The 47,756-nt window shown below is 32.4% G+C and carries 43 protein-coding genes and 2 pseudogenes; 31 read left to right on the forward strand and 14 right to left on the reverse strand.

All coding sequences use genetic code 11. From position 1 onward, the window contains the following. Positions 1-349 precede the first annotated feature (349 nt). From IAI56_RS16230 to IAI56_RS06195, 9 genes and pseudogenes are all read left to right on the forward strand, one after another. The gene (locus tag IAI56_RS16230; RefSeq protein ID WP_317192455.1) at positions 350-1,060 is read left to right on the forward strand and encodes a glycoside hydrolase family 16 protein; all 711 of its coding nucleotides are present in this window, start codon (positions 350-352) and stop codon (positions 1,058-1,060) included. Positions 1,061-1,163: 103 nt separating this feature from the next. Continuing rightward, positions 1,164-2,207: a glycoside hydrolase family 30 protein gene (locus tag IAI56_RS06165; RefSeq protein WP_239106974.1), complete on the forward strand. Its 1,044-nt coding sequence runs from the start codon at positions 1,164-1,166 to the stop codon at positions 2,205-2,207. Positions 2,208-2,239: 32 nt separating this feature from the next. Then, complete coding sequence (locus IAI56_RS16235) at positions 2,240-2,608, forward strand: glycoside hydrolase family 30 beta sandwich domain-containing protein (RefSeq protein ID WP_239106975.1); 369 nt, start codon at positions 2,240-2,242, stop codon at positions 2,606-2,608. A gap of 13 nt (positions 2,609-2,621) precedes the next feature. Continuing rightward, entirely contained in the window at positions 2,622-4,079 is a 1,458-nt protein-coding gene (locus IAI56_RS06170) for a glycoside hydrolase family 30 protein (protein ID WP_187657048.1), read from the forward strand. A 48-nt stretch (positions 4,080-4,127) separates the two neighbouring features. Next, entirely contained in the window at positions 4,128-5,876 is a 1,749-nt protein-coding gene (locus IAI56_RS06175) for a cellulase family glycosylhydrolase (RefSeq protein WP_187657049.1), read from the forward strand. 15 nt (positions 5,877-5,891) lie between these two features. Next, positions 5,892-8,117 (forward strand): annotated as a pseudogene (bglX, locus tag IAI56_RS06180) (beta-glucosidase BglX). An 18-nt stretch (positions 8,118-8,135) separates the two neighbouring features. Then, on the forward strand, positions 8,136-8,897 hold the full coding sequence (locus IAI56_RS06185; protein ID WP_187657050.1) for a glycoside hydrolase family 16 protein: 762 nt from the start codon (positions 8,136-8,138) through the stop codon (positions 8,895-8,897). 160 nt (positions 8,898-9,057) lie between these two features. Beyond that, positions 9,058-9,645, forward strand: coding sequence for an RNA polymerase sigma factor (locus tag IAI56_RS06190; protein WP_187657051.1), 588 nt, complete (start codon positions 9,058-9,060; stop codon positions 9,643-9,645). A 47-nt stretch (positions 9,646-9,692) separates the two neighbouring features. Then, complete coding sequence (locus IAI56_RS06195) at positions 9,693-9,836, forward strand: hypothetical protein (RefSeq protein ID WP_187657052.1); 144 nt, start codon at positions 9,693-9,695, stop codon at positions 9,834-9,836. Positions 9,837-9,853: 17 nt separating this feature from the next. Here the strand turns inward: IAI56_RS06195 and IAI56_RS06200 are convergent, their stop codons facing one another. After that, a complete protein-coding gene (locus IAI56_RS06200; protein WP_187657053.1) occupies positions 9,854-10,513 on the reverse strand; it encodes an endonuclease III domain-containing protein in 660 nt (219 codons plus the stop codon). 68 nt (positions 10,514-10,581) lie between these two features. Here IAI56_RS06200 and bcp point away from each other — a divergent pair, with 68 nt between their 5' ends. Beyond that, positions 10,582-11,034 carry a thioredoxin-dependent thiol peroxidase gene (gene bcp, locus IAI56_RS06205; RefSeq protein WP_187657054.1) on the forward strand — a complete coding sequence of 151 codons (453 nt, stop codon included), beginning with the start codon at positions 10,582-10,584 and terminating at the stop codon, positions 11,032-11,034. A 252-nt stretch (positions 11,035-11,286) separates the two neighbouring features. On the opposite strand, the gene IAI56_RS06210 is transcribed toward bcp, so the two are convergent. Further along, complete coding sequence (locus tag IAI56_RS06210; RefSeq protein ID WP_187657055.1) at positions 11,287-12,978, reverse strand: APC family permease; 1,692 nt, start codon at positions 12,976-12,978, stop codon at positions 11,287-11,289. A gap of 191 nt (positions 12,979-13,169) precedes the next feature. On the opposite strand from IAI56_RS06210, the gene katG reads away from it, so the two are divergent. From katG to IAI56_RS06230, 4 genes are all read left to right on the forward strand, one after another. Continuing rightward, positions 13,170-15,356: a catalase/peroxidase HPI gene (gene katG / locus IAI56_RS06215; protein ID WP_187657056.1), complete on the forward strand. Its 2,187-nt coding sequence runs from the start codon at positions 13,170-13,172 to the stop codon at positions 15,354-15,356. Positions 15,357-15,703: 347 nt separating this feature from the next. Next, positions 15,704-16,339 carry a peroxiredoxin gene (locus IAI56_RS06220; protein WP_187657057.1) on the forward strand — a complete coding sequence of 212 codons (636 nt, stop codon included), beginning with the start codon at positions 15,704-15,706 and terminating at the stop codon, positions 16,337-16,339. A gap of 93 nt (positions 16,340-16,432) precedes the next feature. After that, entirely contained in the window at positions 16,433-16,747 is a 315-nt protein-coding gene (locus IAI56_RS06225; RefSeq protein WP_187657058.1) for a thioredoxin family protein, read from the forward strand. A 4-nt stretch (positions 16,748-16,751) separates the two neighbouring features. Continuing rightward, positions 16,752-17,009, forward strand: coding sequence for a DUF6952 family protein (locus tag IAI56_RS06230; RefSeq protein WP_133532905.1), 258 nt, complete (start codon positions 16,752-16,754; stop codon positions 17,007-17,009). 268 nt (positions 17,010-17,277) lie between these two features. On the opposite strand, the gene IAI56_RS06235 is transcribed toward IAI56_RS06230, so the two are convergent. Then, complete coding sequence (locus tag IAI56_RS06235) at positions 17,278-18,171, reverse strand: DUF4349 domain-containing protein (protein WP_187657059.1); 894 nt, start codon at positions 18,169-18,171, stop codon at positions 17,278-17,280. A gap of 201 nt (positions 18,172-18,372) precedes the next feature. On the opposite strand from IAI56_RS06235, the gene IAI56_RS06240 reads away from it, so the two are divergent. The 5 genes from IAI56_RS06240 (at position 18,373) to IAI56_RS06260 (ending at position 25,699) form a co-directional block, all read left to right on the forward strand. Next, on the forward strand, positions 18,373-19,659 hold the full coding sequence (locus IAI56_RS06240; protein WP_187657060.1) for an anthranilate synthase component I family protein: 1,287 nt from the start codon (positions 18,373-18,375) through the stop codon (positions 19,657-19,659). A gap of 76 nt (positions 19,660-19,735) precedes the next feature. Further along, positions 19,736-20,476 (forward strand): hypothetical protein, encoded by a 741-nt coding sequence (locus tag IAI56_RS06245; protein WP_133532908.1) that lies wholly within the window; start codon positions 19,736-19,738, stop codon positions 20,474-20,476. 13 nt (positions 20,477-20,489) lie between these two features. Continuing rightward, positions 20,490-21,824, forward strand: a complete 1,335-nt coding sequence (tilS, locus tag IAI56_RS06250) for a tRNA lysidine(34) synthetase TilS (protein WP_187657061.1) — start codon at positions 20,490-20,492, stop codon at positions 21,822-21,824. Between the two features lie 3 nt (positions 21,825-21,827). After that, the gene (locus IAI56_RS06255; protein ID WP_187657062.1) at positions 21,828-23,816 is read left to right on the forward strand and encodes a protein-disulfide reductase DsbD family protein; all 1,989 of its coding nucleotides are present in this window, start codon (positions 21,828-21,830) and stop codon (positions 23,814-23,816) included. A gap of 113 nt (positions 23,817-23,929) precedes the next feature. After that, on the forward strand, positions 23,930-25,699 hold the full coding sequence (locus IAI56_RS06260) for a carboxypeptidase-like regulatory domain-containing protein (RefSeq protein ID WP_187657063.1): 1,770 nt from the start codon (positions 23,930-23,932) through the stop codon (positions 25,697-25,699). A gap of 62 nt (positions 25,700-25,761) precedes the next feature. Here IAI56_RS06260 and IAI56_RS06265 read toward each other — a convergent pair whose 3' ends face one another. Next, entirely contained in the window at positions 25,762-26,283 is a 522-nt protein-coding gene (locus IAI56_RS06265) for a DUF7935 family protein (protein WP_187657064.1), read from the reverse strand. 105 nt (positions 26,284-26,388) lie between these two features. Between IAI56_RS06265 and IAI56_RS06270 the strand changes: the two genes are divergently transcribed. Then, entirely contained in the window at positions 26,389-28,722 is a 2,334-nt protein-coding gene (locus tag IAI56_RS06270; protein WP_187657083.1) for an ATP-dependent helicase, read from the forward strand. Here IAI56_RS06270 and IAI56_RS06275 read toward each other — a convergent pair whose 3' ends face one another. Beyond that, complete coding sequence (locus IAI56_RS06275) at positions 28,723-29,406, reverse strand: LytR/AlgR family response regulator transcription factor (RefSeq protein WP_187657065.1); 684 nt, start codon at positions 29,404-29,406, stop codon at positions 28,723-28,725. Further along, on the reverse strand, positions 29,403-30,440 hold the full coding sequence (locus tag IAI56_RS06280) for a sensor histidine kinase (RefSeq protein WP_187657066.1): 1,038 nt from the start codon (positions 30,438-30,440) through the stop codon (positions 29,403-29,405). Before IAI56_RS06280 ends, IAI56_RS06275 begins: the two co-directional genes overlap by 4 nt. 151 nt (positions 30,441-30,591) lie before the next feature. Between IAI56_RS06280 and IAI56_RS06285 the strand changes: the two genes are divergently transcribed. Both IAI56_RS06285 and IAI56_RS06290 read left to right on the forward strand, forming a co-directional pair. Next, positions 30,592-31,404, forward strand: a complete 813-nt coding sequence (locus tag IAI56_RS06285; protein ID WP_222940985.1) for a DUF5694 domain-containing protein — start codon at positions 30,592-30,594, stop codon at positions 31,402-31,404. Between the two features lie 59 nt (positions 31,405-31,463). After that, positions 31,464-32,084, forward strand: a complete 621-nt coding sequence (locus IAI56_RS06290; RefSeq protein WP_187657067.1) for an L-threonylcarbamoyladenylate synthase — start codon at positions 31,464-31,466, stop codon at positions 32,082-32,084. Between the two features lie 73 nt (positions 32,085-32,157). Here the strand turns inward: IAI56_RS06290 and IAI56_RS06295 are convergent, their stop codons facing one another. Next, positions 32,158-33,225, reverse strand: coding sequence for a branched-chain amino acid aminotransferase (locus IAI56_RS06295; RefSeq protein WP_187657068.1), 1,068 nt, complete (start codon positions 33,223-33,225; stop codon positions 32,158-32,160). A gap of 229 nt (positions 33,226-33,454) precedes the next feature. On the opposite strand from IAI56_RS06295, the gene IAI56_RS06300 reads away from it, so the two are divergent. From IAI56_RS06300 to IAI56_RS16245, 4 genes are all read left to right on the forward strand, one after another. After that, a complete protein-coding gene (locus tag IAI56_RS06300; protein WP_187657069.1) occupies positions 33,455-33,949 on the forward strand; it encodes a DUF4920 domain-containing protein in 495 nt (164 codons plus the stop codon). A gap of 3 nt (positions 33,950-33,952) precedes the next feature. Then, positions 33,953-34,417, forward strand: coding sequence for a hypothetical protein (locus IAI56_RS06305; RefSeq protein ID WP_187657070.1), 465 nt, complete (start codon positions 33,953-33,955; stop codon positions 34,415-34,417). Positions 34,418-34,419: 2 nt separating this feature from the next. After that, a complete protein-coding gene (gene mnmC2, locus IAI56_RS06310) occupies positions 34,420-35,076 on the forward strand; it encodes a tRNA (5-methylaminomethyl-2-thiouridine)(34)-methyltransferase MnmC2 (protein WP_187657071.1) in 657 nt (218 codons plus the stop codon). Positions 35,077-35,601: 525 nt separating this feature from the next. Then, on the forward strand, positions 35,602-35,796 hold the full coding sequence (locus tag IAI56_RS16245) for a hypothetical protein (protein ID WP_239106977.1): 195 nt from the start codon (positions 35,602-35,604) through the stop codon (positions 35,794-35,796). A gap of 35 nt (positions 35,797-35,831) precedes the next feature. Here the strand turns inward: IAI56_RS16245 and IAI56_RS06315 are convergent, their stop codons facing one another. Then, positions 35,832-36,773: a LysR substrate-binding domain-containing protein gene (locus tag IAI56_RS06315; protein ID WP_187657072.1), complete on the reverse strand. Its 942-nt coding sequence runs from the start codon at positions 36,771-36,773 to the stop codon at positions 35,832-35,834. 115 nt (positions 36,774-36,888) lie between these two features. Between IAI56_RS06315 and IAI56_RS06320 the strand changes: the two genes are divergently transcribed. The 4 genes from IAI56_RS06320 to can all read left to right on the forward strand — a co-directional run bounded on the left by IAI56_RS06320 (position 36,889) and on the right by can (position 40,922). Continuing rightward, a complete protein-coding gene (locus tag IAI56_RS06320; RefSeq protein WP_187657073.1) occupies positions 36,889-37,368 on the forward strand; it encodes a Dps family protein in 480 nt (159 codons plus the stop codon). Positions 37,369-37,775: 407 nt separating this feature from the next. Further along, a complete protein-coding gene (locus tag IAI56_RS06325) occupies positions 37,776-39,557 on the forward strand; it encodes a SulP family inorganic anion transporter (protein WP_239106978.1) in 1,782 nt (593 codons plus the stop codon). Positions 39,558-39,591: 34 nt separating this feature from the next. After that, complete coding sequence (locus IAI56_RS06330) at positions 39,592-40,275, forward strand: carbonic anhydrase family protein (RefSeq protein WP_187657074.1); 684 nt, start codon at positions 39,592-39,594, stop codon at positions 40,273-40,275. Positions 40,276-40,286: 11 nt separating this feature from the next. Next, complete coding sequence (gene can, locus IAI56_RS06335; RefSeq protein WP_187657075.1) at positions 40,287-40,922, forward strand: carbonate dehydratase; 636 nt, start codon at positions 40,287-40,289, stop codon at positions 40,920-40,922. 31 nt (positions 40,923-40,953) lie between these two features. Here the strand turns inward: can and IAI56_RS06340 are convergent, their stop codons facing one another. The 5 genes from IAI56_RS06340 to def all read right to left on the reverse strand — a co-directional run bounded on the left by IAI56_RS06340 (position 40,954) and on the right by def (position 45,768). Next, a complete protein-coding gene (locus IAI56_RS06340; RefSeq protein ID WP_187657076.1) occupies positions 40,954-42,153 on the reverse strand; it encodes an LETM1-related biofilm-associated protein in 1,200 nt (399 codons plus the stop codon). A gap of 78 nt (positions 42,154-42,231) precedes the next feature. Next, positions 42,232-42,795, reverse strand: coding sequence for a YdeI/OmpD-associated family protein (locus IAI56_RS06345; RefSeq protein ID WP_187657077.1), 564 nt, complete (start codon positions 42,793-42,795; stop codon positions 42,232-42,234). Positions 42,796-42,804: 9 nt separating this feature from the next. Then, positions 42,805-43,329: a superoxide dismutase family protein gene (locus tag IAI56_RS06350; RefSeq protein WP_187657078.1), complete on the reverse strand. Its 525-nt coding sequence runs from the start codon at positions 43,327-43,329 to the stop codon at positions 42,805-42,807. Positions 43,330-43,402: 73 nt separating this feature from the next. Beyond that, on the reverse strand, positions 43,403-45,058 hold the full coding sequence (locus tag IAI56_RS06355; protein WP_187657079.1) for an LIC_10190 family membrane protein: 1,656 nt from the start codon (positions 45,056-45,058) through the stop codon (positions 43,403-43,405). Positions 45,059-45,117: 59 nt separating this feature from the next. Continuing rightward, on the reverse strand, positions 45,118-45,768 hold the full coding sequence (def, locus tag IAI56_RS06360) for a peptide deformylase (RefSeq protein WP_187657080.1): 651 nt from the start codon (positions 45,766-45,768) through the stop codon (positions 45,118-45,120). A 161-nt stretch (positions 45,769-45,929) separates the two neighbouring features. On the opposite strand from def, the pseudogene IAI56_RS06365 reads away from it, so the two are divergent. Then, a pseudogene (locus IAI56_RS06365) lies at positions 45,930-46,076 on the forward strand (L-threonylcarbamoyladenylate synthase); the annotation flags it as partial. Positions 46,077-46,729: 653 nt separating this feature from the next. Here IAI56_RS06365 and IAI56_RS06370 read toward each other — a convergent pair. Further along, the gene (locus IAI56_RS06370) at positions 46,730-47,626 is read right to left on the reverse strand and encodes a restriction endonuclease (protein ID WP_187657081.1); all 897 of its coding nucleotides are present in this window, start codon (positions 47,624-47,626) and stop codon (positions 46,730-46,732) included. Between the last annotated feature and the right edge of the window lie 130 nt (positions 47,627-47,756).

Genomic DNA, 47,756 nt, shown 5'->3' on the forward strand with positions numbered 1-47,756 from the left:
ATAATGCACTACGGGTAATATTTTATTTATTTTCATTTCAATACTATTTATCAATTGTAGTGGTGACAGTGATAGTGGCGAAAACCAATCGGATACACCTTCTAATCTAGTTATTAACGCTGATATAGTTGGGACTTCAGTAGCTAATCCAAATGGTGATGGTTCTGGTCTTGTTAATTTTAATGTTACTGCAGATAATGCAACGTCTTACAAGGTTTTAATTGAAGGTCAAACAATAAATTCTACTACCGGAGTTTTTAGTCATACGTTTACCCAATCAGGTACCAATACATATACAATACACGCTTCGGCATACAAAGGAAATAAATTTATATCATCTACAGTAAATATAACAGTTTATGTTGTATCTACAGTAGTCTGGTCTGATGAATTTAATACTAATGGTGCGCCAGATAGTTCTAAATGGAGTTATGAAACTGGTACAGGTAATAATGGATGGGGAAATAACGAATTACAATATTACACTAATCGTCCTGAAAATGTAGTAGTTGATAATGGTGTTTTAAAGATTACCGCCAAAAGGGAGACATATAATGGAAGTGCTTTCACGTCTGCTAGGATTGTTACTAAAGATAGATATTCGGTTAAATATGGTAAAATTGAAATGAGAGCAAAACTTCCAGCTGGTGGTGGAACTTGGCCTGCACTTTGGATGTTAGGTAATAACATTAACTCAGTTGGTTGGCCAGCTTGTGGAGAAATTGACATAATGGAGCATGTTGGAAATGATTTAAATAAAATTCACGGAACGTTACATTATCCTAATCACTCTGGTGGTAATGGTGTTTCGGGTTCTGTAGTTGTTCCTGGAGTTACTACTTCTTTCCATCTTTATTCTATTGAATGGGATGCTTCATTTATAAAGTTTTATGTTGATAATCAATTGTATCATACTTTTAATAATAACAACGAAACACCATTCAACAATCCGTTCTTTTTTATTTTCAACTGTGCAATAGGTGGAAATTTTGGCGGAGCAGTTGACCCAAATTTTACATCAGCTACTCTAGAAGTAGACTATGTGAGAGTTTACAATTAATGTTTGTTTGAGTTTAGGTTACTTAATCCGTTAATAGCTTCTGATGAGTTTTCAGAAGCTAATTAATGGAGATTTTATGGAATTAAGTTAAAAAATAGAATACATGAAAAAATTAAAATATATTAAACTACTAAACCTTTTTTTAGCAATTGGAGTAACAAGTTGTGCCCAATCATCAGGTTCTGATGGAGATGACAATAACCCAACTCCAACTCCAATTACCAATCAAGTTGATTTTTGGAAAACAAAAGGAGATGAAACGGTAAAACTTCAAAAACAAACAAGCATTTTAGCTTTCTCAACAGCTGCAAATACCTTTCCCAATATTGATGTTTCTGAAAGTCAAACTTTTCAATCCGTTGATGGATTTGGTTTTACGTTAACTGGCGGAAGTGTTGAGGTAATCAATCAATTAACGGCTACCAAAAAGCAAGAATTGCTTCAAGAATTATTTGGCAATGGTGAAAACGGAATTTCAATCAATTACCTTCGATTAAGCATTGGGGCATCCGATTTAAGTAGTACTGTTTTTAGTTACAACGATATACCAGCAGGTCAAACTGATGTTAATCTAACAAATTTCAGCCTTGCTGCTGATACAGATTTGATTGATATGTTACAAGAAATTCTGGCTATCAATCCGAATATTAAAATAATGGCAACACCTTGGTCACCACCAGTTTGGATGAAAGATAATGCTAGTTCTGTAGGAGGAAGTTTACTGCCTCAATATTATAGTGCTTATGCTCAGTATTTTGTAAAATATATTCAAGCTATGCAAGCCGAAGGAATTAGAATTGATGCCATAACGCCACAAAATGAACCATTACATCCAGGAAACAATCCTAGTATGTTTATGTCTGCAACTCAACAAGCTGATTTTATCAAAAATAATTTAGGACCAGCTTTTCAATCAGCAGGGATTACAACTAAAATTGTGATTTATGATCACAATTGTGATAATACAACTTATCCAACTTCAATATTATCAGATTCTAATGCAAACACATTTATCGATGGTTCAGCTTTTCATCTTTATGCAGGGGATATTTCTGCTTTGAGTACAGTTCGCAATGCTTTCCCGAATAAAAATGTCTATTTCACTGAACAATACACAGCTTCTACAGGAAGTTTTGGTGGTGATTAAAATGGCATTTAAAAAATGTAATCATTGGTTCAATGCGCAATTGGAGTAAAACAGCATTAGAATGGAATTTAGCAAACAATGGTTCTTTTGGACCACATACCAATGGTGGTTGTACAACTTGTAAAGGTGCAATTACTGTAAACGGAAGTACAAGTTATACTAAAAACGTTGGCTTTTATATTGTTGGTCATGCTTCTAAATTTGTTCAAGCAGGTTCACAAAGAATTGCTTCAACACAAACCGGAAATTTAAATAGCGTTGCTTTTAAAACTCCTGCTGGAAAAAAAGTACTGATTGTAGAAAATGATGGGAACGCTTTTGAAATTTTTAATATAAAATACAACGGTAAATGGGTAATGGTTTCTCTTGATGCTGGAGCTGTTGGAACATTTGTTTGGTAATAAAAAACAGATTATGATAAATAAAATATACTTAGGATTACTTCTATCAACAATATTCGGATTTGCGCAACCAAAAGTTAAGTCTGATAAGAAGATGTTTTCAACAAAAGATAAAACGGTTACAGTCTATACATCAGCAGATAGTTCTGATTTAAAAATGTCAAAAACTGCCGATTTACGATTTACAGAATTAAAGCAACCATTAGAAACACAGTTTTGTCTTTTTGTAAATCCTAATAAACAATTTCAAACTTTTCTTGGTATTGGTGGAGCAATTACCGATGCTAGCGCTGAGGTTTTTGCTAAATTACCAAAACAACAACAACAGCAGTTTTTTGAGGCTTATTTTTCTAAAGATAAAGGAATTGGCTATACATTGTTGAGAACTAACATGAATAGTTGTGACTTTAGTTCTGGTTCTTATACTTATATCAAAGAAGGCGATAAAGACCTAAAAACGTTTGACATTGCACCGGATAGAAAATTCAAACTTCCTTTGATAAAAAGTGCAATGAATTTGATAGGCAATGATGCAACTTTTTACATCAGTCCTTGGTCGCCACCTGCTTTTATGAAAAGCAATAATCACATGCTTAAAGGAGGAAAATTGTTACCAGAATTCTATCAACCTTGGGCAAACTACTACGTTAAATACATTCAAGCGCTAGAAAAAGAGGGAATTCCAGTTTGGGGATTGACTATTCAAAACGAACCAATGGCAACTCAAATTTGGGAGTCATGTATTTACTCAGCCGAAGAAGAAAGAGATTTTCTTAAAAATTATCTTGGACCAACATTAGAAAAAAATGGTTTTTGTAATAAAAAGATAACCGTTTGGGATCATAATAGAGATTTAATGGTTCAACGTGCTAGTACGATTTTGGACGATGCCGAAGCAAAAAAATACGTTTGGGGATTAGGATTTCATTGGTACGAAGATTGGAGTGGAGGCGAACCAATGTTTAATAATGTTGGCTTAGTAAACGAAATGTATCCTGATGTAAATTTAATGTTTACTGAAGGTTGCAACGAAAAATTTGATGCTTTAAAATACCAACTTTGGAAAAATGGCGAACGTTATGCCAAGTCAATGATTAATGATTTCAATAACGGAACAGTTGCCTGGACAGATTGGAATATATTATTGGATCAATTTGGCGGACCAAATCACGTTAAAAACTTCTGTTTTGCTCCAATTCATGGAGATACTTCTACTGGTCAATTAATTTTTACTCCATCATATTATATGATTGGACATTTTTCAAAATTTATTGCTAAAGGTGCAAAAAGAGTAAGTACTTCTCCAAGTAGAAGTACTTTACTTTCAACTTCCTTCTTAAATCCTGATGGAAAAATGGTTACTGTTGTATTTAATCAAAGTAATAAAGAAGTAACCTATAATTTATGTATTGATACTGCTGCAACCGAAGTAAAAATTCCAGCCAAAGGAATGCAAACGTTGATATATTAATTGTCAATTTGAAAACAGTTGAGAACTTTCTTAATCCAAAAATTGAATATGAACACTTTATGTAAAAAATTGTTGTTTTTCAGTTTGTTTCCATCCTTCATCTTTGCGCAAGGGTTTGTTCATCGTGATGGACAAAATATTGTTGATGAAAATGGAAAAAACCTAGTTTTTCGTGGGTTAGGTCTTGGCGGTTGGATGGTTCAAGAAGGTTACATGATTAAAACTGGAGAATTTGCTGGACCACAATTTAAAATTAGAGAAAAAATTGTAGATGTAATTGGCGAAGAAAATACGGTTGAGTTCTATAAAAATTATAAAAATAACGGAATAACAAAAGCCGATATCGATTCGCTTGCGGCATGGGGATTTAATTCGGTTAGATTGCCAATGCATTACAATTTATATACACTTCCAATTGAAAAGGAACCCGTTAAAGGACAAAACACTTGGTTAGATGAAGGTTTCAAAATGACAGATGATTTACTCCAATGGTGTACTGAAAATAAGATATACCTAATTTTAGATTTACATGCAGCTCCTGGCGGACAAGGAAAAGATACCAATATCTCGGATTATGATGAAACCAAACCATCATTGTGGGAAAGCAAAGAAAACCAAGAGAAAATGATTGCTTTTTGGAAAAAAATAGCTGAACGCTACAAAGATAGTCCTTGGATTGGAGCTTATGACATTATTAACGAACCCAATTGGAATTTTTCAGCAACCAATAAAAATGGCTGTGATGAAAAACTAAACTCACCTTTACGCGAGTTACAAGTGAAAGTTACGCAAGCTATTCGCGAAGTAGATAATAATCATTTGATATTTATTGAAGGAAACTGTTGGGGAAATAATTATAATGGAATTTTTCCACTTTGGGATGATAATACTGCTGTGAGTTTTCATAAATATTGGAATTATAATGATGTAGCCAGCATAAACCAGTTCTTGGAATATAGAAAAAAATACAATGTTCCAATTTGGCTTGGTGAAAGTGGCGAAAATTCTAATGCATGGTTTACCGATGCCATCCGATTGATGGAAAATAATAATATTGGTTGGGCATTTTGGCCAATGAAAAAAATCGATAACATTGCTGGAGTTACTTCGGTTATTCAACCAAAAGGTTATGATAAATTATTGCATTATTGGGAAAAAGGAACCAATAAACCTAGTAAAGAAGAAGTCAAAGAAATTTTATTTCAAGTAGCCGAAAATTACAAAATGAGTAGAGTTGAAGTGAAAACAGACGTAATCGATGCTATGTTTAGACAAGTAAACTCTACGGATACTAAACCCTTTAAAAGACATAAACTTCAAGGAAAAGTATTTGCAACAGAGTTTGATTTAGGACAAATAAATCAGGCGTATTTTGATAAAGATGCTTATAATTATTGGGTTTCTTCTAATGAAAGTACACATTGGAATAAAAGCAATAAAATGCGTAACGACGCCGTTGATATTGAAGAATGTAATGATAAAGTAACCAATGGTTATCAAATTTCTTATATTGAAGATGGCGAATGGTTACAATATACCGTGGAACTTGAAAGCGCAAAATCCGTTGAAGTTGAAATTCGATATCTAGCAGGTAAAACAAGTGGTGAAATTTATTTATCGGATGCTGATGGAAATGTAATTTCAAGCTCAGTTATAATTGAAGGAAATGATAAATCTCCAGTTTGGCAAAATGCTTCTTTTGGAAAAGTAAAGCTTAATACAGGACAAAATAAATTAAGAATGCAATTTGTAAAAGGAGGCGATTTTAAAGTTAATTATATCGAATTTAAAAAATAAAAAAGCAAATTTACAATGAAAAAAAGTTTATCTATCGGTTTTTTTATACTGTATTCTTTTGTCTCAGCACAAAATAGTACTATTGATAAAAAAGTAGAAAATCTTCTGAAACAAATGACTTTAGAAGAAAAAATTGGTCAATTAAATCAATATACTGGGGATAATACTTTAACGGGACCATTAACTATTAATCCTAATAAAAAAGAAGAAATAAAACAAGGAAAAATAGGTTCAATGCTAAATATTCTTGGTGCAGAATATACCAGACAATATCAAGAGTTAGCGATGCAATCGCGCTTAAAAATCCCATTACTTTTTGGTCTTGATGTAATTCATGGATACAAAACAACTTTTCCTATTCCTTTGGCAGAAGCTGCCAGTTGGGATTTAGCTGCAATGGAACTTTCAGCTAGAGTTGCAGCACGCGAAGCAGCCGCAAGCGGTATTCATTGGACATTTGCTCCAATGGTAGATGTATCTCGAGATCCAAGATGGGGAAGAGTTATGGAAGGTGCTGGTGAGGATACATTTTTGGGATCAAAAATTGCTTATGCAAGAGTGAAAGGTTTTCAAGGGGATAAGTTAGGTGAATTAAACTCTGTTTTAGCTTGTGCAAAACATTTTGCCGCTTATGGTGCAGCAATTGGAGGAAGAGATTACAATTCAGTTGATATAAGCGAAAGAACCTTGTGGGAAACCTACTTGCCTCCTTTTAAAGCTGCTGTTGATGCAGGAGCAGCGACCTTTATGAATTCTTTCAATGATATTAATGGAGTACCAGCTACTGGCAATAGTCATATTCAACGTGATATATTAAAAGGAAAATGGAATTTTAGCGGTTTCGTTGTTTCAGATTGGGGTTCAATAGGTGAAATGATTGCCCATGGTTATGTTAAAAATGGAAAAGAAGCCGCATATGCTGCTATAATGGCTGGAAGTGATATGGACATGGAAAGTAATGCTTATCGAAATAATCTAAAGCAACTGGTTGAAGAAGGTAAAGTGCCAAACTCAATTTTAGATGATGCAGTGAGAAGAATTCTTAGAAAGAAATTCGAATTAGGACTTTTTGATAATCCATACAGATTTAGCGACTCAAAACGTCAACAAAAAGAATTAAATAATACAGAAAATACTAAAGCCGCAAGAGAAGTAGCAGCAAAAAGTATTGTGTTATTAAAAAATGAAAATAAAGTATTGCCATTATCAAAGGAGACAAAAACAATAGCGTTTATTGGTCCAATGGTGAAATTTAAAAGAGCTAATCATGGTTTTTGGGCTATTGATTTAAAAGATGTTGATTCAACATATATCGTTTCTCAATGGGAAGGAATTCAAAAAAAAGTAAGTAAAAATACTAAACTACTTTACGCTAAAGGTTGTGGAATTAATGATAGCAGTAAAGATGGTTTTAAAGAAGCCATTGATGTTGCTAATCAAGCTGATGTAGTTATTGTAAGTGTAGGAGAAAAGTACGATATGAGTGGTGAAGCAAAAAGTCGAAGCTCTATAACTATTCCTGGTGTTCAAGAGGAATTAATCAAAGAATTACAAAAAACAGGTAAACCAATAGTGATATTAATTAATGCAGGTCGTCCACTTGTTTTCAACTGGACTGCCGATAATATGCCAACTATCGTCTATACTTGGTGGTTAGGTTCTGAGGCAGGAAATGCTATTGCTGATGTTTTATTTGGAGATTACAACCCTTCAGGTAAACTGCCGATGTCTTTCCCAAGAACAGAAGGACAAATTCCTATTTATTATAATCATTATAATACAGGAAGACCAGCTAAAGATGATAACGATAAAACGTATGTTTCATAATATATTGATATACAAAATTCTCCAAAGTTTCCTTTTGGATATGGATTAAGCTATACTTCATTTACTTATACTGATTTAAAGCTTTCAAAAAATAAAATCAACAGAAATGAAGAAATTGCGGTTTCTTTAAAAATTACCAATTCAGGAAAAATGGCAGGTGAAGAAGTGGTTCAGCTTTATTTAAGAGATAGATTTGCTTCCATCGTTCGTCCTGTAAAAGAATTAAAAGGATTTAATAAAATAGCTCTTCAAGCAGGAGAAACAAGGGAAGTTAAGTTCATTATAAATAACGAGACCATTTCGTTTTACAATAATAACATTGAGTTAATATCAGAAGCAGGAGAATTTGATGTAATGGTTGGTTCATCTTCTGAAGACATTAGATTAAATAGTGAGTTTGAATTAGTCGATTAAAGTGTTATTTTACCAAATATGAAAAGAATTTTATTAATATTAATTTTAGTTTCAAATTTTTCATTAGGACAAAAAAATGAAAGGAGATTAGTTTGGGAAGAAAATTTTAATGGAAATGCATTAGATACTTTGTCATGGAATTTTGAACTAGGTAATGGATGTCCTAATGTTTGTGGTTGGGGTAATAACGAAAGACAAATTTATACAAAAGACAATCACGAACTCAAAGATGGTTTTTTAATTATAAACACTAAGAAAGAAGCTAGTAGTTATACATCAACTAGAATAACTACTGCTCAAAAAAAAGAATTTCAATATGGTAGAATAGAAGCAAGAGCAAAAGTTCCAACAGGAAAAGGTATTTGGCCAGCATTTTGGATGCTAGGTTCCAATATAAAAACAGTTGGTTGGCCAAAATGTGGTGAAATTGATATTCTAGAATATGTAGGTAAAGAACCTAGTACTGTTTTTACAACTCTTCATACTGAAGATAGTCATGGTAATTCAGTTAACTCCAGGAAGACAACAATAGTTGGTATAGAAGAAGGATTTCATCTTTATGCTATTGATTGGTCTGAAGAAAAAATTGATTTTTTTGTAGATAACAAACTTGTTTATTCTTTTTATCCAAAAGAAAAGAATGAAAAGACTTGGCCATTCGATCAAAAATTTTTCATTCTACTTAATGTAGCTGTTGGAGGAAATTTTGGTGGTCCAGAGGTTGATGACACGATTTTTCCTCAACAATTTAGTATAGACTACATCAAAGTTTATCAATAAGAATTGTTTTTTTGTAAAAAAACGAAATAAAATTTGTTTTTTAAATTAAAATTATGTTAAATTTGGCTAATTATTAATCGCAAAACTCTATTCGGCCTATTGAATTAAAATTACTTTTTAAATTAAATAAGTTTCTCAACCCTTATTAAAAGGTAATTTTATGGCTAAATCTCAAGTACCAGATTCTGTATTAGTACAAATGTATATCTCCGGAAACGAAGATGCATTAGCTACACTTATTAATAGATATCAATCTAGAATATTCGGTTTTATTTACTCCAAAGTAAATGATAGAGATATTGCTGATGACTATTTTCAGGAAACATTTATTCGAGTAATCAATACGTTAAAATCTAAAAAATATTATGACGAGAAAGGTAAATTTCTTTCTTGGGTATTACGCATTGCCAATAATCTAATCGTTGACGATTTTAGAAAAAACAAAAACATTAAAATGCTTCGCGATACTGAGGAGTTTTCTATTTTTTCTATAATTAAAGATGCTACACCAAGTGTAGAGTCTAATTTAATATCTACTCAAATAGGTTATGATTTACGAAAAATAATTGAAGAACTACCCTTAGATCAACAAGAAGTATTGAAAATGCGTTTTTTCCAAGAAATGACATTTAAGGAAATATCTGAAGCAACCAATGTTAGTATGAATACATCATTGGGTAGAATGCGATATGCTATAAACAACATGAGAAAAATTATTGAAAAAAATCAAATTTATTTGACGGCATAAACAATATTTTAAAAAGTTTTGCGTTATGATATAAACACACAAATTATATGGCAAAACTTTACTCAAAAAAGAAATTAGCTGCAACTAAAATGTTGCCAAAAAAAGAAACAATACAACTTATTTTAAATTACTCTAAGGCATTAAGTGTGGTGAAAATAGGCAATATGAACTTCAAAACTATAGCTAATTAGAATGAACATCCCGATTTCTATCGGGATGTTTTTTCATAATACTCATTCAAAACACTTTTTCTACCAATCGTTTTAGTAATAATATCTTTTTCTAAATCCCAACCGCGAGCCGGCGAATATTCTCTACCATACCAAATGATTTGTAAATGTAAATCATTCCATAATTCCTTCGGGAAAATAGCTTTAGCATCTTTTTCGGTTTGCTGAACATTTTTTCCATCCGATAAATTCCAGCGATACATCAATCGATGAATATGTGTATCAACTGGAAAAGCCGGAACACCAAACGCCTGACTCATCACAACACTTGCCGTTTTATGGCCAACAGCAGGCAAACGTTCCAATGCCTCAAAACTCTGCGGAACTTCACCATTGTGTTCCTCAATCAATAGTTGTGACAAACCATAAATTCCCTTCGATTTCATTGGCGATAAACCACATGGACGGATGATTTCCCTAATTTCTTCCACCGAAAGTTTCACCATATCATACGGATTGTCTGCTTTGGCAAACAATAAAGGTGTAATTTGATTTACTCGAACATCAGTACATTGCGCCGACAACAAAACCGCAATCAGCAAGGTATAAGCATCTTTATGATCAAGCGGTATCGGAATTTCAGGATAGTATTCATTTAACGTATTTATAACAAATGTTGCACGCTCTTTTTTGGTCATTTTTAACTAGATTTGAAATGTAAAATAAGTCAATTTCAAATTCAATTGCAAAAATCAATTTAGATAACATGACAAAATTAAATATAGGAGACCTAGCTCCCAATTTTTCAGGAAAAGACCAAGACGGAAATCTTCACACCTTGGCAGATTATAAAGGAAAAAAACTCGTAGTCTTCTTTTACCCAAAAGCCAATACACCAGGTTGCACAGCCGAAGCCTGTGATTTACGTGATAATTTCGAACGATTTAAAGTTAATAATTATGCTTTGCTTGGCGTTAGTGCTGATAGTTCAAAAGCACAATTAAAATTTAAAGAAAAATACGGATTTCCATTCCCGTTATTAGCCGATGAAGACAAATCAGTAATTGAATCCTTTGGCGTTTGGGGACCAAAAAAATTCATGGGACGAGAATACGACGGCATTCACAGAACCACTTTTATCATCAATGAAAACGGAAGTATTGAAGATATAATTACTGATGTAAAAACGAAAACTCACGCCACACAGATTTTGAAGTAAACTAAAAATATATTTTTTTATACTGAATAAACTATATTTTACTTAGTGTTTAACTAATAATGATTAAGAACAAATTTTTGAAGTAAAACATAAAATTTTAATGCTTGATTTTAAAATATTTTATTTTTTCATTGAATTTTACTGAATAGTTTAAGCAATTTTTCGTCGACTTTCCATCAATTCTACTGTCTACAATTTTATATTTTTATTAGTTCTATTTTAGGTTTAGACAAGATTTAAATACTAATAAAATTAGTTAAGCTTACTATTTTTATATCCATAAATAAAGTAAAAAATCAAACCAATAGTAAGCCAAACGCCAAACCACATCCAGTTGGAAACCGTCATTCCAGTTAACAAATAACAGCATGACACTAGTCCTAATAATGGAATTAACGATAAGTTTTTGGTGAAGGATAACACCATCATCACAGAGATTAAAACTAAAAAGACAACCATTGGTAAATTTTTTGCAATTTTATCACCAGAAAAATCAAACGTTTCTGAGAAAAATCCTGGAAGAAAAGTTACAATAAAAAATATTGAAACTGCTACCAAAGCTGGAAAAACAAACTTCGCATTTACGTATGGTAAATGAAATTTCCCTGCTTCTTTTTCTCTTCTCGGAATTAGTAAAACGCCACCACAAACCAATACAAAAGCAAATAAAGTTCCGATAGATGTAAAATCTAAAACAAATGTTTTGTCAGTAAAAATAATTGGTACACCAACAACTAAACCTGTAACAAGTGTTGAATAAGATGGTGTTTTAAACTTAGCGTGAATTTTTGAAAAACGCTTTGGCATTAAACCATCACGACTCATTGTCATCCAAATACGTGGTTGACCCATTTGAAAAACCAGCATCACACTTGTCATGGCTACAACTGCACAAATTGCTACCAAAAAGTGCATCCAAGGTAAATCGAAATTTTCTTTTTCAAATATAAATGCAAGTGGATCACCAATTCCTTCAAAAGCTTTATAATTCGCCGCTCCAGTTAAAACTAAAGTCAACAAAATATAAACAATGGTACAAATTACTAATGAATAAATCATTCCGCGTGGCAAATCACGTTGCGGATTTTTACTTTCTTCTGCCATAACACTAACGGCATCAAAACCAATGTAAGCAAAGAAAACTCCGCTTACAGCCATCATAACACCACTAAAACCATTAGGCATAAAACTAGGAATTCCTACTGAATTATCTGGTGTCCAGTTTGCAAATAGGTCATTTTTAAAGATTAATATTCCTCCAACTATAATAATTAATCCTACGACAAACATTTTAATCCATACCATTAAATTACTGAAGTTTTTGCTCTCTTTTACACCTCGATAAACCAAATAAGTAATGATTAAATTAATTAACAATGCTGGTAAATCTAGAATTATTTTCAAACCACCAATTTCAGAAGCTGTTGTCCACGCTGTTAATGCTTCGCCTTGCACATTTCCGTGAAATGCTTTGGAAGCTTCCATATAACTAGTTGATAAATAAGCCGGAAAATCAACTCCACATTGTTGTAATAATGAGGTGAAATAATCACTCCAACTATAGGCAACATATATATTTCCTATAGAATATTCCATAATCAACGCCCAACCGATAATCCAAGCAAATAATTCACCAAAACTTGAATAAGCATAAGTATAAGCACTACCAGCAACAGGTATTCTACTAGCAAATTCCGAATAACAAAAAGCGGTAAAAGCACAAGCAATGGCAACAATTATGAACAAAAATACAACACCTGGTCCGCCATTAAAAACAGCACTACCTAAGCTGCTAAAACTTCCTGCACCTAAAATAGCCGCTATTCCGAAAAAAGTTAAGTCTTTAACTGTTAATACTTTATTTAATCCAGAATGTTCGCCATCTCCACCTTGCTGTAAAATTTTAGAAATTGGTTTTTTTCGGAATAAATTAGATATTGACATGACTGTTTATTGTTTTAGTAAAAACAAATATATAATTTTAAATTAATGTTTAAAAATCATTTAAAAATAGTTAAAAACTATTATACAATAAATAACAAATAATAAAAACTGATAATTTAAATGTTTTTAAATATAACTTTGTTAAAATTAATAACACTAGATTTTTATTAAATAACAAACAAATTATACCTATGGAACATTCAAACGACATTAGTAAATGCCCATTTCATCAAAATCAAAAAAGCTTTAATGATGGAGTAAAAAATCAAGATTGGTGGCCAAAAGCACTGAACTTAGATATTTTACACCAACATGACTCAAAAACCAATCCACTTGGAGAAGACTTTGATTATGCTTCAGAATTCAAAGAGTTAGATTTAGAAGCACTAAAAAATGACTTAAAAGCCTTTATGACTGATAGTCAAGATTGGTGGCCAGCTGATTGGGGACATTATGGTGGATTGATGATACGTATGGCTTGGCATGCTGCTGGAACTTATAGAATTGCAGATGGTCGTGGTGGCGCAGGAACTGGAAACCTTCGTTTTGCTCCACTAAATAGCTGGCCTGACAATGGAAACTTAGACAAAGCTAGACGACTTTTATGGCCTATTAAAAAGAAATATGGCAACAAAATTTCGTGGGCAGATTTAATGATTTTAGCTGGGAATATGGCTTATGAGTCTATGGGATTAAAAACTTTTGGATTTGCTGGCGGACGTGAAGATATTTGGCATCCAGAAAAAGATGTTTATTGGGGTGCAGAAAAAGAATGGTTGGCAAAATCTGGAGGTGAAGGAAGTCGTTACTCTGGAGAAAGAAATCTAGAAAATCCTTTGGCAGCAGTAATGATGGGATTAATTTATGTAAATCCAGAAGGTGTTGATGGACAGCCTGATCCTCTAAAAACCGCTCATGATGTTCGAATTACATTTCAAAGAATGGCGATGAATGATGAAGAAACTGTTGCTTTAACTGCAGGTGGACATACCGTTGGGAAAGCACACGGAAATGGAGATGCATCTGTTTTAGGAGTAGAGCCAGAAGCTGGAGCTATTGAAAATCAAGGGTTTGGTTGGTTAAACCCAAAAGGAAATGGAAATGGTGCTGATACGGTAACTAGTGGATTAGAAGGTGCGTGGACAACACATCCAACTCGTTGGGACAATGAATATTTCGATTTGTTATTGAACCATGATTGGGAATTGAAAAAAAGTCCTGCTGGAGCTTGGCAATGGGAACCAATCAACATGAAAGAGGAAGACAAACCTGTCGATGCTCACAATCCATCAATTAGAAAAAATCCGATTATGACCGATGCCGATATGGCTATGAAAATGGATCCAGCTTACAGAGTAATTTCGGAACATTTTCATCAAGACCAAGCCTATTTTTCTGAAGTTTTCGCAAGAGCTTGGTTCAAATTAACACATAGAGATTTAGGTCCGAAAGACAGATATTTAGGTGCTGATGTTCCTGCAGAAGATTTGATTTGGCAAGATCCAGTTCCAAAAGTTGATTACACTTTATCGGAAATGGAAATAGAAGAGTTAAAATCAAAATTATTAAACTGCGGATTAACAAGAGCCGAATTAATCAACACAGCTTGGGATAGCGCAAGAACTTTTAGAGGTTCTGATTTTCGTGGTGGTGCAAACGGTTCTAGAATTCGATTAGAACCTCAAAGAAATTGGGTTGCTAACGAACCGGAAAGATTACATAGAGTTTTGACTAAACTTGCCGAAATCCAAGCAGGTTTGAGTAAAAAAGTGAGTATCGCTGATTTAATTGTTCTTGGTGGAACAGCAGCTATCGAAAAAGCAGCACAAGAAGGTGGATTTAACGTAAAAGTTCCTTTCCATGCAGGAAGAGGTGATGCATCGCAAGAAATGACAGATGTAGAATCGTTTGAAGTATTAGAACCAACAAACGATGCTTTCAGAAATTTCATGAAATCGAAATACGTCGTACAACCTGAAGAATTGATGTTAGACAAAGCACAACTTCTTGGTTTGACTGCTTCAGAAATGACCGTTTTAATTGGAGGAATGCGTGTTCTTGGTACTAATTATGGTGGAACAAAACATGGTGTTTTCACAAATAATGAAGGCGTTTTGAGTAACGATTTCTTTGTGAATTTAACCGATATGAACTACAGTTGGAAACCAGCAGGCGAGAATTTATACAACATAGTTGATAAAAAATCGGGAGCAACCAAATGGACTGCAACAAGAGTAGACCTAGTTTTTGGTTCCAATTCAGTTTTGAGAGCTTACGCCGAAGTCTATGCTCAAGACGATAACAAACAAAAATTCGTGAACGATTTTATCAATGTTTGGTCAAAAGTGATGCATTTAGACCGATTTGATTTAAAATAATTATTCTACCATAAATTATTTTTAAATAAACCATTAAGGTAGTTAAGTAAAATTAAGTTGAAAACGCTTAATGAAACTTAATTCCTTAATGGTTTTTATTTTTGAGTTGCACTAATCAAAAAAACTTTTACTACTTAATTCTCTTTTTTTCTTGATTTTTTATTTACATGAAAAAAATAGCAACTAAAAATTATTAAATCTTCAAAAAAAATCACAATTTTTTGTGAGAAATATTTTGATAATTTTTTTCTATTGTCTTATTGTAAAAATATAATAAAAGTCATGTTTTTATGCATTTATCGGTTGTAATTTTGCACTAGAAATTAATAACAAATAAAATAATAAACATGTCATTAGTAGGTAAAAAATTTCCAAACATTACAGTTGATGCAATCTCTCACATGGGAGATAATTTAAGAATTAATGTGCTTGAAGAAGCTACAAAAAACAATCAAAAAGTACTTTTATTTTGGTATCCAAAAGATTTCACTTTTGTTTGTCCAACTGAATTACATGCTTTTCAAACAGCTTTAACTGATTTCGAAAAAAGAAATACTATCGTTATTGGTGCTTCTTGTGATACAAACGAAGTTCACTTTGCTTGGTTAAATACGCCAAAAAACAACGGTGGAATTGAAGGTGTAACGTATCCACTTTTAGCTGATACTACAAGAAATTTATCAACGGCTTTAGATATTCTTGATGCAGAATGGGTTTACGACGCAGAATTAAATGACGAAATCCTTGAAGGTTCAAATGTAACTTTCAGAGCGACTTATTTAATTGACGAAACGGGTAAAATTTTCCACGAAAGCGTAAACGATATGCCATTAGGAAGAAACGTAAACGAGTATTTAAGATTAATCGATGCTTACACTCACGTTCAAACTAAAGGTGAAGTTTGTCCTGCAAATTGGGAAGAAGGAAAAGAAGCGATGAATGCTGATCGTTTAAGTACAGCAGCATATTTGTCTCAAAACTAATATAATAACAAATTTTAATTTCAATGTCAAAAGTCAATTACAAGTTTTTAAATTGATTTTTGACGTTGAAATTGACATTGAAATTTTAAAACTATGTTAATCGAATTAAACGAAGATACATTACAAGATTTAGTTGCATCAAACAATAAAGTGGTAGTTCAATATTCAGCTTCATGGTGTGGAAACTGCCGAATTATGAAACCTAAATTCAAAAAATTAGCTTCAGAAAATGAAGAAATTACCTTTGTTTTGGTTGATGCAGAAAATGCTCCAGAATCTAGAAAATTAGCGAATGTTTCTAATTTACCAACTTTTGCAACCTTTGTTGGAGGAAAATTATTGAACGAAACTCAAACCAACAAAGCCGAGGTTTTGGCTGAATTGGTAAGTGAAATTTCATCAAATTAAAACTATGAAATTACCCGTAATCAAACATTTGACACAATTTATTGAAGAAAATGACCAAGATTATCTAATCGAAACCATAGAAGTTCTTGAAGCTTTAACCGAAATTCCATCACTAAAAGATGAAGAATTAGATGTAATTGGCGAGTTAATTTCTAATATGTATGGCGCTTTAGAAGTCCACAAAATGACCAAAGAAGGCAAAGACAAAAAAGAAGCACTCAACGATTTTATGAAGCGAGTTCTTGGTTCAATCGATAAATAAAAACAAAATGTCCCGAATTTCCGGGACATTTTATTTAGTTTAAAAATTTAAGTCTTTGAACGAATCGTTTGGGAATATTTAATTTCCATTTTCCTGCTTTCCGTTTCAATCTTTTATAGTTTTGTCACATCGAGCGCAGTCGAGATGCCTTTTTTTAAAACTATAAAAGGATTTTCACTGCAATCAGGGTTAATCAGTTTTCGTATTGAATTTCAGTAAACATTTCCTAACAGGTTTTCAAAATCTGTTAGGTTTAAAAAATCCAAAATTACTTCTTCAAAAACTTTTTATAAACCAAAAACCCAACAATCCCAATCAAAAACACCGACCAAAGCTGAACTACAAAAGCAATAATTCCTTCCAAAATAAACCAACCCGTTTTCAAACTATCCCAAATTTGTAAACCAATATTCGGACGATATTCATTTACACTTTTTTCATTCGCAATAACTTCCTGTTTCGTCGTTTCTCTTTGATATAAATACAAGGTTACAGTGCTAAAATTCACTTGATCTTCCAAACTTAGATTGTTTAAAATCGTAGCATCGCTTTCCGTGGCTTTGTCAAAAGCTTTATCTTCAGCAGAAGTAATATCGTTCAGCTTTTTACCTTTGGTATCAATACCTTTTTCCAATCGTTCTTTACTGTTTTTAATGCGTTTTTGCGCCAGTTTATTCGATAAAAGTTGCAACGAAACATCATCAGCTTTAATCAATCGACTGTCCAAAAAATTAATTTCCTTAACCATCGATTTCAAAACTGTGTCCAATTGCGTATTCGGAACTCGAAACGTAATTGTGTTGTCAACCGTATATTGTATCGTTTCCAAAATACTATCCTGACTAATTTTTGTTTCCGATTTTTGATTGATGTTACTTTTTAAATCGGTAAACGTTACAAATCCACCATGTTTTGCAATACTGTTCTCAATTGCATAAGTCGATTTGGCAACATCTTTTACTTTGAATTTAATATCTGCCGTTCGAACAAATTTTCGATTGGAATTTTTGGGTTCCACAGCAGCATTTGACGAAATTACAGAAGTTGAATCAGCAGATTCCATATTGGCATTTGCTTCATCAGTGGCATAATCAGCTTGTTTACAAGCATAGGCAAATCCAAGTAGGAGTAATGCCAAACCTAATTTTGAAAGGTGTTTCATTTTTGATTTTTTTTAAATTGTTAATAATAGAGAACATTTTCTGAGCTTGGTTTTTATCAATAAGCAAAGTGTAGTTTTCTATCAAAAGCAAAAATGAATTACAGGTTTAACATTAATTTTAACATACTAAAAAGTGTGCCAAACTTAAGAATTGCTTAAAAAAATATTTTTATCGTATTTTTGAACTCAAATCCAATCATCTTGAGAACGCATTTTTCCAAAGAAATCACCAATCCCGAAGCCTTCAAAAACCAGTTACTAACTTGGTCACAACAGTTTAGAGAAGTTGTTTTTTTGGATTCCAACAATTACCATCAAAAATATTCCAGCTATGATTGTGTTCTTGCTGTCGATGCTTTTACGTCTTTGCAGACTGATTTTCATAATGCTTTTGAAGAAATAAAACAGTATCAGCAGCAAACCAAAGATTGGTTGTTCGGCTATTTTTCATACGATTTAAAAAATGATACCGAAAAATTAGCTTCCAATAACTTTGATGGATTGCATTTCCCTGATTTGTTTTTCTTTCAACCTAAAAAACTTTTTTTATTAAAAGGAAATCAACTCGAAGTTCATTATTTATTACTATGTGACGACGAATTTGAATTGGATTTTAAGGAAATTTTAAATAATAAACATCAACCGATAATTGACAACCGACAACCAATAATAAAGCAACGAATTTCCAAAGAAGATTACCTTTCCAAAGTCAATAAAATGTTGGAACACATTCAGCGCGGCGATATTTATGAAGCTAATTTTTGCATGGAGTTTTTTGCCGAAAAGGCAATTATCAATCCGGTAGAAATTTACCAAAAACTGAATGCCATTTCAATACCGCCGTTTGCTACTTTTTTCAAAAACAATAAGCACTATTTGCTCTCTGCTTCGCCAGAACGATATTTGAGAAAAGAAGGAAACAAAGTTATTTCGCAACCCATAAAAGGAACAGCCAAGCGATTTTCGGATGAAGATTTAGACCAAAAATCCAAAACTGATTTAGCCGAAAACCCAAAAGAACGTTCTGAGAATGTTATGATTGTAGATTTAGTCCGCAATGATTTGTCCAAAACGGCTACCAAAGGTTCTGTAGAAGTAGAAGAACTTTGTGGTATTTATTCGTTTGAACAAGTCCATCAAATGATTTCTACGATAACATCAACCGTTGCCGAAAATCGTTCTCCGGTGGAAATTATAAAATCGACTTTCCCAATGGGAAGTATGACTGGCGCGCCAAAAATTTCGGCTATGAACATTATCGAAAATCTCGAGGAAACCAAACGCGGATTGTACAGCGGTGCAGTGGGTTATTTTTCTCCTGAAAATGATTTTGATTTTAACGTAGTTATTCGCAGTATTTTGTATAATGCTGAAAATGAATATTTATCTTTTTCCGTTGGAAGTGCCGTTACATCAAAAGCAATTCCTGAAAAAGAATATGAAGAATGCTTGTTGAAAGCCAAGGCGATGTTTTCCGTTTTACAATAATAAAAGATAGCTTTAAATAGTTTCAAAATAATACTATGAAATTTTTATATTTACATTATTCATAAATTAACAAAAAATGAGAAAATATTCAATCATTTTGCTACTTATCATTTCAAACACCTTATTTTCACAAGATAATCTAGTAAATCTTTCTAAAATAAATTTTTGTCCATTATCATTAGAGGATTTAAAAAAAATGGATACTGAAATAAAACTAGTAGCAATTGAACAAAAGGATTTTTGCGTTGATAGTTATACTGAAGATGGTAGTCCAGAAATTAAATTTGGATATAAAAGTAAATTATTCCCTGGAGTACTATTTTATGAGCCTAAAAATGCTCAAAATTTAATTGAGAAAATACATTTGACTAAAGAATTTAAAGGTTATCTCCCAGATGGTAAATTTATGGAAATAAGAGCTTTAACTGTTGCAAATGCTTTAAAAATGTATGATTCCAAATTCATATTTACACCAAGTAAATGCATGAATTATTTTGAGATGATGAAAGATGATGGTCAGGATATTATTTTGAAAGTTTACAAGACAAATACGCCATTAAATAAAGATTATCATAGTAATGAGGAACAACTAGCTACGCAAGCAATTGACATACTTTTTGAGTGTTATTTTGATTCAATAGAAGAAAAAAATAAACCACTTTATATTGTTGATGGAAAAGAAATTAAAGAAAAAGAATTTTTGACAATAAATCCGGATAATATTAAGTCTTTGAACATTTTAAAAGAAAAAAATGCAGAGCTTAAATATGGTAAAAAAGGGAAAAATGGAGTGGTAGAAGTGATACTAATCAAATAACAATATTTGAATTATGCTTAAAAAACTCCAAAATCATATCAATTTAAACTTATCTTTTTTAAAAGAAAAGAAACTATTACTTGCCGTTAGCGGTGGAATTGACAGTATGGTTTTAGTGCATCTTTGTCATCAATTAGAATTGGATTTTGCTGTCGCACATTGTAATTTTCAATTGCGCGGAAATGAAAGCGATGATGATGAAAAGTTCGTAAAATCACAAATAGAAAACCTGTCACCTCGAGCGCAGTCGAGAGGCAAAATTCCACTTTTCACCCAAAAATTCGAAACAGCAACCTTTGCCAAAGAGCAAAAATTATCCATTCAAGTTGTAGCAAGAAAACTTCGCTATGACTGGTTTTATTCACTTTTAGCCAATCATAATTTTGATTTTATTCTAACAGCGCATCATTTGGATGACAGTGTTGAAACTTTTTTAATCAATTTTACTCGAGGTTCAGGATTGGATGGTTTAACTGGAATTCCGGAACAAAATGATAAAATTGTTCGACCATTATTGATTTTTTCTAGAAATGAAATTGAAACTTTTGCTCAAGAAAACAATATCGCTTGGCGCGAAGACAGCAGCAATGCTTCCGATAAGTATTTGCGAAACAAATTGCGACACGATGTAATTCCGATATTGAAAGAACTAAATCCCAGCTTACTTTCATCATTTGAAAACACAATAAAAAATTTAAAACAATCGCAGTCATTAGTGGACGATGCTTCAAAAATGGTTTATGACAAAGTCGCTTCAGAAGAAGAACATCATACGGTTTTTGATTTAACAAAACTGTTGAAATATTCTAATCATCAAGCGTATTTATTTCGTTGGTTAGCTAGTTTTGGATTTGCTGATTGGAATTCGATTTCCGATATACTAATAGCACAATCCGGAAAACAAGTACTTTCCAAAACACATATTCTCCTCAAAAACAGAAATACTTTGTTATTGTTTCCAAGACAACAAACAGCAGACGAAGCCATTTTTTGGATTGAAAAAGACCAAGTTGAAATTAAAGTTCCCTTAAATTTGAGTATTTGTAACGTAAGTGACATTTCGGTTCAATCAACTAATGTTATCTTTGTCGATGAAGAAAAGCTTCAGTTTCCGCTAACGCTTCGCAAATGGAATGAAGGCGATGTTTTTTATCCATTGGGAATGAAAGGTAAAAAGAAATTGAGTAAGTTTTTTAAGGACGAGAAGTACTCGTTGTTGGATAAATCCAATGCTTGGTTGCTTTGTTCTAATGACCAAATTGTTTGGGTTATTGGAAAACGCCAAGACGAACGATTTAAAACAACAGCAACAACAAAAAATATTTTACAAATTAACTACATCGAATAAGAAATGAAGAAACTACTTTTTTCGCTCTTCACATTTTTGGCCTTCGCCAATGGTTTTGCCCAAATAATAAATCCCGTAAAATGGACATCCAAAGTTGAGAAACTTTCAGAAACCGAGTTCAACTTAGTAATGGAAGGAAAAATTGAAGACGAATGGCATGTGTATTCACAGTTTACACCAGCCGATGGACCAATTCCTGCCGAATTCAAATTTAAAGATACCAAAGGCAATTATGAACTGATTGGGAAAACAAAAGAAAGTCCATATAAGAAACAATATAATGATGTTTTTGAAGTGGACGAATACTATTTTGAAAAGAAAGTAACGTTTACCCAAAAAGTAAAAATTACCAACCCAAAATTGACTTCAATCAAAGCGTCTATTGATTATCAAGTCTGTAAAGAAGTCTGTATAAATCAGGATTATACATTTACATTCGCTTTACCAAAAATAGAAGTAGCAACGACAGATACACCAGTTGTAACTACTGATACTGCTAAAGCTGATACCACAAAATCAGCAAAAGAAGAAACAAAAAAAGTAGTTGAAACAACACCATCTTCTGAACCTAAAGAAGAAGAAAAAGGATTGTGGACGATTTTCTTTTTAGCATTTCTTGGTGGTTTTGCAGCGCTTTTGATGCCTTGTATTTTTCCAATGATACCTATGACAGTAAGTTTCTTCACAAAGCAAAGTAAATCAAAAGCGGAAGGTGTTCGAAATGCTATAATTTATGGTCTTTCTATCATTGTTATTTATGTGATTTTAGGTTCATTAATTACAGCCATTTTTGGTGCTGAAGCATTGAATGAACTATCAACAAGTGTTTGGTTTAATCTGATATTCTTTTTATTGTTAGTTGTTTTTGCTCTATCATTTTTAGGTGCTTTTGAAATCGTTTTACCAAGTTCTTGGGCAACAAAAATTGATTCACAAGCGGATAAAGGTGGAATTTTAGGAATTGTATTCATGGCATTAGCTTTGGCTGTAGTTTCATTTTCATGTACAGGACCAATTGTTGGAACACTTTTAGTAGAATCGGCTTCAAAAGGTGGAATTGCACCTATCGTGGGAATGTTTGGTTTTTCATTAGCTATCGCTTTACCTTTTATGTTATTTGCTATGTTTCCAGGTTGGTTAAATTCTATGCCAAAATCGGGTGGTTGGTTAAATACTGTAAAGGTTTCTTTGGGATTTTTAGAATTAGCATTTGCATTCAAATTTTTATCCAATGCTGATTTAGTATTACAAAAACATTGGTTAGAAAGAGAATTATTTATTGCGATTTGGATAGCAATTTTTGGTGCATGGGCATTGTATCTTTTTGGAAAATACATGTTGCCTCATGATTATGAAAGAGCTGACAAAATAGGAGTAGGACGATTAATAATGGCCGTTTTAGTAACCACATTTACATTTTACATGATTCCTGGACTTTGGGGTGCGCCATTAAAAATACTAAGCGGATTAACACCACCAATTAATTATGCTGAAAGCGTATCTGGCTTTGGAAATAATGCTGGAAACAAAACCGATTTGCCTGAAAATGCGCATCTTGGACCACACGGAATTATAGCTTTTGAAGATTATGAACACGGATTGGCTTATGCAAAACAAGTAAACAAACCAGTATTGTTGGATTTTACAGGTGATGCATGTGCTAATTGTAGAAAAATGGAAGATAATGTTTGGTCTGATGCTTCAATCCTTCCAATACTGAAAGAAAAAGTAGTTTTGATTTCTTTGTACTGTGATAGAAAGATTGAACTACCAAAAGAACAACAATATGTTTCTAAAACTACAGTAAAAGAAGTAGTTACTATCGGTAATAAATGGACAGATTTCCAAATAACGAGATATAAAAGTAATTCACAACCATTATATGTTATTCTTGATACGAATGGAAATGATTTGTCAAAACCAATTGCATTTACTTTTGATAAACAAGAATACCTAACTTGGCTAAAAGACGGAATTTCTAAATTCAACTAATCGAATTCTAATTCAGAATAGTCAAATACTCATTTAAAAGGTTGCTTTTGGTAAAACAAACGCAACCTTTTCTGTTTTTACCTATCTTTAAAGTAAATAAAACCTAACCAGTTATGAAAAAAATCCAAAACCTTCTGTGGTTGCTAGTTATTGCAATTACATTTTCTTCTTGTAATCCTGATGATGGCGGTTCGATTTCTGGACCAGATGACAACACTTTCACTCAAAACTTTGGAGCAACAGCCAACCGAGATTTTATCGGTCGGGTAGTGGATGCAGACAATCAACCCATTCAAGGAGTAACCATCAAAATTGGTTCTTCGACAACGCAAACGGATGTTAATGGCGTTTTTGTGATTAATAACGCTTCTGTCTATCAGAAATTTGCTTATATCACTGCTAAAAAATCAGGTTATATTGATGGTTCTCGTTCGTTAGTTCCAACTATAGGTAAAAATAATGTAAAAATTATGATGATTCCCTTTGCTTCACAAGCAACCATACAATCGGGTGAAGCAAGCGAAGTTTCGATTTATTCAGGAACAAAAGTAAAATTTGACGGTGCTTTTCAGGATGAAAATGGGAATGACTATTCAGGTGCTGTTCAAGTTGCCTTATTTCATTTAACGCCATCAGATACCAATATCAGTAGTTTGATGCCAGGAATGTTGTATGCGCAAACCGAAACCAATCAAGAAGCTATTTTGGAAACTTTTGGAATGATAAACGTTGAACTTCGTGGTTCTGGCGGACAAAAATTAAATATCAAATCAGGTCATACGGCAGAAATTACCGTTAGAATTGATGATAGTCAATTGGCTACAGCTCCAAGTACAATTCCGCTTTGGCATTTTGATGAAGCAAAAGGTTATTGGAAACAAGATGGAGTTGCCACAAAAATCGGTAATAAATACGTTGGCGAAGTTTCTCATTTTTCTTGGTGGAATTGTGATGCTTTTGCTCAAATGGTTCGCTTAACCGTAACGATTGTCGATAGTAACGGAAATGAAATTTCAAATGCAGGAGTTGGATTAATTGCCAATGTAAATACTTATCCGGTTATGGGTTATACTAATGCAGAAGGTCAGGTTTCGGGTTTGATTCCAGCAAATCAAACTTTGGTTTTAAATGTGTATGCTTCATACTATACTTGCAATACCAATAATATTATTTATACCACAACAATTGGACCTTTTTCATCGGATACTACTTTACCAAACATAGTGGTTAATTTGACCAACAGCACATTAAGTTCAACTGTTCAGGGTAATTTAGTAAAATGTAACGGTTCCAATGTTACTAATGGTTATGTAATCTTAAATCGTTATGGAAACTATTCCGTTTCACCAGTTACTAATGGTGCGTTTAGTTTCAGCGAATTGTATTGTTCTGATGATACTCAGTTTACCTTAAAAGGTTTTGACCTAGAAAACCTGCAAACTACAGACACCATAGCTTATAATTTTACAGTTCCAATAACTAATATTGGGAATCTTCAGGCTTATACAGCAGTGAACGAATTTATTTCTTACCAAGTTGATGGTGGTGCGCCTGTGTATTTGATTCAGAATGTTTCTGGCGGATTATCTGCAATAGGAACTCCCAATATGTTTCCACTTTATCTAAATGCTTCAAATATTAACGGAGGTTTATACATTTGGGGAACAACGAATTTGCCTGGAATTTATACAACGGCTCAATTTTCTATGGAAGGGAATGGAGTTGGTTACATAGCATCAACGACTGTCAATACTCTTCAGTTTAATTTAAATCATGTAGGTGCTATTGGCGAATATATCGATATGACTTTCAGTGGTACTTTTACCGATAGTGATGGATTACATAATTTAATAGGAGTTGCTCACGTTATTCGAGATAATTAATTATTTCCCAATCTATTGTAAAACAAAATCCCGTTCAGAAATTTTGAACGGGATTTTTTTGATTATAAAATTTGAGTAACTTCTTTTTTCAAATAACTGATGGCGATTGCACTTGCCGAATCGCTTTCGAGTAAACTACTTAAAACCTTTTCTCTTAATTTATCCGAATTGGTTATCGTTTCATCCAAAGCCGTTTTTCTGATGGTTTGAATAATGGTGTTTTTTGCTGTTAATATCATTGTCCAAGATTCATCAGTAATGTAGATTTGCTGCGTTAAATTGTGCTCATATTCTTGCTCGATATGCTGAATTAACAAATTTTGATAATCCATTTTGTTATCATTCAACGGAGCAACGCGAATTAAAAGTTTGGAAGGATTAATTCGCTCCAAAAACAAAGTCAATCGTTCGTAAGCTTGCAATCGCAATGGCAAAGCATGTTTTTGATTGTCACGCATCAATTGAAAACGTCTTCTATTGTCTTCGTTTTCAACAAATTTTTGGAAAAAGTAAAAAGCAATTAATCCTGTTACTAATGCTGGAACAACATAAAGTGCTACTTCTAAGATTTTGTCGAAATTCATAATTATTTACGCTTAAAATTGTTGACAAATATAATAGAAATACCTATAAAATGTATTGGAAATCCATAGGAGTAATCATAAATTTGAACTTTCTCAAAAAAGATGATAAATAAATACATTTCACAGCTCAACGAAGCACAACAAGCACCTGTTTTTCAAAAAGATGGACCAATGATTATCATTGCGGGTGCAGGTTCGGGGAAAACACGTGTATTGACCGTTCGCATTTCCTATTTGATGAGTTTAGGCGTTGATGCGTTTAATATTTTGGCATTGACGTTTACCAACAAAGCAGCGCGCGAAATGAAAAAACGTATCGCTGATATTGTTGGAAATAACGAAGCAAAAAACCTTTGGATGGGAACATTTCACTCGGTTTTTGCCCGAATTTTGAGAAACGAAGCCGATAAATTAGGTTATCCTTCCAATTTTACCATATATGACTCGCAAGATAGCGTTCGATTGATTTCGGCGATTATTAAAGAAATGCAGTTAGACAAAGATGTTTACAAACCAAAACAAGTTTTTGGGAGAATTTCTTCCTATAAAAATTCATTGATAACCGTAAAAGCTTATTTCAATAATCCCGAATTAATGGAACAAGACGCAATGTCTAAAAAACCTCGCTTGGGAGAAATCTACCAACACTATGTAGAACGTTGTTTTAAAAGTGGTGCAATGGATTTTGATGATTTGTTGTTGAAAACCAATGAATTACTTAATCGTTTCCCTGATGTTTTGGCAAAATATCAAGACAGATTTAGATACATTTTGGTCGATGAGTATCAAGACACCAATCATTCGCAGTACTTAATTGTCCGTGCTTTATCCGATAGATTTCAAAATATTTGTGTCGTTGGCGATGATGCGCAAAGTATTTATGCGTTTCGTGGTGCGAACATCAATAACATTCTTAATTTCCAAAAAGATTATGAGAATGTAAAAATGTATCGACTAGAACAAAATTATCGTTCGACTAAAAATATTGTTGAAGCTGCCAATTCGGTAATTGATAAAAACAAAACTAAATTAGACAAAGTAGTTTGGACAGCCAACGATTTTGGACCAAAAGTAAAAGTACATCGCAGTATTACCGATGGTGAAGAAGGACGATTTGTAGCCAGCGAAATCTTTGAGTTAAAGATGCGAAATCAAATGCTCAATGGTCAGTTTGCTATTTTGTATCGAACCAATGCACAATCTCGTGCTATGGAAGATGCGTTGCGAAAACGAGATATTCCGTATCGAATTTATGGTGGATTGTCATTCTATCAACGAAAAGAAATCAAAGATGTCTTGTGTTATTTGCGATTAGTAATTAATCCAAAAGATGAAGAAGCATTGGTTCGTGTGATTAATTATCCAGCACGTGGAATTGGAGATACAACCGTTGAAAAATTGACCATTGCAGCCAATCATTATAAGCGTTCCATTTTTGAAGTGATGGAACATATCGATAAAATTGATTTGAAATTAAATTCGGGAACCAAAGCAAAGTTGCAGGATTTTGTAACGATGATTAAGAGTTTTCAGGTGATTAATGAAAGTCAAGACGCGTTTTATTTGGCAGAACATGTGACCAAAAAAACAGGTTTGGTTCAAGAGTTGAAAAAAGACGGAACACCCGAAGGGATTGCGAGATTAGAAAATATAGAAGAATTATTAAATGGTATGCGCGATTTCATCGAAGGTCAAAAAGAAATCGATGGTGCTCGCGGTGCATTATCCGAATTCTTGGAAGATGTAGCATTAGCAACCGATTTAGATAAAGATAATGGTGATGACGACAGAGTTGCTTTGATGACGATACATTTGGCAAAAGGTTTAGAATTTCCATATGTTTTCATTGTTGGAATGGAAGAAGATTTGTTTCCAAGTGCGATGAGTTTAAATACCAGAAGCGAACTCGAAGAAGAACGTCGTTTGTTTTATGTTGCCCTAACTCGAGCCGAACATCAAGCCTATTTGACTTATGCGCAATCGCGTTATCGTTGGGGAAAACTGACTGATGCCGAACCTTCGCGCTTTATTGAAGAAATTAAAGATGAATACTTAGAATATATCAATCCATCCGATGCTGGCGGTTATCGCTATAAACCAACGATTGATTTAGATATTTTTGGCGATATTGATAAGTCAAAATTACGACTAGCCAAACCAGTTGCTGGAACGCCACCAAAAAGTTATGGAGATGAACCCGTTTCTTCGGCAAATATTCGTAAATTGAAACCTGTTTCAAGTAATAATGCACCAAGCAATGCCAACTTGTTTGACAGTAAGTTAGCCGTTGGAAATGTTGTGATACACGAGCGTTTTGGAAAAGGACAAATTGTTAACCTTGAAGGAATAGGAGCAGACCGAAAAGCCGAAATCAAGTTTGAAGTTGGCGGCATTAAAAAATTATTGCTTCGATTTGCAAAGTTGGATGTGATTGGGTAATTATTCCTTATTTCCAATCCATTTTTTAACTTCATTTTTATAGGTTTCGCCAATTGGTGTTGAACCCAAGTCGTGGTAAATCATATTACCGTCAATTGATTTTATTTTGTCGAGTTGAATGATGTAGGATTTATGAATTCGCATAAATTCTTTTGACGGAAGTTTGTTGATAAAGTCTTTCAAATTGTCCAGAACAATCAAGCGCTCATTTGGTAGATGAATTCGGATGTAATCACTTAAACCTTCAATGAAAATAATGTCTTTCGGATTGATTTTTACTTGTCGTCCATCTACTTTTACAAACAAATGATTGTGGGTTTCCAAGGTTACAAAATCAGTGAATTTTTGTACTGATTTATGAAATTTATCAAAGCTTATAGGTTTCAGTAAATAATCAACAACACGATAATCATAGCTTTCCAAAGCATAATCTGCATAAGCAGTTTTAACAACGAAATAATTGTCTTTATTAAACATTTGCATCAACTGAATTCCCGATAATTCAGGCATTTGAATATCAATAAAAATTAAATCTACGGTTTGTTTTTGAAGATAATCAATCACTTCAAAAACATCAGTAGTAGCCAAAACAACTTCCAATTGCAATTGCTTATCGGCATAACTTTTTAAAAGATCCACAGCCAACGGTTCGTCATCCAAAATGATACATTTTATTTTCTTCATCTTTCTAATTTTATTTCCAAATAACTTTCAAAATAGTTTTCGTCGTTTGTAACTTTAAAGGTATGACGATTTGGGAAATAATATTCCAAACGTTTTTCCAGATTAGTTAATCCAATGCCGGAATGAGCATCTTTCAGTTTTTTATTTATTTTGTTTTTTACTTCAATAATGAGTTTTTTATGGTTTGCTTTAACGGAAAATAAAATAGGATTTTTGTTGTCATCTAAAACGCCATGCTTTATACAATTTTCAACAAAAGGAAGCAAAAGATACGGCGGAATAAGTTGGTTTTTATCTTCGATTTCAAGTTGAAGTGAAATATAAATTTCATTAGTATTGCGAATTTTTTCCAACTCAATATAACTTTCAATGTATTTCAGTTCGCTGTCAATTGAGATTAGCTCTTTTTGAGTTTCATAGGTTGTAAAGCGCATAATTTTGCTCAATTTTTCAATGGCTGGCAATGCTTGTTCTGATTTTCTAAAAACCATCGAGTAAATATTATTTAGCGTATTGAAAATAAAATGCGGGTTGATTTGTGATTTTAAAAACTGAATTTCGGCTTTTTTCTTTTCTTCATTAAGTAAAACTTCATTTTGTAGTGTTCGAATAAAATTGATAACCAGCCAAATAATCGTACTGGCAATTACTGGTTTTGAACCCCAATGCAAATTGTCAAAAATATAGTAGCCGAAAGATGTTCCTTCAAAATAATTTCCGGTTCCGATGGTGTATGGAAATACAATTTCTTCAATAAAATAGCGTGTCGTTATGAAATAAATGAAAATTAAAACCAATCCAATTAAAAGTTTGCTCACCATTTTGATGTCAAAAAATTTTTTCAACATAAAAACATAGTTCAAATAAAAAGTTGAAACGGTAACAAATATGTAGCTTAAATCGAAATAGGTGATTTCATCAAAGCTTAAGATAAACTCATTTTCGGGTTTTAATTTTACAAAATAACCAAACAGAAAAATCAGCCAATAAATAACATGAATAGCGATTTCTTTTTGTTTTGAGAATAGTTTCATTAAAATTGAATTTTCATTTGGTAAAAGTAAGATAGCTTTTCCAAAGACAAAAAGTGTTGACAGAGTAAAACAAGGTGTTTATCGAAATAATGAAGTACAAACAGTTGATAAACTTCAATTTTGCTTCAAATAATTTTAAAAAAATAAAATCATGAACAAAGTAATTATGATGCTTGTACTTATAGCATTTTCAAAAACAATGGCGCAACAGCCTATTTTCAAAGACAAATTTGACGATGCTATTCCGGTTTTGAATTTTGGAACCTTTCACATGGGTTTTACTTCTGATGCCAATTCGGTAGATTTTGACGAAAATGATAGAAAAAATCAAGGAGATGTTAAAAAAGTGGCTAAAATGTTGGCAGAATTTAAACCAACCGTCATTATTGTAGAAATGCCGCCGAGTTTTAATGAAGCATTGCAAAAAGAATATTCAGAATATCTGAAAAACCCAAATATGACATTTGAAAATCCTTCAGAAATAGAGCTTTTGGCATATGAAGTTGGACGTTTGAATAATGCGCAACGTATTTATGGCATTGACCATAAAATGGGTTACAATTATAATATTGGCAATACCATTCAAAATAAAGTGAATGACAAAACCTATGAAAAATATTTTCAGTTGATAGATAAGGAAGAGAAAAAACTGAATTATGACAACCTTTCGCTGTTAGACAAATTGAAAGTAGATAATCATCCGCAGTATTTGGATTTTCTAATCAATGTTAATGCCGAAATATTGTCATATGTTTCCACCAAAGATAAATTTGAAGGTGCAGATGAAGCCGCAAAATATTACCATCGTAACATTAGAATGTATTCTAATTTAAACCAAATCGAATTGAATGAAAATGATAGAGTTTTTATCTTGATGGGAGCAAGTCATACCGCTTATTTTAATGATTTTATGAAGCGAAGCCCAAAATATAAATTAGTTGATCCGTTTTTGTACTTAAAATAAAAGTAAAAAGGCTTCGCTATTTCTTTAAATTTGCGTAACTTGATGCAAATTATACACGAATGGCAGAATTTATTAAAATATACGAAGACAAACCCAGCGAAGCGGCGATTAAAAAAGTAGTAGAAGTTTTGCGCGATGGTGGATTGGTAATTTATCCAACCGATACGGTTTATGGATTAGGTTGTGATATTACCAATTCTCGTGCTTTGGAGCGCATTGCAAAAATCAAAGGAATTAAACTAGAAAAAGCCAATTTCTCGTTTATTTGTCACGATTTGAGTAATCTTTCTGATTATGTTCGCCAGATTGATACCGCAACGTTTAAGATTTTAAAGCGAAGTCTTCCCGGACCATATACTTTTATTTTACCTGGAAACAACGATTTGCCCAAAGAATTTAGAAAGAAAAAAACTGTTGGAATTCGTGTCCCCGATAATAATATTGCGCTTCAAATTGTAAAATTGCTTGGAAACCCAATCGTTTCAACTTCCATTCACGACGATGATGAGGTTTTGGAATATTCAACCGATCCGGAACTAATTTTTGAGAAATGGCAAAACAAAGTCGATTTAGTTATCGATGGCGGTTATGGTGACAATGTAGGTTCCACGATTATCGATTTATCAGGTTATGAACCAGTAGTTATTCGTGAAGGAAAAGGCGATATTGATATTTTTTAGTATACAAACCTTGGGTATGCCAACAAAAAAAAAGCGGCTTCCATTGAAACCGCTTTTGAAGATAATTTAAAATCTAAATCTTAACCGTCCAACCAAAAGTATCTTCAGCCAAGTTATATTGAATTTTAGTTAATTTATCCTTCAAATCCATCGCAATAGAGTTCTGTAATTTAGGCAACTCATAATAATCTTCCTTGTATTGAAACCCTACTATTGGACTAACTACCGCAGCAGTTCCAGCACCAAATATTTCTTTTAAACTACCGTCTTTTGCAGCAGTTACAATTTCATCAACTAGTACAGAGCGTTCCTCCACCTTGATACCTTCGCGCTTTGCTAAGTCAATTAAACTCTTTCGGGTGACACCATCAAGAATTCGTTCACTAGTTGGAGCAGTATATAAGGTATCATTTATCTTAAAGAAAACATTCATTGTTCCAGCTTCTTCTAGCTTTGTATGCGTGGCATCATCAGTCCAAATAATTTGTTGGAAACCTTTCTCCTGTGCTAATTTCTGAGGATAAAATTGAGCAGAATAATTTCCGGCAGCTTTTGCAGCACCAATACCACCGTTAGCAGCACGACTATAATGCTCAGCAATAATAACTTTTACATCACCAGAATAATAAGATTTAGCAGGCGAAAGAATAATCATAAAACGGTACTGTGTCGAAGGTTGAGCAATAACTCCAGAACCAATAGCAATCATAAATGGTCGAATATAAAGCGTATTACCCAAACCTTTTTTTACCCATGCACGTTCTATATCCAATATAGTTTTCAATCCATCAATAAAAATGCTCTCAGGAACTTCTGGCATCGCCATTCTAACCGCAGATTTATTGAAACGGTCTAAGTTTTGATCAGGTCTAAAAATCCATACTTGGTCTTGCTCATCTTTATAGGCTTTCATTCCTTCAAAAATTGCTTGACCATAGTGAAACACCTTAGCCGAAGGATCAATCATAAAAGGTTCATAAGGTTTAATCACAGGTTTTCCCCATTTCCCTTCTTTAAAATCACACACTAACATATGGTCAGTGAAAGTGCTTCCAAAAGAAAGATTGTCAAAATCTACGCTGTTTATTTTTGATGAAGTAGCAAGTACTATATCGATTTCGTGAGTGTTTTTAGTATCCATTTAATGTTTTGTTCAGCCATGCTTGATGCAAATATTTGATAAACAATCATATACATTTCCGCCTGACTATTAGTGGTTGTGATGTTAGTTTTTTGTAAAACTATTAAAAATTTTAATTTTAATTTAGATTGATTATTTTTTTTTTCAAAAGCTAAATTTTAATCAAATACTAATGCATCTTTTGTCTAATCTAATTACTTTTGTTTCAGTTAATCAATAACTTTTTTTTATGAAAAAAACAATTTCACTTTTAGTAGCATGTTTTCTAATTACAGCAGTAGGATTTGCTCAAGCCAATAAAAAAGCTAAACTAAATACAGCCGATTATGCTTTATTTGGACAAAAGTTTGCATTAGATAAAGTAATGACCGAAAAAGAAATGCTAAAAAAATATAAAGCCTTAAAAAAAGGTGATACAATTACTGTTAAGTTTACTTCAAACATAAAATCAGTTTGTAAAAAGAAAGGATGTTGGATGAACCTTGACTTATCTAATGATCAAAAAGCATTTGTAAAGTTTAAAGACTATGGCTTTTTTGTTCCTCTAAATGCTGATGGTAGTGATGCTGTAGTCTCTGGAAAAGCCTATGTAGAAATAGTAAGTGTTGACGAGTTAAGACATTATGCAAAAGACGCAGGAAAGTCACAAGCAGAAATCAATAAAATAAAAAAACCAGAAGTGACTTATGCTTTCATGGCTGACGGAGTTTATTTAAAAAAATAACCCATGAAGAAAGTATTCATTCTATGTTTAGCAATAGCTTCCTTATTTTCTTGTCAAAAAAAAGAAACTGAAGCTGCCAAAAAAGAAACTTGTACAACCGATACAATTCCCGCTAAAGAAGAAAAGAAGTTTGAAATGTATCAAATGTCTGAAATGGCAGCATTGATGGAACAAATGTATGTGGACAATCTACGGTTAAAAGAACGCATACAAAAGGGCGAAAAGATTGGAGAGTTTCCTCAGCATTTTATGAAAATTCATAGTGCCGTGATGACTGATAAACAAGAAAACGACGATTTCTTCAAACAACAAGCCGCAAAATTCATCAAAGCACAAGAATTGATATACAAAGAACCAGCCAAAGCCAAAGAACACTTCAATGCAGGAATTGATGCTTGTATTCAATGTCATCAACAAAAATGTGGCGGACCAATACCTAGAATTAAAAAGCTTTACATAAAAGAATAACATTGAAACGCGAGATTATTACAACCAAAGACGGTTCAACATCGCTATTCATTCCAGAATGGAACGAAACCTATCATTCTAAAAACGGTGCCATTCAAGAAGCTTATCATGTATTCATAAAAAACGGACTTTCTATTTTCAAAGGAAAGTCAGTTTCTATTTTAGAAATAGGATTTGGTACAGGATTAAATGCTTTTATCACTTCTCTAGAAGCTGAAAAAAATAATCTACCTATTGATTACACTGCAGTAGAGGCTTTTCCTATTACTATTGAAGAAATTGATGCAATGAATTTTGCTTCAAAGATAGATTCCAATAAAACAAATATATTCATAGCCATACATCAACTTAACTGGGAAGTAAAAAACCAAGTTTGCGACAACTTTTACTTAACTAAACGCAAGCAATTCTTTCAAGATATAAATGACAAAGAATATTTTGATATAATCTACTTTGATGCTTTTAGCTTTGATGTTCAACCCGAACTTTGGAGTGAAGCTATATTCACAAAAATGCATACAGCTTTAAAAACCAATGGAATACTTGTAACTTATGCTTGTAGAACAATAATAAAACAAGCCATGATTTCGGCAGGTTTTAGTATTGAAAAGCTTCCAGGAGCGCCAGGAAAAAGAGAGATGTTAAGAGCATACAAATAAAAATACAATATAAAATTTAACGTTTCTCTAAATAATATTTAACAATTAAAGCAAGACATTGAATTTTTCTTTTTATTAACTTTGAAATAATCAAAATTTCCTAATCTTAAAGAAGTTCAACATGTCCAAATCAATGTTATTATATACTAAAAAAGTATTAAAAGGTGTGAGCTTTGACGTCACTCTTTTTTGTAAAGAATTAAAGAAAGCCTACAAAGTATTATTACCTCATGAGTTAGATGAGTTGACCAAATGGCTACTCAGTTACACTCAAACTCGGCCAGAATTAAGGCAATGCATCTTACATATAAACTAGGTTAAACTAAAAGGAACAGTAATTGTTTCTTTTTTTTAGCACAATGTTTTTATTATAAGAAAATAGTATCAAAAAAGGTTAAAAAACACCGATAATCGACAAAAAAAGCACTTTATCGATGTTTTTTATCGATTTTTTTTGGTAACTATCTAAGTTTGATATACTTTTATCATGAGTTTAAAAATAAGATAACCCTAAATCTTACTATTATGCCTAGAATGATCTACGATTACACTAAATCTGTGCTCGAAAGAGTGAGTTTTGATCCAATTCTCTTTACCAAAGAATTGAAGAAGGCAGTTAAAAATCTATTGCCTTATGAAATTGAACAATTAAAAAGGTGGCTTCAATTTTTTACAAAGGAAAAGCCCGAGTTAAAAACATGTTTGAGTTTAATAAATTAGTTTTAAGAGAGAAATAAGGAGTTTGTGCGAGCTCCTTATTTTTTTTGTAATGGACTTATTATTTCAACATTTTGAAATGCAATTGCACCTCTAATTACTCCAGAAATAGTCGTTCTAAGCGCATCAATAATGTGAATTTTCAATTCGTTTTTAGGGAATAATAGACTAACTTCACGAGCCGGTTTTGGTTCTGCAAATTGTCTTAATTTAACTTTGTTTTTCTCGTTTAAATCCAAAGTATGTAAGTAGGGAAGAAGCGTTGTGCCCAAACCTTCATCGGCTAGTTTTATTAAAGTTTCAAAACTGCCACTTTCTATTTGAAAATGATTTTTTTCGGTTTGATTTTTATTTTTACAAAGGTTTAAAATTCCATCTCTAAAACAATGTCCATCCTGAAGCAAGAGGATTTCGTTGATGTCTAAATCGTCAATATCGATTTCAGATTTAGTAAATGTTTTGTGACTTTCAGGAATATAAGCTACAAATGGTTCATAATAAAGTACAATTTCCTTAATCTTTTCTTCTTCCAAAGGCGTAACTGCAATGGCTGCATCAAGATGACCATTATTGAGTTTGTCAATGATTTCATTTGTGTTTAACTCTTCAATGATTAAGTTTACTTTTGGGTATTTCTTAATAAAATTGTTAAGAAACATTGGCAGAAGCGTTGGCATAACTGTAGGGATAATTCCTAGTCTAAATTCACCTCCAATAAATCCTTTTTGCTGATCAACAATATCTTTAATTCTATCGGCTTCGTTAACAATGTTTTTTGCTTGATTAACAATTTTTTGACCAATTTCTGTTAGTTGTATTGGTTTTTTTGTTCGGTCAAATATTTGAATACCAAGTTCTTCTTCTATTTTTTGTATTTGCATACTTAAGGTAGGTTGTGTAACAAAGCATTTTTCCGCTGCAAGAGTAAAGTTTTTGTATTCTGCTACCGCTAAAACATATTGAAGTTGAGTAATTGTCATTTATAGTATATTTTGATACAAATATAAAAACTATCAATTTAATTGATAATGATAATTGTCATTTTATATCGTAATTTGATTAAATTATTTAGCATTAAGAAAAATTAAAATTATCATGAAAGTAAATAGTCTTGGATTACCCGTAAAAGAAACCGAAATATTAGTAGCAGAATTAAATATTTTATTGTCTAGTTTTCAAGTATATTATCAAAACTTGAGAGGTTTACATTGGAATATTAGAGGAAAACGTTTTTTTGATTTGCATTTAAAATTTGAAGAACTGTATAATGATTCTCAACTTAAAATCGATTTAATTGCTGAAAGAGTGTTAACTTTGGGTGGAATTCCATTTCATACTTTTGATGATTATATCAAAAACAGTAAAATAAAAGTTGGGAAAAACATTCATAATGATGAAGAAGCTATCACCTTGATTGTAAATTCGTTAACAGAGTTGTTGAAAGTAGAGCGAGTTATCTTGTTACAATCTGGAACTATTGATGATGAAGGAACTAACTCTATGATGAGTGATTTTATCAAAGAGCAAGAAAAAACTATTTGGATGATGAAAGCATGGTTAGAGGAAGAAATGTAAATAGTAAGATGTTAAAATTTATTTAAAAAAAGGAGCAAATTCCTTTGTAATGTTACATTTGTTCAATGAAGTTTTTGGTACAATTCATATTAGTTCTTTTCGTTGCATTTCTAGTTACTCCAACTGTGGTTAGTATTATAGAAAAGAAGAATGATGTATCAATTTTTTTTAGTCTAGCTGAAGAAGAAATTCACAAAGAGCTGAAAGAAGTCAAAGCTGACCTCAAACTATATTACTGTCTAAATATATCAAAAACAGTAAAAAAGTTAAAAATTATATCAGAAAAACTCTCTGAGCATGATAAAGTTTCTTCAATAATATTTTCACCACCGCCCGAATTTATTTAATACTTTTGATTAAAGATTTCGCACTTGCGAGATAGTATTTGTATTAAATAAAATAAGGTAATGACAAAAAAAATAAATCTTTTTGCAAACCTTAAATCCGATTTTGCATCGGGTTTAGTGGTTTTCTTAGTAGCACTTCCATTATGTTTAGGAATTGCATTAGCATCTGGCGCACCATTGTTTTCGGGAATTATATCCGGAATAGTTGGTGGAATAGTAGTAGGTTATTTAAGCCAATCTCACATAAGTGTTTCTGGTCCAGCAGCAGGATTAACCGCCATAGTATTAACCGCAATCACCGATTTAGGTGCTTTTAACGTTTTTCTTTTAGCAGTTTTAATCGCTGGAATTATTCAATTAGCATTAGGATTTTTAAGAGCGGGTTCAATTTCCAATTACTTTCCAACTAATGTAATAGAAGGAATGCTTGCTGGTATTGGTGTTATAATCATTTTAAAGCAAATTCCTCATGCATTTGGCTATGATGCTGATTATGAAGGTGACGAGACTTTTACACAAGCTGATGGACAAAATACATTCTCAGAATTATTCAATATCATTGATTTCATTCATCCTGGAGCAGTCATAATCACGATTATTTCATTGATTATATTAATCATGTGGCCAAAAGTTGATGTGTTGAAGAGAATTAAATTAGTTCCGCCTGCATTGGTAGCTGTTATTGTTAGTATTTTGCTAAACGAATTTTTTATAATTACAGGAAATAGTTTGGCTATTAGCCAATCGCATTTGGTTAGTCTTCCGGTTCCAACTACTTTGGAAGAATTTAAAAGTATTATTATTTTACCTGATTTTACTGCAATAACCAATTCTAAAGTTTGGGTAGTTGCTTTTACAATTGCTGTTGTTGCGTCAATCGAAACGTTACTTTGTATTGAAGCTGCTGATAGAATGGATGCTTTAAAGCGTCATACAGATACCAATATTGAGTTAAAAGCACAAGGAATTGGAAATGTTGTTAGTTCGTTGTTAGGTGGTTTGCCAATGACTTCGGTTGTGGTAAGAACTTCTGCCAATAATGATGCTGGTGCCAAATCAAAAATGTCTTCTATTATTCATGGTGTTCTATTGTTAATTAGTGTATTAGCTATTCCAGTAATTTTAAATAAAATTCCATTAGCTACATTGGCTGCCGTTTTATTGATGGTAGGTTACAAATTGGCCGTTCCTAATATTAAACATTTTGCAGATTATATGCCTAAAGAAGTAAATCTTTTGCTTATTTCTTTAGTGTTAGTCATTATTGGATATACAAATTCTGTTAGCGCAATTGCAATTTCTGCACTTGCTGTTATAACCGTCTTTATTTTATTATATTGTTTTTACAAGTCTTCAATTTCTATTGAGTTCAAGAAGAATGTAACCCGTAATCAATATATTTACTTTCCATTTTTTGCTACAACACTTGCAGTGGTTTTTACCGATTTGCTCAAAGGTGTTGCATTAGGAATGATTATAAGTATTATTTTTGTTTTAAGAGGAAATATGCAACGAGCCTATAATTTTAGAAAAGAGGTATACAAAGATGGCGATATAATCCATATTGATTTAGCGCAAGAAGTCTCTTTTTTAAATAAAGCAGCAGTCAAAACAACTTTAAACTCAATACCAGATAATTCAAAAGTAATCATCAATGCTTCTGATACTGTCTATATTGCTCACGATGTATTGGATTTGATTAAAGAATTCAAAAAAATCAAAGCTAAAGAACAAAATATAAAGGTAAAATTCATTGGGTTTAAAAAGGTTTATGAATTAGAAAATACCGATGAAACTAGCAAAAAGAATGTATTTGTAGAACAGAAACCTTCTCAAAACTAGTTTTAATTATTAAAAGAGTAAAATATAAAAAAAAATGAAAACACTAAATAAAGAAATACAAGCTCAAATTACACCCAGAAAAGCCTTAGAAATTTTAAAAGAAGGTAACAGTAGATTTATGAAAAATCTACAAACCGATAGAGATTTATTAAAGCAAGCCAATGAAACTCGTGATGGTCAATGGCCATTTGCAACTATTTTGAGCTGCATCGATAGTAGAACATCTGCAGAATTAATTTTTGATCAAGGTTTAGGCGATGTATTTTCGGTAAGAATTGCTGGAAATATTGTAAATACAGATATTTTAGGAAGTATGGAATTTGCTTGTAAAGTAGCAGGATCAAAGCTAATAGTTGTGCTTGGTCATAGCAAATGTGGTGCTGTAAAAGGCGCATGCGATCATGTTGAAATGGGTAATTTAACCGAATTATTATCAAAATTGCAACCAGCGGTTTATGCAGAAAAAGACACAACAGATGAACGAAGCTCAAAAAATGCTACATTTGTTGAAAACGTGGCACAAATCAATGTGAAAAGAAGTGTAAAAAGCATTATTGAGCGTAGTTACATTTTAGAACAAATGCTTGAAAATGGTGAAATTGGAATTGTTGGTGCTATGCACGATTTAGAATCGGGGAAAGTAACTTTTTACGATGATGTAACTTATATAAAAGACGATTTAAATCCTGAATTTTCAGTAGCTGAACTAAGACATTAGTATTTATATCAATGGGTGAATTATATAAAAAATTATTAGAAAACAACAAAAAATGGGTTGATGATCAACTGGCTATTGATAAAGATTTTTTCAAAGATTTAGCCAAAGGGCAAACTCCACAATTGCTTTGGATTGGATGTTCAGATAGTCGTGTTCCAGCCAATGAGATTGTAGGTGCTAAGCCTGGAGATGTTTTTGTTCACAGAAATATTGCCAATATGGTAGTACATTCGGATATGAACATGTTGAGTGTACTAGATTATGCAGTTAATGTTTTGAAAGTTAGACATGTTATTGTTTGTGGACATTATGGTTGTGGTGGTGTTAAAGCAGCTATGGGAAATAGTTCTATCGGGATTATTGATAATTGGATTAGACATATAAAAGACGTTTATCGCTTGCATCAAAAAGAATTGGATAGTATTTCTAATGATGAGCAACGTTTCAATAAATTTGTTGAAGTAAATGTAAAAGAACAAGTTTTTGATTTAGCCAAAACATCTATTGTGCAAAATGCTTGGCAAAGTAACCAACCATTATTTTTACACGGTTGGGTTTACGGATTAAATTCGGGTTATGTAACCGATTTAGATGTAAATATTAGTTCAGAGAAAGATTTAGACGATGTTTATCAACTCAAGTTTTAACGAAATCGCCGCTATTATAAGCGGCGTTTTTTTATTCGTCTTCGTTACTATTTTCATTAAATGCAGATGGAAGCATTCTTGGGATAAACTTGATTAAAATAGGTAAAAGCAAAGCTCCGCCTGGTAATAAAAAAATGGTCAACGATGGAACCGTTTTACAAATATCGAGTAACTGTTTTTTAACTTTCTTTTTCTCTTCTTTGTCCAGATCTTTGTGTGTTGATTTTGCCAAAAGATACATCAATTCCTTACTTTGTCTAATTTCTTTAATTAAACGTTTTTTATTTCGATTGATTAAAACACCAACACTTTCAGTCGTAGTGTCATAAAAATGTTTCACCGGATTGGAGAAGTTGAAATAAGGAATTTCGCTTTTATATTTTGTGATAAAATAGTTGATAAAATCAATATTTTTTATGATTTGTTCATCCTTTATAGCCAAATTTTCGCCTAGTTTAAACATGAAATAGCGTTCTTCATTTTCTACTTTTTCATCACTCCAAAGACTAATTCCAGCCAAATCAACAATGTATAATTTTTCAATTTCATCGTTAAGATAACTCAAATCTAGTTCTTCAATATTTTTACTACTAGCATTTGAAAACTTGTTGTATCGAACGGACGATTCAAACAGTTTTTGCAACAATTCATCGTGAACCGATTTTCCGGTTTTTACTTTCAAGGAAATCGAAACAATTCCAATTACGATTTCTTCAATTTTATTGGAATATTTTTCGGGAATTTCGCCAAGTTCCAAAAACTTTTTAAATGCTAAAACATCTATAAACGAAAGCGCATTGGTAATCACGTGAGAGAAGTTTTTGCTAAAAATATCTTCATTCGTTTGAACTCTCGTATGGATAATTTCTTCTAAGTTTTGAACATTTGAATTGCTACTTAAAATCTTAAAAATCGAACTGCTTTTTGGATTTAAACTTTTATAAAAAGCAACACAATCGCTAGTGAATTTTACACTATCTACTTTTTTAGTAACTAAACAATGAACTTTAAATAGCGTATTTAGTAAGCTAATCTTTGAGATTTCTATGGGTAACCAATTGTCAATATCAATAGGAATGATAGTATCAACAGCAACGATATGTCCAAAGATGAAACCTGTTTTTCTCGTGGCTTCATAAAACTCAACTTCGTCAATGACTATTTCGTCTTCTTTGTGCTTTTGCTCGGCAAAATACTTGTCAATCCAGCCGTGTATTGAAGGGTTAATCATTGTTTTGAATTTTAATCAAGGCAAAATTATAGTATTTATTTAAAGAAAACAGCTAAAGAATAGGTTAATTTATAATCATTACCTCGATTTAATGTTTTGTTCACATAGCAAAATGATTGCAGCTATTCTATTACTTCGTGTTTCTTCTCTTTTGGCTTGATTTAACCAATAAAGGTAGCTTTTTCTATACGATTTACTAAAGTTATTGTAGTTGTCAAAAGCGGTTTTGTTTTGGATAAAAGCAATTTCTAAATCTTCTGGAATTTCTAAATTTTCAACACCATCAAGAGATTCCCAAGAACCATTTTGTTTGGCAATTTCAATTTTTTTCAAACCACTTTTATGCATCAAGTTATCGGCAATTAGTTTTTCGGTATAGGTTTTATTGAGTTTACTCCAAACGCTTTTGTCTTTTCTTGGTGTAAAAAGTTGTTGTCTTCTGTCGTCGTCAATTCGCTTTACTGTAGAATCAATCCAACCATAGCAAATGGCAACTTTAACTGCTTCTTCCCAGCGCATGCTTTCGGATGTACTGCTAACTTTGTAGAAAATCAAATACGCTTTGGTAACTTTTGTATGATTATCGTGCAACCAGTTTCGCCATTCTTGAGCATTTTTAAAATATAAATGTTCTTCTTCCAAAGGTGAAAACTATTTGATAATACCGGCACAAGCAACTCTTCCGCCAGCATTTCCAGTAGGTTGTGTTTCAAAATCATCGGGATTGGCGTGTACAATTAACCCTTTGTTTAGAATATCTTTGGTTTCATCGCCACAGCCAATACACCATTCGTTGGTTTTGAAAAATACAGTTGCATTACCATCAGGATCAGTAGTAAAATTACCAATATCGCCTTTGTGGTATTCGCCTTCGCCAAATTTTCCGTGCTTTTTAAAGGTTGGGTTCCAATGTCCGCCAGCCGAAGCTGCATCTGCACTTGAGCAATCTGATTTTTCATGAATATGAATAGCATGAACTCCAGGAGTTAAACCGCTTATTTTGGCCTCCAGAACAACTTCACCATTGCGTTCAGTAAAAGTAGCTGTTCCTTCAACTTTGCTATTGCTTTTAGCTTCTAGGTTGATGGTTATATTATTTTTTGGAGTATTGTTACCCGATTTACATGCTATAATAATTACTAAAAGTAAGGCGGAAAATAAGACTATCTTTTTCATAAGTTGTGATTTTTAGTTTTTCAAATTTACAAAATAATCAATGGGCATTGCCTTTTTTTAACGTTTTACTAAGTTATTCAACAGGATGAGAAAACTTGTAGTCCTTCAAAATGGATTTAATTTTTTCCTTTTCAGCTGGCGATAGTTTTTTTAGATAAAACCCTTTTTTGAAATCGTTTTCATCATAAGCATAAGGAAAAACTCCAGCTAAATAAAACTCTTTTAACGAGTAAGTCGTTAAGCATGGCAACGGAACATCATGCATCAAGTGGTAGTTTGAAGGCGTATTGAAAGTAAAATTCGATACTTTATGTTGGTTGTAGTCGCTATTACTGTATTCTAATGGCTTTATTAGTTGTTCCATACTTGGTTTACCCATCAATTGTCCTACATAAAACGAACTAACATTTTCTTGCAGAATTTTTGGGAACAAGAAAATGATGAAAACTATTCCAATTCCTACTAAAGTAATTCCCTTGGATAGTATTGGTTTTATTGCTATGCCCAAAAGGACCAAAGCAATAAGCGGTAAAATGGCATCAATCATAAAGCGATATTGTCCTGAAAAATAAAAGACAACAATAGTTTTTAGTGTGATACAAACCCAAAGCAAGATGAGTTTGGTATTTCGTTTTCTAAAGGCAAGAAATCCAAATCCAACAACAACCAGTAGAATTCCTGTGTTTATGATTTTTTTAAAACCAGCAAGTGTTAACCATTTTATGATGGTATCAGCAGTAGACCACGAGTTTATTTCGGATATAGTGTATTGATAATCATAAGTTTTGAGTAACGCATTTTGGTTTGATTGTTCTAGTAAATAGTTTGAAGGTTTCCAGGAAACATCAATTAAATTACTTTGTATTGGAAAAATAATATCGCCAAAAACCCAAATTTGTTTGATGAAAAAAAGAGATAGTAAAACTACCGTCAATACTATGTTTTTTAGTCCAAATAGTATTTGCTTATTAGTTTTAAAACCTAATAAAAACACAAAAATAGGAAGCCAAAAAGCGGTTGGTTTCAGCGTAAATAGAAACAGTGATAACAACCATAGACTATTAAAGTTTATGGAATAATCGGTTTTAAAAATTTCTACGACTAGCAGAATGCTGAAAACATAAAGAGGTAAATCGGGTGAAGGCGAATGTAAAAAGAGAAAGAAAAAAGGAGTAAATAGTAATATATTCCATAGTTTCTTTTCAAAAGCATAAAATATAAAGATAAGATACAACACTACATTTATTCTCAAAAAAGAATCTAACATATCATCAAAGCATGCCTGAAAAATATGCCAAGAAGATTGTTGTCCTAAAATCAAATCAACATTCGAAATCCCTTTAACAATGCCATATTCACTTAGCCATTTGACCGTTGGTACATAATAACTAAAATGGTCGTTAATAAAAGGAGCAAAGGTTGCTACACCAATTCCTAGAAAAATAAAAATTAAAAATAATGGTTTCTTTAGCAATAAAAAGAGTTCTGAAAAATTACTTTTGACTATAAATAATCCGCTAAAGCCAATTAGAATTACCACTATTTCAAAAGACATTCCCAATGGGAAAAAGAAACCAAAAGTGCCGGCAACAGTAGTAATACTTACAATACCGGCGGTTAGATTTGCCCAAATACTATTAAAACTAAAACTTAGTAAACGAGTAGCAAGTTTTCCCCAACCAAAAAGCAGCGGAAGTATAAGTAGCAAACTAAGAAATAAATAAATCACAATCGGTTGGTTAGTAAATCAGCGTAAAAATAGCAAAGAAATAGGTTAGTAGTATCTGTTTATTTTTCAATCAAATACAAATTAGAGTTTGAGGTTGATGGTTTGAATTTTAAATTTTCTTGTTCTTTTTGTCTGTCGGTGAGTAGAATTCCATCTAGATGATCGCGTTCGTGCTGGAATATTACTGCTGTAAAGCCTTCGAGTGTTTCAGATATTTTTTCGCCTTTGAGGTTAAAATACTGTACTTTAACTGAATAATGACGATAAATCATACCCCGTTCGTCAAACGATAAATCGCCTTCTGGACCTTTTTGCATTAACTCCGATTTCCAAACAATCTCGGGATTGATAAAAACTTCAAACGGTTTATTTTCTTTGTCAAAACGTTGTACTAGAACCATTCTACGATTAATACCAACCTGTGGCGCAGCAATACCAACACCACGACGACTTGGATCTAGAACCGATTTAAGCATCCGATTGGCTAATACTGTGGTCAGTTTGTCTTTTGGATTTATGGGTTTGGAAACGTTTTTTAAAATAATAGAATCGTTGTGAAACTTGGTTTGCGTTACCCGCATCATTTGAGTGGTATCAACAAGTATCAACTTTTTTTCTAGTGTAGTTAGTTTTTTATACTGCTGCGAATACGCCATAGCGGCAAAAAACAGCAGGCAGAGCATAGTTTTGGTTTTAGTAATAAACTCCATTTTTAATCAGTACTTTTTTTCAAAGATATTGATTTTTATAAATGTTGATGGATAATTTTAGATGGCTTGGCGTACCACAACCATACCGATGCCATACCGATGCCATACCGATACTATACTACTAGTACTAATTTAGTTTTATAACTACTCTGTTCAAAAAGGAACTACTCTTTGGGAAATGGCAAAACAAAGTCGATTTGGTTGTCGATGGCGGTTATGGTGATAATGTTGGTTCCACGATTATCGATTTATCGGGCTATGAGCCAGTAGTTATTCGAGAAGGAAAAGGCGATATTGATATTTTTTAGCTAGAAACAATCCTAGTTTTTTTTACTAAACTTTGATTTCTTCAATAATCAATTTGTCTGTTTGAACCAAAATTAATCAAGTTACAAACCAATAGTTATCCTTAAAAAAAAAAGCAACTATATAAAAAATATAGTTGCGTAGCCCCAAGCCTCTATATATTCAAAAATGAACACAAGAAAACAATAATCAAATTTAAATAAAAAATAGTTAGTAAACAAAAAAAAGGCAACCTAAGTTGCCTTAAAATAAAAGTCCTAACACTTTTAAAATCGTTGTCATGCCAGTGACAAAATTGCATTTCCTTTGACGAATGTATAAATAAACAATTAAAAAAGAAACAATAAAACATAATTTTTTTAAAATAAGTTAAAAATTAATAATGAGCTAATTCTCCCTTTCTATTGTATTATTACTTTCACAGCGAGTACCGCTATAAAAAACAGCGCTACAGTTTTAGTAGCAAATTCCTTCCCTTCATATAGTAAAAACACCTTTAATAAACTAAGTTCTTCAACCTATTAGGCATAAAAAACAAACCTCCTTTAAATCTCCCGAAACTTCGGGATAAAAAGAGGTTATTTTTTTTATAGTTTCCAATTTTATATTTAAAAAATGGTAGTTGTGCAACAGTTACTGTTGTTATATGCTGTAATTATTTTTTTTCTCGATACTGTTCAAAAAATGTCATATCAGGTTCGTATATAGTTTTGGGTTTCACTCCAAGTTCAACATCTTCAAACATTTGCACTAATTTATCTCCGTCTATTAATTCAAGTTTAATATTATTTTTTTCAATTTCTATTGCTGCTTTAGCAAATGAACCTGTAGTTATTAAAAGTCCTTTTTCAACGCTTCTTTTATTTGTTTCCATAACTCCAATAAATGCTTGAACTTTTTCAGTTGGAACAGTTCCACTATATCTTTTACATTGAAAATAGACACTCATATTAACAAATGGATTTAACTTTAGGTTTGCATAGCCATCAATTCCACCATCGTGCGATTGTTGAGAAATTTCGATATCTTCAAAATTGTATTCTCTCAAAAGTCTACCACATAAATGCTCAAATCCTATCGGCGATAAATTTTGTAAAACTTCTAGCAATGAAAGCTGGATTTTTGTATCAGAACCGTCGAGTTCGTCTTCTTCTTGTGTTATAATAATCTTTTCGACTTCAGTTTCGCTTTGAACTCCTTTTCGCAGATCCGCAAGAATTTTTACCCATTTAAGAAATATTTCATGAGCTTTCTTTTCATCTAAATGAGTTTCCTTTCCTTTGAGACTTATAGTCCAAACTCCACGTTTTGATGCAGCAAGAAGCTCTTCCCAAACCAAATATTGTCTTGCCCAAGCTAATTGGTTAGGAAATTTCAGAAGTCCTGATTTTTCATATCGTTCGTTTAACGTTTCATCGTCAACATTAAGTTTTTCTGCAATCCAGTTCATTATTTCTTTCGGTGTAGCTGAACCTCCGAAATCTCGTAATGCATCAAGTATTGGTCCGAACCACTTAATAAATTCTGTTTTACGGCTTTTTTTCTTTGTCATTTATATTGTTTTTTTCGTGCGTTTGCGACTATGGCTGCTAACCTCAGACTATGAAAAAAAATCACAATCCTTTTTTCAAATATACAATTTTACATCAAACACCTATAACAAAAAAAAGCACTCCGATAGC

It is taken from the genome of Flavobacterium macrobrachii (genome assembly GCF_014486675.1).
GTDB classification, from domain to species: domain Bacteria; phylum Bacteroidota; class Bacteroidia; order Flavobacteriales; family Flavobacteriaceae; genus Flavobacterium; species Flavobacterium macrobrachii.

Excerpts from the sequence above, each read along its gene's own strand:
- IAI56_RS06165 (WP_239106974.1), top strand. The coding sequence starts at position 1,164 with ATGAAAAAATTAAAATATATTAAACTACTAAACCTTTTTTTAGCAATT.
- IAI56_RS16235 (WP_239106975.1), top strand. The coding sequence starts at position 2,240 with ATGCGCAATTGGAGTAAAACAGCATTAGAATGGAATTTAGCAAACAAT.
- IAI56_RS06170 (WP_187657048.1), top strand. The coding sequence starts at position 2,622 with ATGATAAATAAAATATACTTAGGATTACTTCTATCAACAATATTCGGA.
- IAI56_RS06175 (WP_187657049.1), top strand. The coding sequence starts at position 4,128 with ATGAACACTTTATGTAAAAAATTGTTGTTTTTCAGTTTGTTTCCATCC.
- IAI56_RS06185 (WP_187657050.1), top strand. The coding sequence starts at position 8,136 with ATGAAAAGAATTTTATTAATATTAATTTTAGTTTCAAATTTTTCATTA.
- IAI56_RS06190 (WP_187657051.1), top strand. The coding sequence starts at position 9,058 with ATGGCTAAATCTCAAGTACCAGATTCTGTATTAGTACAAATGTATATC.
- IAI56_RS06195 (WP_187657052.1), top strand. The coding sequence starts at position 9,693 with ATGGCAAAACTTTACTCAAAAAAGAAATTAGCTGCAACTAAAATGTTG.
- IAI56_RS06200 (WP_187657053.1), bottom strand. The coding sequence starts at position 10,513 with ATGACCAAAAAAGAGCGTGCAACATTTGTTATAAATACGTTAAATGAA.
- bcp (WP_187657054.1), top strand. The coding sequence starts at position 10,582 with ATGACAAAATTAAATATAGGAGACCTAGCTCCCAATTTTTCAGGAAAA.
- IAI56_RS06210 (WP_187657055.1), bottom strand. The coding sequence starts at position 12,978 with ATGTCAATATCTAATTTATTCCGAAAAAAACCAATTTCTAAAATTTTA.
- katG (WP_187657056.1), top strand. The coding sequence starts at position 13,170 with ATGGAACATTCAAACGACATTAGTAAATGCCCATTTCATCAAAATCAA.
- IAI56_RS06220 (WP_187657057.1), top strand. The coding sequence starts at position 15,704 with ATGTCATTAGTAGGTAAAAAATTTCCAAACATTACAGTTGATGCAATC.
- IAI56_RS06225 (WP_187657058.1), top strand. The coding sequence starts at position 16,433 with ATGTTAATCGAATTAAACGAAGATACATTACAAGATTTAGTTGCATCA.
- IAI56_RS06230 (WP_133532905.1), top strand. The coding sequence starts at position 16,752 with ATGAAATTACCCGTAATCAAACATTTGACACAATTTATTGAAGAAAAT.
- IAI56_RS06235 (WP_187657059.1), bottom strand. The coding sequence starts at position 18,171 with ATGAAACACCTTTCAAAATTAGGTTTGGCATTACTCCTACTTGGATTT.
- IAI56_RS06245 (WP_133532908.1), top strand. The coding sequence starts at position 19,736 with ATGAGAAAATATTCAATCATTTTGCTACTTATCATTTCAAACACCTTA.
- tilS (WP_187657061.1), top strand. The coding sequence starts at position 20,490 with ATGCTTAAAAAACTCCAAAATCATATCAATTTAAACTTATCTTTTTTA.
- IAI56_RS06255 (WP_187657062.1), top strand. The coding sequence starts at position 21,828 with ATGAAGAAACTACTTTTTTCGCTCTTCACATTTTTGGCCTTCGCCAAT.
- IAI56_RS06260 (WP_187657063.1), top strand. The coding sequence starts at position 23,930 with ATGAAAAAAATCCAAAACCTTCTGTGGTTGCTAGTTATTGCAATTACA.
- IAI56_RS06265 (WP_187657064.1), bottom strand. The coding sequence starts at position 26,283 with ATGAATTTCGACAAAATCTTAGAAGTAGCACTTTATGTTGTTCCAGCA.
- IAI56_RS06275 (WP_187657065.1), bottom strand. The coding sequence starts at position 29,406 with ATGAAGAAAATAAAATGTATCATTTTGGATGACGAACCGTTGGCTGTG.
- IAI56_RS06280 (WP_187657066.1), bottom strand. The coding sequence starts at position 30,440 with ATGAAACTATTCTCAAAACAAAAAGAAATCGCTATTCATGTTATTTAT.
- IAI56_RS06285 (WP_222940985.1), top strand. The coding sequence starts at position 30,592 with ATGAACAAAGTAATTATGATGCTTGTACTTATAGCATTTTCAAAAACA.
- IAI56_RS06290 (WP_187657067.1), top strand. The coding sequence starts at position 31,464 with ATGGCAGAATTTATTAAAATATACGAAGACAAACCCAGCGAAGCGGCG.
- IAI56_RS06295 (WP_187657068.1), bottom strand. The coding sequence starts at position 33,225 with ATGGATACTAAAAACACTCACGAAATCGATATAGTACTTGCTACTTCA.
- IAI56_RS06300 (WP_187657069.1), top strand. The coding sequence starts at position 33,455 with ATGAAAAAAACAATTTCACTTTTAGTAGCATGTTTTCTAATTACAGCA.
- IAI56_RS06305 (WP_187657070.1), top strand. The coding sequence starts at position 33,953 with ATGAAGAAAGTATTCATTCTATGTTTAGCAATAGCTTCCTTATTTTCT.
- IAI56_RS16245 (WP_239106977.1), top strand. The coding sequence starts at position 35,602 with ATGCCTAGAATGATCTACGATTACACTAAATCTGTGCTCGAAAGAGTG.
- IAI56_RS06315 (WP_187657072.1), bottom strand. The coding sequence starts at position 36,773 with ATGACAATTACTCAACTTCAATATGTTTTAGCGGTAGCAGAATACAAA.
- IAI56_RS06320 (WP_187657073.1), top strand. The coding sequence starts at position 36,889 with ATGAAAGTAAATAGTCTTGGATTACCCGTAAAAGAAACCGAAATATTA.
- IAI56_RS06325 (WP_239106978.1), top strand. The coding sequence starts at position 37,776 with ATGACAAAAAAAATAAATCTTTTTGCAAACCTTAAATCCGATTTTGCA.
- IAI56_RS06330 (WP_187657074.1), top strand. The coding sequence starts at position 39,592 with ATGAAAACACTAAATAAAGAAATACAAGCTCAAATTACACCCAGAAAA.
- can (WP_187657075.1), top strand. The coding sequence starts at position 40,287 with ATGGGTGAATTATATAAAAAATTATTAGAAAACAACAAAAAATGGGTT.
- IAI56_RS06340 (WP_187657076.1), bottom strand. The coding sequence starts at position 42,153 with ATGATTAACCCTTCAATACACGGCTGGATTGACAAGTATTTTGCCGAG.
- IAI56_RS06350 (WP_187657078.1), bottom strand. The coding sequence starts at position 43,329 with ATGAAAAAGATAGTCTTATTTTCCGCCTTACTTTTAGTAATTATTATA.
- def (WP_187657080.1), bottom strand. The coding sequence starts at position 45,768 with ATGGAGTTTATTACTAAAACCAAAACTATGCTCTGCCTGCTGTTTTTT.
- IAI56_RS06370 (WP_187657081.1), bottom strand. The coding sequence starts at position 47,626 with ATGACAAAGAAAAAAAGCCGTAAAACAGAATTTATTAAGTGGTTCGGA.